Consider the following 56,635-nt stretch of genomic DNA (forward strand, 5'->3'; position numbering starts at 1 on the left):
GGCGGCAGCTCAGGTATTGCACGTTGGGCAGGTAATAAATTTGAACGTGTGCTACTGCCGGGTGATACTCAGTCGTCAAACGGATTGAGGTTAGACTCTAGTGGAACTTTATGGGTAACTGACGGTAACTATAACCTCTATCGGCTCGACTCCAACGGGAAATTCATAGCGCAGCCTTGGCAGGAACGTGACGGAGATAAACGTGTTATAGGTATGCTTTTGCGCGATCGCGCGGGGCGTTATTGGCTGGATACGATGTCCGGTTTGGGTATCTCAAATGGAAATGAAGTTCGTAACGTGCCAGTTTACAGTCTATCCGTTCGCGGACTGGTTAAGCCAAACTGGGCCAGTGCATACGAAGATCGTGAGGGCGGCCTTTGGTTCGCAGGCCTTAATGGTGGCTTATGGCATTTGCGGCCTAATTGGGACACTTTCGCGGTTCTTTCGTATCAAATTGATGATCCGCAGTCGATGGCCAATCCTTCCTTAAAGGTTGCAGCAGCTTCATCATCCGGTGGATTTTGGATTGCAGGAACCCGTGGTGCACTGGAGCGTTTGGATCCCGCCAGCGGCAAGCTGGAACGTCATATGCGGACGATTTATGAATTGCGCTGGCCAACATCCTTGATCGAAAGCCAAAGTGGCTACGTTTGGATAGGTCTTCCTAAGTCGCTGGTCCGCTACGATCCTCGTACAGAACAAAGTAAACGCTGGCCTCTCTCTACCGGAGCCTCTCCTGACGGTTACGACACACCTGAGCGCATCGCTCTGGATACGCTGAATCAGTTGTGGATTTACATGACAAAAGCAGGTTTTCAGATTAGGGATGGCAATGGCCGGTTTATTCGGCAGATAGCACATGGCAGCCATGGCTTGGATACTTCAAACGTGTATGACCTGAGGCTGGGGCCGGATGGGCAGATGTGGCTCGCCAGCTCAACTGGTCTGAGACGCTGGGACGCGCGAATGGATAGTTTTGTGCCTATCCCAGGTGCACCGTCTTCAACCAATTATGTTTTTCGCTTTACCGACGCTGGTATCGTATGGATCGGGTTAATGGGTGAGCTAAGGCGTTATCTATGGGATGGTACGCAGCTAAAACATCTGGATACCATCGACGGTAAACAAGAGTTTCCGATGGTGGCTCCAAATGGACTTGTAGTAGATGCTGACGGGGTTGCTTGGGTTTCGAGTTCTCGTGGTTTAATTAGAGTGGATCCAGCCAGCAGGATGGTGCGGGTTTATGGAATGCATGATGGGCTTCCCAATCAGCAATTTCAGGACAATACGCTCGTACAGTCCATAGGAGGCCAGATCCTAGGCGGAACGCCGGACGGTGCTTTGCTGTTTGATCCATCCACAATGCGTCCAAACACGCGCCGGCCGCCACTGCTGATTGAGCGCGTGGGGCTGCGTCGTGGCGAGCGCGGGCTGGATGTCACTGGCATGGAGCCATTGCAGATGCAGGACGACGATCGTGATCTGCACATCGTTGCACGCCTGCTCAGCCTTTCCGACTCCGACTCCAACAGCTACCGCTTTCGTTTGAGCGGCTACGACCCGGACTGGATCGATGTCGGGCCAAGCGGGGAGCGGCTGTTTTCGCGGTTGCCGGCCGGAAAGTACACCCTGGAGGTACAGGGGCGCACCGGAGATGGAATCTGGTCCCAGAGTCAATCCCTACGCTTTCAGGTGCTACCGCCATGGTGGTTGGCGCCATGGGGACTGGTCTTTTTGGGTCTGCTCACACTATGCGTCATCGCCGCGGCGGTGCTGTTGTATCGCCGTCGCCTGCGTCGTTTGAATGCCTGGCAATTGGCGGTGCACAAGCAGGAACTGGCCGAGCAGGCGTCACTTGCGAAGACCCGTTTTCTGGCCACGCTCGGCCACGAAGTGCGCACGCCGATGACTGGTGTGCTGGGCATGAGCGAGTTATTGCTCAAGACCTCGTTGGACAACAAGCAGCGCAGCTACACCGAATCGATCCGGCGTGCCGGTGCGCATCTGTTGCGGCTGGTCAACGATGCGCTGGACTTGGCGCGGATCGAGTCGGGGCGTCTTGAGCTGGATCTGCAGCCGTTCTCGGTACGCCAACTCGTGGCCGAAGTGGAAGGCCTGATGGCGCCACTGGCGCAGGAGCGTGGTCTGCGTTTCAGTCTGGAAGTGGGCTTGCTCGGTGATATCACTGCCAGCGGCGATGTCACCCGTATCCGCCAGATTCTGCTCAATCTGCTCAGCAACGCGATCAAGTTCACCGAGCGCGGCGTGGTCGGGCTCAAGCTGACCACGCTGGGCTCGTATCAAGGCCTGCGCTTTGAGGTGGCCGATACCGGGCCGGGCATCAATGCCGAGCAAAAAGCACGTCTGTTCCAGCGTTTCGAACAAGGCGACGGTGCCAGGACCACCTCGCGCTATGGCGGCAGTGGCCTGGGCCTGGCGATCTGCCAGGAGCTGGCGCTGGCGATGGGGGGGGCATGTCGAAGTGATCAGTCGCCTCGGCGCCGGCACGCGCTTCGTGGTCGATCTGCCGCTGCGCTGGGTCGCCTCCAATGCCACGCTCGACAGTGAGGTGGAGCGCGTTAGCGCTGCAATCGATCCGCTGCGCATCCTGCTGGTGGAAGACGACCCGACCATCGCCGAGGTCATCGTTGGCCTGCTGCGTTCGCAAGGCCACTCGGTAGTACATGCGCCGCACGGGCTGGCCGCGTTGACCGAAGCGGCCGACAACACCTTCGACCTGGCGTTGCTCGATCTGGATCTGCCTGGCCTCGATGGCTTCGCGCTGGCGCGTCAGCTGCGCGTGTTCGGCTACGACATGCCTCTGGTTGCAGTGACCGCGCGCGCCGACGAAGCGGCCGAACCGACCGCCGAGCAAGCGGGATTCGACAGTTTCCTGCGCAAGCCACTCACCGGCGACATGCTGGCTAATACCATTGCCGATGCGTTGCGACGCAAGCTTCCGCGCGAGGACGGATAGAGCGGGTGCCCAGTCAGCGCAGACAAGCGGGATTCGGGCGTCGTGCAGCGCCTTCGTCGGTTGAACAGCGATGCGTAATGCCGGCGATCTTGCGGGGCATCCGGATCCTTTCGGCTGGACGCAGTCCTGTGCGCTGTGTTCGTGACCACTGCGGCAGACAGCGGATTGGTCTGTGACGCTGCCCTACGCGTCGTAGGCATGGGAAAGATGAGCGGCAGTAGCGGTACGAGCGGGCTCGGGCTTGCCCGCACCGCGCGCGGCCCGCACTATGCGCCGACTTGTCGTGAAGCTGATCCAGTGCGCTTTCTATCTCGCTTCGCCCATTGGCCGCTTGTTGCTCTCTGGGTGTGCCTCTGTCTGGTAGTGCTTCCTGTGCGGGCGCGTACGCCAGTGACACCGGTGCCCATCCAGCTGACGATTGCCGACGGACTTCCGTCCGACACGATCAATGAATTGGCCGAGGACAAGCAGGGCTATCTGTGGCTTGCCAGCGATGACGGATTGGCCAGATTCGATGGACGCAACTACCGCATCTGGCGAATGGAAGATGGCCTGACCAGCAACGTGGTCTGGACCATCTGTGTCGATGCCAACGATCGGGTGTGGATGGGTTTCGAGGATGGCGGCGTTGGCTATCTGGAAGCCAACACGCGCACATTCAAGCGGCTGGAAGATCCGCACTTTCCGGAACTGCGCGACGCCACGTTGTGGGCGTTGGCACAGACGCCCGACGGCGATGTCTGGATCGGGACCGCGAAGCAGGGTGTGTATCGGTATCGTCTCGACGGGAGCATGCAGCACTTCTCTGCCACGGCCGCTGATCCCGCTAGTTTGCCGTCCGACAACATCGTCGGTTTCGAAGTTGCGCCTGACGGCCCCTTGTGGATCGGCACCTGGGGCGGACTTGTGCACTGGGATGGCCGACGCCTGGAGCGGGTGCCGCTCCCGGGTCCGTCACAAGCAGTCAACAGGCTGTATATGGAACCGGACGGCAAGGTGCTATGGGTTGCCGATATCGAGGGCAATACGTTCCAGTTCAGTGCTGTTGGGCGGTCCGTGCCTCGCCCCTGGCAAAGCGTCACGGCCACGCCGCAGGTCAAAGGTGTGCTGCTGCGCGATCGACTCGGGCGCTACTGGCTGGATACCGATGTCGGCCTTGGCATGAGCGCCGGCGGCGCGCCCATCAAACGCGTGCCGATCTACAGTTTTTCAGCGCACGGCCTGGTCAACCGGAACTGGATCACCTCCTACCAGGACCGCGAAGGAGGGCTGTGGTTTGCCAGCCTGGAGGGCGGGTTGTGGCATCTGCCCCCGCGTTGGGACACCTTCGCGCTGTTCTCGCGCCGCGCAGATGATACGCATTCCCTCGCCAACCCATCGGTCGTTGCGACAGCGCCTTCGATCTCGGGCGGGATCTGGCTGGTCGGTACACGAAGTGCGCTTGAGTATTTCGATCCAGTCACCGGCCGAGTGAAGCAACATCTGGCGCCGGTCGATCCAGAGCGCATTCCCGAGACCATGATCGAAAGCAGACAGGGAATTGTCTGGATCGGCGTACAGGAAACGCTGGTGCGATACGACCCGCGGACGCGGGAAGTCAGGCGTTGGCCGCTGCTCCAGCACAGGGATCCGGCAGCCGATCCGGAAAATGTGGGCAGACCCGGCAGGATGGCCGAGGATGCGCAGGGACGCATCTGGGTCGCGTTGCTGACGCATGGGGTGCAGTTCTGGAGCAGCGAAGGGCAGCTGCTCAGGACGATCGACTATGGAAGCCATGGGCTGAAGGCGCTGACCGTCCTGGACATGCGGATCGGGCCAGATGGACAGATCTGGCTGAGCAACAATGCCGGACTATGGCGATGGGACCAGGCTGCCGACCGCTTCATTCCGGTACCCGGCGCGCCGTCCCTGCCAACCTACGTGTTTCGACTGGGAGAGGGCGGCATTGTCTGGGTTGGATTGGCAGGAGAGTTGCGGCGGTATCTTTGGAACGGTACGCAGCTCACGCATCTGGATACGGTGGGGAAGGATCAGGAGTTTCCGAGGGTGTCGCCGACCGGCCTGGTGGTCGATGCCGCCGGCGTGGCCTGGGTCTCCAGTCATCGTGGGCTGATTCGAGTCGACCCCGGCAGCAAGCTGGTGCGTGTGTACGACGTGCATGACGGGCTTCCCAGCTCGCCCATGCAGGTGGCCACGCTGGTGCAGGCAAGCACGGGACAGATCCTGGGTGGTACATCCGACGGAATCGTGGTGTTCGATCCGGCCATGATGCGTCCGAATTTACGCCGGCCTCAGCTGTTGATCGAGCGTGTCAGTGTGCGACGCGGTGAGCGTGAACTGGATGTCACCGGCAGAGCACCGCTACAGATGCAGGACGGCGATCGTGACCTGCATATCGTCGCGCGGATGCCCACTTTCACCAGTCCCGAGTCCACCAGTTACCGCTTCCGTCTCAGTGACTACGACCCGGACTGGATCGATGTGGGCGCCACGGGCGAGCGCTTGTTTTCGCGCCTGCCACCGGGTCATTACACGCTGGAAGTGCAGGGGCGCACTGCAGACGGCATCTGGTCGGCGAGCCAGACCCTGCGCTTTCAGGTATTGCCGCCGTGGTGGCTGTCCCCGTGGGGTCTAGTGGCGCTTGGTCTGCTGGCAGTGTGTCTGTTTGCCGCAGCGGTCTTGCTTTATCGCCGTCGCCTGCGCCGCTTGAACGCATTGCAATTGGCGGTGCACAAGCAGGAAATTGCCGAGCAGGCCTCGCTCGCCAAGACACGTTTCCTGGCCACGCTCGGCCACGAAGTACGCACGCCGATGACCGGTGTGCTGGGCATGAGCGAGTTATTGCTCAAGACCTCGTTGGACAACAAACAGCGCAGCTACACCGAATCGATCCGGCGTGCCGGCGCGCATCTGCTGCGGTTGGTCAACGATGCGCTGGACCTGGCGCGGATCGAATCCGGGCGCCTGGAACTGGATCTGCAGCCCTTTTCGGTGCGCCAACTGGTGGCCGAAGTGGAAGGCCTGATGGCGCCACTGGCGCAGGAGCGCGGCCTGCGTTTCAGCCTGGAAGTGGGCCTGCTCGGCGACATCACCGCCAGCGGCGATGTCACCCGTATCCGCCAGATTCTGCTCAATCTGCTCAGCAACGCGATCAAGTTCACCGAGCGCGGCGTTGTCGGCCTCAAGCTGACCACGCTTGGCTCGTATCAAGGTCTGCGTTTCGAGGTGGCCGATACCGGGCCGGGCATCAATGCCGAGCAAAAAGCGCGTCTGTTCCAGCGTTTCGAACAAGGCGACGGTGCCAGGACCACCTCGCGCTACGGTGGCAGCGGCCTGGGTCTGGCGATCTGCCAGGAACTGGCAATGGCGATGGGGGGGCATATCGAAGTGATCAGTCGCCTCGGCGCCGGCACGCGCTTTGTCGTCGATCTGCCGCTGCGTTGGGTCGCCTCCAACGCCACGCTCGGCGGCGAGGTGGCGCGTGCCGGTGGAGCGGTCGCACCGCAACGCATCCTGCTGGTGGAAGACGACCCGACCATCGCCGAGGTCATCGTTGGCCTGCTGCGTTCGCAAGGCCACTCGGTGGTGCACGCACCGCACGGGCTGGCCGCGCTGACCGAAGCGGCCGACAACACCTTCGACCTGGCGTTGCTCGATCTGGATCTGCCGGGCCTGGATGGCTTTGCGCTGGCGCGGCAGCTGCGCGTGTTCGGCTACGACATGCCGCTGATTGCAGTAACCGCGCGTTCTGATGAAGCAGCCGAGCCTACTGCGGAGCAAGCCGGATTCGACAGCTTCCTGCGCAAGCCACTCACCGGCGACATGCTCGCCGACACCATCGCCGAGGCGTTGCGAAGCAAGCGCCCGCGCGAGGAGATTTAAGAACTATTGCCGCGCTTGAACTCCCGAGTGGTGATTCGCTCACGCATTGCGCCAGTTGCTGCCGCACACGCATGGCTACTCGGCAACTTCTTCCACATGTTTGGGGTGCGGCCGCGTCTCGGCCAGCTGCCAGAAGATCAATGTCGACGACAAGGTGATGCCGCCGACGCACAGGAAGGTGGCGTGCAGCGCCGCGGTGGCGCCGTGGCTGTCGCCCAGATGCGTGTTGAAGGCGGCCAGCAGGCTGCCCGCTGCTGCCGCGCCGAAGCCGGTGGCCAACATCATCACCATCGACAGCAGGCTATTGCCGGGGCTGGCCTGGTCGCGGTCCAGATCACGCAGGGTGACGGTATTCATGACGGTAAATTGCAGCGAGTTCACCGCGCCAAAGCACGCCAGCTGCAGCAAGCGCAGCCAGAGCGGTTGACCGACATCGATCAAGGCGAAGCTGGCCATCGCCAGTCCCACCAATACGGTGTTGAGCATCAGGATGCGGCGGTAACCGAAGCGGCCGACCAACTTGACTGCGGCGCGTTTGGCGGCCATGCCGGCCAGCGCCACCGGCACCATCATCAGCCCCGCATGCATCGGGCTCATGCCCAGGCCCACCTGCAATAACAGCGGGATCAAAAACGGCATCGAGCCACTGCCCACGCGCGCAAACAGGTTGCCCAAAATACCGATGCGAAAGCTGGCCACCTTGAACAAGGCCAGCGGAAACAACGCCGCCGGCGCGCTGGCCGCATGCAACCAGTAACCGGCCAACGCCGCCAGCCCGCCGATCGCCAGCAGCATCACGAAGGCGTGGCGCAGGCCGAGTTCGGAGATGCCGTCCAAGGCCAACGACAGCGCCACCATGCCGAATGCCAGCATCAGATAGCCGATCAGATCGAAGCGTTTGCGCGCATCGCCATAGTGATCCGGCATGATCTTGAGTGCAGCGATAAACCCGATCACACCGATCGGCAGATTGATCAAGAACACCCAATGCCAGGAGGCGACTTCAACCAGATATCCGCCCAAGGTGGGGCCGATCAGCGGACCAATCAGTGCCGGAATCGCGATGAAACTCATCGCACGCAGGAAGTCGGCGCGCGCCACCGTCTTGAGCACCGCCAGGCGGCCCACTGGCAGCAACATCGCGCCACCGATGCCTTGCACCACGCGTGCGGCCACCAGCTGCGGCAACTGCTGCGCGGCCGCGCACAACAACGAGCCCAGCGTGAACACGATGATCGCGGCCAAGAAGATGCGCCGCGTGCCGAAGCGATCCGCAATCCAGCCCGATGCGGGGATGAACATCGCCACCGCCAGCGCATAGCTGAAAACCACCGACTGCATCTGCAGCGGGCTTTCCTGCAGGCTCGCTGCCATCGACGGCAACGCGGTGTTGACGATGGTCGCATCCAGCATCTGCATGAAGATTGCCAGCGACACCAGCCACAGCAACGGCTTGATGCTGTCGTAGTCACGTAAGACGGGAACGGGCTGAGACATGGTGATCGCTGTCGAAGGGACAACGCATTATCACCGCGCTGATGTGCACGAACTCAGAAAAACGTACGCGGTTGATTGGCCACTGAGGGTGCTTGCACGCGTGCCAGGTTTTACTTTGGAATCCGCAAGCGTGACGCCGGTTGAATGCATCGCTTTTCGAGCAGCGGCCGCGAATATTGAAGGCGCGGTGCCGTATCCGGGGGCGGGACCATGTGGCGGCATGGATGCCGCCACCGAGCCTTATCTGTTCGGATTCTGCCAGTCTGGGTGTCGAGAGCCGACGTGGGCCACCGTGAGAGCCTAGATCATTGCCGATCATCGTGGAGACAGGTGCCCACGTCGGTTTCTTCCCCGTATCGCCCGAACAGTTGCCAGTGTTGCCACGCGTAGACGTAAGGCTGGGCAGGCGGGGGAGCTCTCGACCCTTTAGCCTAACGGAGTTCACCCATGAACGGCATCGGGATTGATGTGTGCAAGGCCATGTTGGATGTGGCCGTCCATCGCGGCCCTTTCGAGCGGTTTCACAACACACCCGCGGGCCATCGCAAGCTGCTGTCCTGGCTGGCGACGCAGCAGGCTGGCCAGGTTGTCCTGGAGGCCTCTGGCGGTTACGAACAGCAGATACTGGATGCCCTGTTCGACGCCGGTCACCAAGTCGTGCGGGCCGATGCGCGCCGCTGCCAGGCCTTCGCTGCTGCCACCGGTTTGCCGGCAAAAACAGATCGCCTGGATGCGACCAATCTGGCCTGCATGGCGGCCACCCTTGAGCTGCGTGCCTATCAGCCGATGGAGCCTTGGCGGCGAAAGCTGCGCGAGTTCGTGCGTGCGCGACAGCAGCTTGTGGAGCTGGCAACAAGCGCGCAAAACCAGTTGGAACAGGGGACGGACACCAGCTTACGCCGCCTGCTGCAGGCCAATATCACGCAGATGAAAAAGCACTGCGTGCGACTGGAAAAACACATCGCCGAACAGGTCCGCCAGCAACCGCAGTTGGAAGCGATGCGTTCGTTTAAAGGCGTCGGAGCGATCCTGCAAGCGGTGATCGCCAGTTATCTGCCGGAGCTGGGCACCCTTGATGGCAAGGCCATTGCCAAGCTGGTCGGCGTCGCTCCCATCGCCCACGATAGCGGCACCACGCGCGGCATCCGCAGGATCGGCGGCGGGCGGATCGAGGTGCGCAACGTGCTGTACATGGCCTGCCTGTCGGCCATCCAGCACGAGCCCCGGATCCGGGAGTTTTATCGGTCGCTGCGGGCACGCGGAAAGCCCGGCAAGGTCGCCGTCGTGGCGGCGATGCGCAAGATGCTGGTCATCCTCAACGCCCGCGCCAGAGATGCGCTAGCCGGACAGGCCCAAGCCGGAGAGGCCCAAGCCATCCCGACCTGAGTGTCAATGCGCTCGATGGGGCCATGGCTGCCGACAGGCGGCCAGCACCACCGTGCCCGGCTTGCGGAGCGGCAGAGCCACTCCAACAACACAGTTGCTCCACGGACGGATTTACGGCGTGTCCCGCGAGCGGTGAGGGCACCGCGCACTCGACCAACTAGGCTGTTGGCCCAAGCATTCGACTGCATTTAAACGCCGCGACGACTTGAAATCTCGGCGGCCAACACGTTGCCGCCATCGATACAGCCTTCAAGAGGTTTTGTCAGCCGCTCTCGATTGCGGATTTTTTGCAGCTGTATGGTGCGATCAGCTGCCGTCGTGCAGCAGTTGCGCATCCAGTTCCGCCAACCGCTGCGGTGTGCCCACATCGGTCCAGCGCCCCGGATGGTGGATGCCGTCGATCAAGCCTGCCGCCATCTGCGCGCGCAGGATCGGTGCCAGCGCAAACCGCGGTGCTGTGCCGGTCTGCTCTGGCAGCTGACCGATGACCGATTGCCAATCGCGTAGCAGTGCAGGCCGATAGACACCGATGCCGGCGTAAGTGTGGGTTGCAGGCAGATCGGCGCTGACCTTGCCATCAGCCTGCAACGCGAAATCCGCTCGCGCCGCATACGCAGGTCGATCGACCAGCACCAGTTGCGCCAGTCCTGCCGGCGCGCTCGACAGCCGCGCGAAATCGAAGTCGGTCCAGATATCGCCATTGACCAATAGAAACGGGGCATCGCCCAGCAGCGGCAACGCATGCAGCATGCCGCCGCCGGTCTCCAGCGGTGTGGCGCCCTCGTAGGAATAGGTCAGGCGCAGCCCGAACGCACTGCCGTCGCCCAGCACTTGCGGAAATTGCTCGGCCAACCACGAGGTATTGATCACTACCTCGTCTACGCCCAGTGCGGCCAGCTTGTGCAGATGCCAGACGATCAGCGGCGTGCCGCCGACCTTCAACAACGGCTTGGGCGTGCGTTCGGTGAGCGGACGCATGCGCTCGCCAAATCCGGCCGCGAAGATCAGGGCCTTCATGCGCCGGCCTGCGTGGAGCGTGCCGCCAAGGCAGGCTTGACCAGGTCTTCCAGTAGCCCGATCAGCGGCGCCAGTTCGCCGTACCGCGGCAGCACGTCGTCCAGATAGGCGATGAAGCGCGGCACGTTATCCAGATACCAATGCTTGCCGTCGCGATGGCTCAGGCGCGAAAAGATGCCCAGATTCTTCAGGTGCCGCTGCACGCCCATCCAGTCCGCGTCGCGCAGGAATTGCGCCAGCGGCGGCACCGGTAATCCGGCCGCTAGGGCACGTGCGTGATAGCGCTGCAGCCAACCATCCACGCGTGCGATCGGCCAACTCACCGAGGTGTCCTTGAACAGACTGATCGGGTCGTAGGCGATCGGGCCGATCACGCAGTCCTGAAAATCCAGCACCGCCGGTCCATTGCTGACCGGCATCAGATTGCGCGGCATGAAATCGCGATGGGTGAACACGCGCGGCTGCGCCAGTGCGTTGTCCATCAAACGGCGCTGCACCAGTTGCAGTTGCTCGGCGTGCTCGCAGCCCAGCTGCAGCCCCAGATGGCGACCGAGAAACCATTCTTTAAACAGGCCGGCATCGCGTTGCAGCAGCGCCTCGCCGAATACACCGCTGTCGGCGGGCGGTGGAATGCGTTGCAGCAGCAACAACTGATCGATCGCGTCATCCAGCAACGCGTCGGCATTGGCGTCGGTGAGTACCTGCGCCAGCGTCGGTACGCCCAGGTCTTCCAGCAGCAAGAATCCGGTTTCAAGGTCTTGCGCAAGCACTAGCGGCACGCGCACGCCGTGCTCGCCGAGCAGTGCATGCATGCGCAACCACGGCGCTACATTTTCCAGCTCGGGTGGCGCATCCATCAGGATGCGATCCATGCCGCTGCCTTGGGTGCGCCAATAACTGCGAAATCCCGCATCGACCGACGCGCGTTGCAGTGTGACCTTCGGATCGTTCAACGCGTGCCGCGCCCACTGCAGACGGAGCGCATCGCGCGCGGTATCGGGAAGCAACGACGTCATGAGTAAATGCTGTGCCGTGAAGTGAGGCGCCGCCACGTCAGAGTGGCGGCGGGGCGATCAACGCTTGCTGCCGCTGAACAGGCGCAGCAGTGCCAGGATCGCGATCGCACCCAGCAATGCACCGAGAAAGCCGGCCGGTTCGCCGGCGTGGTACCACCCCATGTAGCGCCCAAACCAGCTGGCGACCACCGCACCGGCAATACCCAGCACGATGGTCAGCAGGCAACCCAGGCGCTGCGTGCCCGGTGTAATGAAACGGGCCAGCAGCCCGACCACGAAACCGACCAGAATGATGTAAAGCCAGCTGTCGCTACCGAAGAGATTGTTCATTGCAGGCACTGAGGTAAGTGGGATCGGCAGACTAGCACTTCACTAAGCGCAAGCTCCAAGCCCCTCTCCAATGGGGAGAGGGGTTGGGGTGAGGGTACACAGCAAGGCGATGCGTAAAAACCACAGAGCCAAACCACCTACGCACCTGCTCGCGAACCCTCACTCAGTGCGATCTAGCACTTCCATTAGCCAATGCACGCGAATGGCATGTATCGGTTAAACCGCCAACTCAGCAGCAGCCATGCCCGCCGTGACGGGTGCCGCTGTCGGCCGCCACCGGTGAGCCGCTGGCCTCGCCACGCAGGCAGGCGGCGTGATGCTCGGCAATCACCTTGGCCACGCAGGCGGTCACGCGCTTGACCATCGGAATGTGCAGGAACTCATTCGGGCCATGTGCGTTGGAATGCGGGCCGAGCACGCCGGTGATCATGAACTGCGCGCCGGGGAACTTCTCGCCCAGCATGCCCATGAACGGGATCGAGCCGCCTTCGCCCATGTACATCGCCGGCTTGTCGAAGAACGCCAGGCTGGCGTCGTCGATGGCTTTTTCCAGCCACGGCGCCATCTCGGGCGCATTCCAGCCGGACGATGCTTTTTCCAGTTCCAGGGTCACCTGCGCGCCGTTGGGCGGGTCGCGCAGCAGCGCTTCCTTGAGCAGTTCGCCACAGGTTTTGCCGTCGGCAGTCGGCGGCAGACGCAGCGACAGCTTCACTGCGGTTTGTGGGCGCAACACATTGCCAGCCGAAGCCAGCGGCGGCATGCCATCCACACCGGTGATCGACAGCGCAGGGCGCCAGGTGCGATTCAACACCAGCTCGGTGAGGTCGTCATGCATCGGCACCAGGCCCTCGACCATCGGGAATTTGTCGAAGATGGCGGTATCCAGTGTCGCCGCCGCGGCCTTGGCCTGGGTCAGTCGCTCTGCCGGCACCTCCACATGCAGGCCTTCCAGCAGGATGCGGCCGCTGGCTTCGTCCTCGATGCGCGAGAGCAACTGGCGCAGCAAGCGGAAGCTGGACGGCACCACGCCGGAGGCATCGCCCGAGTGCACGCCTTCCTCCAGTACTTTCACGCTCAGGTTGCCGCCGGTCAGCCCGCGCAGCGAGGTGGTGCACCACAGCTGCTCATAGTTGCCGCAGCCCGAATCCAGGCACACCACCAGTGACGGCTTGCCGATGCGCTCGGCAAGGTGGTCCACGAAGGCCGGCAGATCGTAGCTGCCGGATTCCTCGCAGGCTTCGATCAGCACCACGCAGCGCGCATGCGGCAGGCCCTGAGTGCGCAGCGCCAGCACCGCCGCCAGCGAACCGAAGATCGCGTAGCCATCATCGGCGCCACCGCGCCCGTACAGCTTGTCGTCGCGCAGCACCGGCTTCCACGGGCCGAGGTCGGCGTCCCAGCCGGTCATTTCTGGCTGCTTGTCCAGGTGGCCGTACAGCAGCACGGTGTCGTCGCCGGATTCGGCGCCGGTGGCCGGAATTTCGATGAAGATCAACGGCGTGCGGCCTTCCAGGCGCACCACCTCGACCTGCATGCCTTCGATCGCCTGCGCCCGCGCCCAGGTTTCCATCAAGGTGACCGCCTGCTCCATGTAACCGTGCGCGACCCAATCGGAGTCGAACATCGGCGACTTGTTGGGAATGCGGATGTAATCGACCAATTGCGGGACGATTTCGCGATCCCACGTGTCGCTGATGAATTGGTCGATCTTGGCGCTGTCCATGAAGGCTCCGAATGCGTGAAGTAACGGCACATTCTACGCCGGGGCCTGCTGGCCGCCTTTGCGAGGGGAGGGGGTAGGTATTTCCCTACAAGGCGGCGCGCAGTTCACCTGCTGTGTGAAAAGTTCGTTGGCGATAGGATTGCTGCATGTGGCGCGGGACACTGGCTCCGCCGGCAGGAATGCTGGCTAGGACCATCACCCAAGCCACAAGGAGCGTTGCAATGAAGTCATTTACCGTAGTCCTGAAGTCCCTGCTACTGGCGTTGCTGTTGTCCTCGAATGCGTATGCACTCGACAAGGTCGATATCAACACCGCGTCTGCTGAGGAATTGGACAAGGTGCTGACGAATGTCGGGCGATCAAAAGCCGAGGCAATCGTCGAGCACCGTCAGGCAAACGGTCCCTTCAAAAGTGCCGAGGAACTGGCACTGGTCAAGGGCATCGGACTCAAGACGGTCGAACGGAATCGAGACCTGATCGAAGTAGGAGCCACGATGGCTCCCGCCAAGAAGGCTGCCAAGGGGGCGGCGGTGAAACCGGTGGGACGGCGTTAAGGGGAAGGGATCCGAGATACGGTTCGACGCGAGGATGCGTGGCCGCAACCTAACTGGACAGGATGTCTGGGGGATGGCTGGAAGCCGACAAGGACGTGGAATCGCCCGGTGTTGCACTTGGATGTGCAGCCGGGCGTTTTTCGTTTTGGGGTCGCATGAGTTGCGAGCGTACACATGCGTAGATGGCTGCAGGGAAGTGGCGGTTGCAGCATGCGGCGCCAGTCAGGGCATGAAGCGTAAGTCACAGCATCTAGCGTGAGGTATAGGTCGCTGTGCGGGTACCGCTCATGCGCATACCGCAGCGGCACGTTGGTCACACATGACGGCCTCAGCGCAACGCTTGGGGCACAATGCGCCAATGCAGCTGACAGACCTGAGCAGCCGGGTGATTCCGGCCACCGACTACCGGCGCGAGCGATGGCGCAATCAATTGGGCTGGACGCGCGAGATCCTGCGCCTTGGCGATGCCGATGCGTGGTCGCTGCGCTTGTCGATCGCCGAGATCGAGCAGGATGCGGCGTTTTCTGCTTTCCCAGGCATCGATCGCGAACTGGTGTTGTTGCATGGCAATGGCATGCGGCTACGGTTTGGCGATGGTGCGAGTGTCACCTGCACTGGCAGTAGCAACAGTAGTAGTGGCAGTGGCAATGAAAGCGATGGCGGCAGTAGCAACGACGGCAGCGGCGCGGCCCGCGGCGGCCATGATGTAGGCGCCGACGGCGGCACCGATGCTCCCGGCAGCAGTGATCGCAGCTGCGACTTGCTGCCGCCTTACCAACGCGTCCGATTCGCTGGCGAAGAAGCGGTCAGCGCAACGCTGCTCGACGGGCCGACCCAGGATTTCAACCTGATGTGGCGGCGCGATGTGCTGAAGGCTGAGCTGCTGCATCGTCCGCTGGTCGGCACCATGCTGTTCTTTGCAGATCCGGGCAGTGCCTGGGCGCTGCATTTGCTCGCCGGTCAGGCCAGTTTTGGGCGCGATAGCGGCTTGCCACCTTTGGTGGCCGGAGACACTGCTTGGCTCAGTGCCTCCTCGCGCACCCGCTATGTGCTCGATGGCGGTGGTGAGTTGCTGGCGATCCGGGTGAGTCCGGTTTAGTTGTCGGTCGTGCGTGCGATCACGCAGTGTCCGTGTATTGGTCGAGTTCTGGTTTGAGAGCGGCTGACAAAACTACTTCAGGCCGGTCTATTGCAGAGCCGCTGATTTGCCGCTTAGCTGAAGGGCCCTTGCCGGCCCACCCTCGCGGGACACGCCGCAAGTACGTCCGTGTAGGCGCTTACGCGGCATCCATGCCGCGTAAGGTCCCGCGACGGTGGGCGGGCAAGGACCAGTCGAGTTGATCGGTGTGCATAGCTTTCAATAAAACAGTCAGCAGACTTTCTGGTGCGGTGTCCTCGCCGATTGCGGGACCGTGTGGCGGCATGGATGCCGCCACCGAGCCCCCAGGGACGGGTTCACGGCGTGTCCCGCGAGCGGTGAGGGCACCGCGCCCTCGACCGACCAGACTTTGACGTTTTGGTAGCCGCTTTAGAGTCAACCAACGCTACCCGCGGTTCCGGGCAGCATTCATTCTGGACATCTAGGACATCGACGGATACTCCGTTGGTGGCCGTTCGTCAGGTCGCGTTAGCCACCTTCAATACACGTCGCGGCGATAGCGCCCTTTGCGCAGCAGGTCTTGTCTGACATCGGTGCCGAGGATTGACTCAAGCGTCTGATCGACTTCGGGTGCCATGCCGCGCAGGCTGCCGCAGACGTAGATGCAGGCGCCTTGATCGACCCACAGACGTAGGTGGTCGGCGGAAGCGGCCAGTGCGTGTTGTACGTAGCGCACTGACTGTTGTTGATCGCGCGAGTACGCCAGATCCAGACGTTCGAGCCAGCCATCGCGTTGCCACTGCTGCAGCTCGTCGGCATAGAGCGCGTCGTGGGCGGCATTGCGTTCGCCGAACAGCAGCCAGTTGCGACGCGCGCCGGCTGCGATACGGGCACGTAGATGCGCGCGCAGTCCGGCGATGCCGGTGCCGTTGCCGATCAGCAGCATTGGTTGCTCGGGTGCAGGTGGGTGGAAGCCGGAGTTGCTGCGCAGGCGCAGCGCGATGGGCGCGCCGATCGGTGCATGGATGCAGAGCCAACCACTACCCAGACCCAGGCTGCCGTCGGCGTGCCGGTGCTCACGCACCAGCAGTTCGACGTGGCCTTCTTCGGGAATGGATGCGAGCGAATAGTCGCGATGGGGCAGGGCGGCAAGGCGGCGCACCAATGCATCTGCGTGTAGCAATGAAGTTGTGCCTGTAGCTGTACCTGTATCAGTGGCTGTGTCTGTGTCAGTACCTGGGCCGATTTTGACTTTGGCATCGGCATTGGTGCCAGCACCAGCACCAGCACTTGGGCCGGGGCCGGCAATGGCACCCACATCGACATCGACATCGACATCGACGGGAAGTTGCGCGCCGCTTAGCCATTCGCGCAGCGTGCGTCCGTCGATGCGCTGGGCGCCATCGCGCTGGTTGCGTTGCAGCCAGGACTCCACCGCATTCGGTGCGTTGTGCGGAACGATCTCCGCAATATCGCCTGCGCTCCATTTCGGTAACGGTCCATCGCTGGGCGTCAAACGCAGTCGGTAAATCGGTGCGCCCGCACTGCCTGGATTGACGTGGACACGCTCGCGTAGCTGCCAGGCGGTGTAGGCCGGCCGGCTCCAGTCGGGTTGTGTCACAAGTGCTGGCGTCAGCTCTGCCAGACGCCGTTGCCATTGCTGCATGGCGCGCGGGTCGGCGTTGTCGACCTCGATGCGTTCGAACAAACGGGTGGCGCCGCGTGCCTGCAGGCGATCGTCGATGCGTCGGCCAAATGCGCAGAATTGGGCGTAGCCACGGTCGCCCAACGCCAGCACGGCGTACTGCACGGCCGTCAGATCCTGCGCATCACCGGCCAGCCAATCGCGCTCGGCTGCTTGCGCATGATCGGGTGCATCGCCTTCGCCGGTGGTGCTGACGATGCACAGCAGCCGCGGCACACGTGTGAGTTGATCGACATCGACGGCGTCCAGTGGCAGTGCGTACGCACCCACGCCTGCCGACTGCAGCGCGGCGACGCTGCGTTCGGCCAGTTCACGCGCAAATCCGGTCTGGCTTGCCCAGACGATCAGCACGCCGCTGGCGTCTGCGCGCTGTGCGCCCACGCGCCGGCGTGCACGCAACAGCACGACCGTGCACATGCCCAGGTAGAGCGTCAGCCCAAGACCTGCCAACTGCCAGCGATGCGGTGTTGGTGCGCTCCACCATGCACCAGCATGCAAGCAGCCCAGCCAGCCGACGATGGCTGCAAGGGCAAGCAGAACCAGCCCGTTGCCAAGCCATACGCGGAGGTTGGTGGCGGTCATGACGCAGCCAACTGTTGCTCGAAGGCCGGACTCATGGATTCGAGCAATACGCCGTCCTTGCGCGTCAAAAACCTTACTGCCAGCGCTGCAGTGCGCGCGTAGGCAAGACCGGCATCGGCGCCAAGCACGGTCATCGCAGTGGCCCAGGCATCGGCCTGCATCGCATTGCGTGCCAGCACGGTCACTGCTGCGGGCGCATGCGGAACGGGCGCACCAGTGCACGGGTCGAAGGTATGCGCATAGCGCGTGCCATCGGCATCGAAGCGGTGCCAACGATCGCCGGACGTTGCGACCGCCAACCCGTCCAGTGCCAGCACGCGCGCTGGCAATGCAGCACCGGCGTCTTCGTCGGGTGCGGATTCGACCAGCACGCGCCACGCACTGCCATCGGGCTTGCGTCCATAGCCGAACAGTTCGCCGCCCACTTCGATCAATGCACTGTCGATGTCGGCCCGCAGCAATGCGCGATGCACGCAGTCCACACCGAATCCCTTTGCAATGCCGGATAGATCCAGCGCCAGTGCGCCGGGCTGCCGCACACGCATGCCATCCAGTTGCACACGTTGCCAGCCGCAGCGTGCGCTGGCCAAGGCGATCTGATCGGCTGCAGGCACCTGCCGTCGCCCACCCGAGGCACCGAAGCCCCACAGCTCGACCATCGGGCCGACCGTGGGGTCGAAGGCACCATCGCTGGCTTGTGCGATCTGCAGTGCTGCGCTCAGCACTGCATGAAATTCATCAGGTAGGGTCTGCCACTGACCAGCGGCCGCGCGGTTGTAGCGGCTGATATCCGAATCCGCTTCCCAGGTGCTCATCTGCGCGACCACCCGATCGAGCGCGGCCTGGATGCAGGCATGCAACGGGTGCAGGTCGCGCCCGCGCGGCGCGATTAGCTTCACGCTCCAGGTGGTGCCCATACTGCGGCCGCCGAGAGTGGCGATGGCGTGGTCGGCGGAAGACGATGCAGGCATGGAGAAATCTTATGAAGGCAGTGCGGCAGGATGCACGCTGCGTGCAATCCTGCCGCGTGCGTGCGGATTACTGCGGCAGCACTTCCAGTGTGGCGACGTAACCCAGACGACGCTGCTTGGCTTGCGGGAGCGAGGTTTTCTTGTCTTCGGTGGTGGTTTCCAGCCAGTACATACCGGCTTCCGGCCAGGTCACGCTGAAGCCGCCCTTGGCATCGGTCTTCAGCTTGATCTCGTTCTGCGCATCGCGATAGCGGGTGCCGCCGCGCACGATTTCGATCTCCAGCCCGGCTGCCGGCTTGCCATCCAGTTGCAGCGTGAACTGCGCCGCCTCGCCGACGACCAGATCGTTGGGATGGGTCACCGGGATCAACTCGATGCCCTTGCCGCTGGGCTTGAAGACCGTGGTGGTGGGCGCACCGCGGGTGACGAAGGTTTCCACGCGATTGAAGGACTGCGAGACCTGCAAATCCTGCGCATTCTTCGGCACCTCGGTGGCGAAGCGGGCTTCGCCGCCGCGCCAGCGCTTGGGCTTGCCGTCTTCCTTCCAGTTGGCGAACAGGCCAGCGTTGACGATGCTGAGCTTGTAGGTGCCGGGCTGGGTGAGTTGCAGGTCGAACACGCTGCGGTACTTGCCGGTGGCCGGATTTTCCGGCTTGAGCGCGCTGCCATCCGGCGCGGTGATGCTCAAGTTATCCAGGCGCAGCGGCACGTGATTGAAGTAGAACAGGTCGTTGGAGACCGCTGCATCCACCGTGATCCACGGCGCTTCACCGGCGATGACGGTCTGCGACGGCAGCAACCAGGCCTTGTGGGCGAGTGCACTGACCGGCAGTGCGGCGAGCATGGCGATCAGGACGAGAGAACGTTTCATGACAACTCCTTGAAGGACGATGAGGACGGTGAATCACGTGTCTGATCAGCGCGAGGGTGTGGCGCTGCGTGGATGCGTGGGAAGCGTTATGTCTTTGCCAAAGCGATTAGTGCGCGCGTGCGCCGTTACTTGCAGCGCACGCTCCGTGCGGCTGCCAACAACAGCGCAACGCTCAAGGCTTTGCGACCAGGCTGACGGCACCGAGCTCGCTGCTGCCGCTGGCCTTTGCGGTTTGCGACGACGTCGCCGGCCAGGTAAACGGCACCTTGACCAACTCACGGCCGCCGACTTCGCGCGCGGCTTCCACCACCAGCGTGTACTGGCCGGCCGGCAGCGACTTCAGCGCACCTTTGGTATCGGTGAACGACAACGCATGCGCGCCGGCAGGCCGGGTGGGTCCGGTCACGCCATCGACCGGCACGTCCAGCGTGCGGCCGCTCTTGCGCCACCACTGGCGCAGATCCGGCAGCCACTTGGTGCCGTGGCCTTCGGCGGTGTCCTTGGATTGATACCAGACCGCCAGATTGGCAGCGACTTTCTGGTCTGCACCTTCCAGCCAGATCGCCACGTACGGGCGGTGATATTCGGCGACGTTGAGCTTGGGGATTTCGACATTGATGTCGAGCGTGGCCGCATACGCCGGCATGGCGAGCAGGCCGCTCAGGGCGATGGTCAGGGTGGCGCGCATGATCGTCTCCGGTAGAAAAAGTCAGTGGATCAACAGCAGGGCGAGCAGCAGCGGAATCAGCAGGCCCAGGCCGACCAGCGGCCAGGTCATGCGGCGCTGGCGCGCATGCAGGTGCAGCAGGAACAGCCCGGTGATGCAGAACACCAGGCAGGCGATGGCGAATACATCGATGAACCAGCCCCAGGCTGGCCCGGCATTGCGTCCCTTGTGCAGATCGTTGAGATAGGCGATGGCGCCTCGACCGGTACGCTCGTATTCGATCGCGCCGGTGCTGCGGTCCAGGCTTAACCAGGCATCGCCGCCAGGCCGCGGCAACGCGAGATACACCTCGTCGGCCGACCATTCGCCGCTGCGTGTGCCGACGCTGATATCCAGTTCGCGCCCCAGCCATTGCGCCACCCGCGGCGGCAGCGCTGCATTGCCGTCCTGCCGGTTGCCCAAAGTCTTGAGCAAGGCAGGCGGCAGCGTGAGCGTGCGCTGTTCGGTCGAAGGGCTGGCTTCGATGCGCGCGGCATGGTTCAAGGTCAGCCCGGTGATGGTAAACAGCAGCATGCCGATCAGGCACAGCGCCGAACTGATCCAGTGCCATTGATGCAGCATGCGCAGCCAGAAACCGCGACGTTGCTGGGTGGCGGCCATGGTGTCGTTGGAGGTCGACATGCTGCGCTCAGGCCGCATCCGCTGCGGCGGACGCCTGCAACAGCGATTGCCGTGCAGTCACTTCGCTCAGCAATGCACGCAGACGTGGCTGCGTTGCACCCGCCAGCAACGGCGTGAGCTGTTGCAGAAAGCCGGCATGTCCGCCGGCAATCGCACGGCGCATCCATTGCTCGGCCTGATCGATGTCGCCACCGTCTGCCAGCAAGGTCGCATAACCCGCCTGGCCGCGAAAATCGCCTGCTTCTGCGGAGCGGCAATACCAGTCGCGCGCAGCGATTGGATCGGCATCGCAGGCCAGTCCTTCATCCAGATAACGCGCCAGAAAGTTCATCGATTTGGCATGCCCGCGCTCGGCAGCAGTGCGGTACAGCGCCAACGCCTGCGCGTGGTCCTGCGCCACGCCACGGCCGGAGCCGTACAGATGCGCGAGGTTGTACATGCCCCAATCCAGCCCGTGCTCGGCGGCGCGGCGATACCACAGCGCGGCCAATACGATGTTGCACGCGGTGCCGAAGCCCAGTTCATGGCAACGCCCCAGCTGATTCATCGCTTCCGCATGCCCTGCATTGGCGGCGACTTCGTACCACAGCATCGCCATGGCCGGATCGGCCGCAATGCCCCGACCTTCGGCATAGATCTGCGCGAGCAGCAGCTGTGCCTCCACCTTCTGGCGTGCAGCGGCCTTGCGCAGCAGTGCCACCGCTTGATCGGGTTGGGTGCGCAGCAGGTCGATCAGCTGCGCGGTGTCCGGTGCGGGCTCAGACATCGGCCCATTGCCGCAACAGGTTGTGATACACGCCGGTGAGCTGAATCAGCGAGGGATGGCCGGGGGTGTCTTGCGTCAGCCGGCGGATCGAGACATCCAGCTCGAACAACAGGCGGCGCTGCGCATCGTCGCGCAGCATGCTTTGGGTCCAGAAAAAACACGCCACGCGGGTGCCGCGGGTCACCGGCATCACCCGATGCAGGCTGGTGCCGGGATAGATCACCAGGTGCCCGGCCGGCAGCTTCACCGATTGCGTGCCGTAGGTGTCTTCGATCACCAGCTCGCCGCCGTCGTAGCTGTCCGGGTCGCTGAGAAATAACGTGGCGGAAACGTCGGTGCGCACAGGGTCTGCGCCGCCGCGACTACGGTCGTAGCGGATTGCGTTGTCGACGTGATACCCGAATGATTGCCCGCCGCTGTAGCGATTGAACAATGGCGGATAGATGCGCCGTGGCAACACCGCAGAGAAGAACGTGCTGCTGCGCGCCAGCGCCTCCAGCACCAGCGCGCTGGCGTCACGCGCAATGGCGCTGTCTTCGGGCAGTTGCGCGTTGTCCTTGGCCTGCGCCGATTGATGGCCGGCGGTGATGCGGCCGTCTGCCCAGTCGGCCGCATCCAGCCGCGCACGCAACTCGGCAAGTTGTGCGGGAGTGAGGACATCGGGAATGGGCAGCAACATGCGCAGATCTCCACGCCGCCCGCACTATGCGGACGGCGTGCCGGAGGCTTAGAAACTAAAGGTGGCGCTCAACACCGCCGAGCGGCCATCGCCCGGCAGCGCCCAGCCATTGCCGGCAGTGACAGTGCCTGCCGCGTTGACGGTGAGGTTGTTGCGGATGCTGGTGTAGTACTCCTCGTCGAACAGGTTGTTGACGTTCAACTGCAGGCTGAGCCAGTCGTTGACGCGCAGGCCGACCATCGCGCGGTGCACCCAGTAATCGTCGGTCTTGACGTAGCCGGCCGCCGAGGAATTATTCGGATAGAAGCCACCCTGGTAGGTGACGCCGTAGCCGAAGGTCCACTGGTTGAGCTGATAGGTGGTCCAAATGTTGCCGGCATTGCGCGGCGTCTGCACCAGCTCGCGCCCGGCGATGGGATCGCCGGTGAGGCTTTCGGTGCGGTTGGACACGCTCTGCAGCACTTCGCTATCGAGGAAGGTGTAGTTGGCGAAGATCGACCAGCGCTCGGTCAGGTAGCCGGCCGCGCCCAGCGCGATGCCGTCCACGCGGGCCTTGCCGTCCAGCACCTGTTCGGGGATCAGCGGGTCGCCGCTGTTGACCTTGTAGTTTTCGCGCTCGTTGCGGAACACCGCCGCGGTGAGCGCCAGACGCTCGTTCAGCACGTCCCACTTGCCGCCCAGTTCGATGTTGACCGCACTTTCCGGCTCGACATTGCAGTTGGCGCCCGCCGTGGCGGTGGCGATCGGCGTGCACGAGCCGTTGATCGAGGCCTTGGACGGCGTCTTGCTGTTGGCGTAGGACAGATACAGGCTGGCGTTCTCGACCGGCTTGAACACCAGACCGGCGCGATACGAGAACAGGTCCTCTTCGCTGCCGGCCGGGAAGCCCGGGGTCACACCAGTGACATTGCCGGCGGCGTTGACGGTGTAGGTGGTGCTGTCGCCTTCGTTGTGCTCGTAGCGGCCGCCCAGGTTGAGCATCCACTGCTCGTTGAACTGCAGCGTGTCGAACAGATACACCGCCTGATTGGTCAGGCTGCCCTTGCTGCGGCCGGTACGGAAGTAGTTCTGCGGGCCGGTCCAGATGTTGTACGGATTGTCGAACGACTGCAGCGGATAGGTGATGCCGGTGGTGGAGCCATCGGCATTGCGGAAGATCGAACCGCTGTTGAGTTCGAAGTCTTCCTTGCTGAAAGCGACGCCCGCGACCAGGCGATGCTCGATCGCGCCGGTATGCAAGGTGGCGGTCAGATCGGTCTGGCTGTGCGCGATGAAATTCTCGGTCTCGCGCACCAGGCCGCGCGGGCCGCTGTTGGGGTTCCAGGTGGCCGGCGGCTGGCCGACGCAGGCGCGGCCGGTATAGGCGTTGGTGTTGTTGGGCAGGCACCAGGTGCCTTCCGGCGCGGTTGCGGTGGTGTTCTGGTCCACGCGCTGCACGCGCGCCAGGCTGCGCAGTTTGACGTTGTCGTCGAAGTCCATTTCCAGCACGCCGGTGAGCATGTCCACGTCGATCTCCTGACGCGCCACGTTGCGGTAGCCGTAGTAGGTCTCGCGGTCCACGCCCGGCAGCGGGCCGTTGTTGAACGGGCTCAGCGCGAACGGCACGCCGTACTGCGGCAAGTTGTTGTCATGCTGGTGCAGGTAGCTCAGCGTAAAGCGCGTATCCGAGCCCAGGCCGAACGCGACCGACGGCGCAAAGCCCCAGCGGTGACGGAATTCTTCATCGCGGCCCGGCACGTCCTGGGTATGGCCCATCGCGTTCAGGCGCACGGCGGTGCCGTTTTCGAAATCGTAATTGCTGTCGGCAGTGAGCCGGCCGTAGCGGTCGCTGCCGCCACCGACCACGACATTGGTGAAGTCGCCCTGGCCGGCGGTCTTGGTGACCAGATTGATGTTGCCGCCGACCGAGCCGGCGCCGGACATGGCGGAGTTGGCGCCGTTGATCAGCTCCACCGCTTCCAGGTTGAAGGTGTCGCTGCGGCTGTACTGCGCGCTGTCGCGCACGCCGTCGGTGGTGATGTCGCTGCTGGCGGTGAAGCCGCGCAGGTTGATGCTGTCGCCATACCCGCCGCCGCCTTCGCCCGCGCCGAAGGTGATGCCGGGCAGGGTGCTCAGCACGTCGCGTAGCGATAGCAGGTTCTGCTGGTCCATGGTCTGCTTGGTGACCACGGTGATCGTCTGCGGCGTGTCGCGCAGGGCCTCGGTGTACTTGGGCGAGGATGGTTTTTGCGCGCGTTCCTGCTGCACCCGGATGGCATCCAGATCCACCGCGCCCGGAGGTGCCGGCGCATCGCCGGGCTGGGCGAAGGCAGGAGCGGACAGCGTCAGCAGCACGGCCGAGGTGAGCGGGGAAATCCTGGGAGTCATGAGGCGTCTCGAAGAGGAAAGCGAGGCTCCGGCCTAGCGACGGCTCGGCGGATGCGGGGATGGGGTGAGGATTGAAAAAGGTGGATCGACAGTGGGCGCTAGCTAGCCCGATGCGATGTGCTGGCGTGACCCGATGTCGCGCACGTCGAGGCGCCGCGCGGAAGGGCGCAGGCGGTGCAAACGCAGGAGAAAACGGTCTGGCAGAGCTGGGCGCATGGGATCGCAGGGCAGGCCAGTTGTTAAGAAGGCCTGAAGGGCTGCGATCTTAAATGCAAATCATTCTTCTTTGCAATCTTTGTCGTCGGCCGATGTCGCGCGGTGGTTCCCGCTGACCGAAGCGTTGTGGCAGAAAGGTTTGTGCGCTATTTGAATTAGCTGACCAAACTACAATTGGCGGACCAACCTACTTCCCGCCTGTCTGCGGGCCGCCGATCTGCCACTTCGCTGCAGGGCCCTTGCCCGCCCACCATCGCGGGACACGCCGCGAGCACGTTCGTGTAGCAGTGATGACTGCCGCATTAGCGGCTGATCTGCGACTTGGCTGCAGGGCCCTTGCCCACCCACCATTGCGGGACACGCCGCGAGTACGTTCGTGTAGCAGCGATGACTGCCGCATTAGCAGTTGATCTGCGACTTGGCTGCAGGGCCCTTGCCCGCCCACCATCGCGGGACACGCTGCAAGTACGTCCTTGTAAGCTCTTACGCGGCATCCATGCCGCGTAAGGTCCCGCGACGGTGGGCGGGCAAGGACCAGTGGAGATGGTCGGTGTGCATGGTTTTCAACAAAGCAACCGACTGACTTCTGGTGCGGTGTCCTCGCCGCTTGCGGGACCATGTGGCGGCATGGATGCCGCCACTGAGCCTCCAGGGACGGATTCACGGCGTGTCCCGCGAGCGGCGAGGGCACCGCGCGCTAGACTCACTAGGCTTTTTGACCTTGGCTTCTACGGCCAAAGCCACAACCACGATCACAGCCACAGCCGACCTGCCGCACTCACCGATCTCACCGCTCTCAGCGGTCGTCGCGTGCCCAGATGCCGCCGTGTTCGCGCTTGACGGGAAACTTGGGCACGGCCGTGTAGGCGGGTGCACACAGCGGGCGGCCGTCGCGGATATCGAAGCGCGCGCTGTGCAGCAGGCACTCGATGGTGCCGGCCGCCGGGTCGAACGTGCCCGGCGACAATTCGTAATCTTCGTGGCTGCAGCGGTCTTCCAGCGCATACAGCTCGCCGTCGAGGTTGAAGACCACGATCGGGGCGTCGGTCACCTCGTCCCAGACGGTTTGCAACTCGCCGGGCAGCAGCGCCTCGCTGGCGCAGACGAAGGTCCAGGTCTCGCTCACAGCGCTGCGCCGCCGAGCGGTTTTTCCAGCACTTCGAAGCGCAGATCCTGGCGCAGCGGCACGCCGAAGCGCACGTCGCCATACGGAAACGGCTTGGTGATGCCGGTGCGGCGATAGCCGCGTCGCTCGTAAAAGGCGATCAGCTCATCGCGGATGTCGATCACCGTCATGCGCATCACCGGTAGCTGCCACTCGCTGAAGGCGATGCGCTCGGCTTCGGCCAGCAGCGTCTTGCCGAGCCCGCTGCCTTGCAGCGACGGGTCGACCGCAAACATGCCGAAATACCCGGCGCCGTGGTCGTCGGCGATATGCGCGCAGGCGAGCAGTCGCCCGTCCTGTTCGACCAGCAGCACCAGGCTGCGGTCACGCAACAGGTCTTCGCGCAGCACGGCGGCATCGATTCGTGCGCCGTCGAGGAAGTCGGCTTCGGTCGTCCAGCCAACGCGGCTGACATCGCCGCGATAGGCGGACGTCACCAGCGATACGAGGGCGTCGATATCGTCGACGGTGGCGGTACGGAAAGTGGTGGTCTGCATGGGAGCAGTTTAGCGAGAATCGGGGATTGGTGATTTGGGATTGGCTGGAGCTTGCTCGTTGCGCTTAGAGATGCACTACATGCTTCTCCGGTGCGCGAAATCCACTGAGTTGCACACCGTCAGTCAACGCAGAAACGATCGGTCCGGGATCGAGCCCCTCTCCCATCGGGAGAGGGGTTGGGGTGAGGGTACGGAGCGAAGCTGCAGTGGAGCAGGATTACACGAGGCTTCGCACGTACCCTATCCGCCCCTTCGGGGCACCTTCTCCCGGTGGGAGAAGGAACTGCGATGTCTTGGAGCTCGAAGGGTTCAGTACTTACGAATCACGAATCACCAGCTAAAAATCCCGCATCACAATCCCGAATTACCAATCCCCACTCCCGGCCCCACATTCACCCCAGCAACGTCCGCACCTTCTTCAACGCAGCAACAAAGCGCTCGATCTCGTCGTGCGTGTTGTAGAACGCCAGCGAGGCGCGGCAAGTGGCAGCAACGCCGTAGTACTGCAGCAATGGATGCGCGCAGTGCTGGCCCGAGCGGATGGCGATGCCTTCCAGGTCGAGCAAGGTGGCCAGATCATGCGCATGCGCGCCTTCGATCAGGAACGAGACCACTGCGGCCTTGTCTGGCGTGGTGCCGAAAATGCGCAGGCCCTCGATACGCTGCAGTTCTTCGGTGAAGTGTGCGAGCAACTCGGTTTCGCGTGCTTCCACGTGCGCCAGCCCGACCGACTCCAGGTAATCCACCGCCGAGCCCAGGCCGATGAAACCGGCGATGTTGGGCGTGCCGGCTTCGAACTTGTGCGGGGCATCGTTGAACACCGTGCCCTCGAAGCTGACTTCCTTGATCATCTCGCCGCCGCCCAGAAACGGCGGCATTGCCTGCAAGTGTTCGCGACGTGCCCACAGCGCGCCTGTGCCGGTCGGCCCGCACATCTTGTGGCCGGTGATGGCGTAGAAATCGCAACCGATGCCGGCCACGTCGATACGCCGATGCGGCGCGGCTTGCGAGCCGTCCACCACGGTGACGATGCCGCGCTTGCGCGCCTCGCGGCAGATCTCGCGCACCGGGTTGACCGTGCCCAGCACATTGGACACGTGCGTGATCGCCAGCAGCTTGACCTCCGGCGTCATCGCCTTGCGCAAGGCATCCAGATCCAGCGCGCCGTCTGGGGTAATCTCGGCCACGCGGATGGTCGCACCGGTGCGTTGCGCCACCAGTTGCCACGGCACGATGTTGGCGTGGTGCTCCATGCGCGAAATCAGGATCACATCGCCGGCGCCCAGGCGCGGCAGCGCCCAGGAATAAGCGACCAGATTGATCGCAAAGGTCGTCCCGCTGCACAGCACCAGCTCGTCGGCGCGCACATTGAGAAAACGTGCGAGCTTGCTGCGCGCGCCTTCGAACGCATCAGTGGCTTCGGTGCCCAGCGCATGCACCGCGCGGCTCACATTGGCGTTTTGACGACGATAGAACTCGTCGGTCGCGGCAATCACCTGCAGCGGCTTCTGGCCGGTGTTGGCGTTGTCGAAATAGATCAGCGGCTTGCCGTGCACCTGCCGCATCAACAACGGGAAATCCGAGCGCACGCGCTCCCAATCCGGCGCGGCCAGTTGCGGGACGGCGGGCGCGTTCATGCCACGCCTGCCGAGGTCAGTGCGCGGTCCAGCTGCAGCGCCAGTACCGCAGTCAGCGCGGTGGGCAGCACGCGTAGCGGCTCGTGGCAGAACGCGGCGCTCAGCAAACGCTGTGCATCAGCCTGCGGCAGACCGCGCGAGCGCAGATAGAACAAGGCGTTGTCGTCGAGCTGGCCGACGGTGGCACCGTGCGCGGCCTGCACTTCTTCGGCATCGATCACCAGCACCGGCTGGGTGTCGATCTCGGCATTGGCCGACAGCAGCAGATTCTTGTTCGACAGCCGCGCATCGCTGCCGTCGGCACCGGGGCGAATGTGGATGCCGCCATGAAACACCACCCGGCTGCGATCGGCGCCCACGCCGCGCCAGACCAGCTCGCAGCTGGTATCGCGTGCAATGTGCTGGATGCCCAGACGCGTATCGACATGGCGGCGGCCGTTGCCGAGCAGCACGCCATTGGCGGTGAGCTGGGCATTGTTGCCCTCCAGGCGCACGTTGAGCTCGTGCCGCGACAGGTTGGCACCCAGTTCCAGGTCCACGCGCTGGTAGCGCGCATTGCGCGCCAGCACCGCATCGGTGCGCAGCAGCGACGTTGCGTGCGCGCTGTCGGCCTGCACGCGCGCATGCGACAACACCGCATCCTGGGCCAGATGCACATGCATCAGGCTGTTATCCAGATGCGCGGCATCGCCGACATGCAGGTGATGCTCGACCACGTTCAGCGCAGCGCCGGCACGCAGTTCGATCAAGTGGCGGTGATGCCAGGACAGGTCGTGCTCGCCGGCTACGCTGATAAAGACCAGCTGCAGCGGAATATCGATCTGCGCACCTTCCTGCACGCGCACCAGCACGCCTTCGTCGGCAAGCGCGGCATTGATGCGGGCGAAGATTTCATCGCTGCCTTCGAAACGGCGACCGAGCAGTTGCTGCGCGTCATCGCTGGCAGCCAGCGAGGCGGACAAGGTCTCCAGCTGCACGCCGTCGGGCAGTGTGGACAGGTCGCTCAGTGCGTCAGACGGGCGCCCGTTGACGAACACCAGCCGTGGCGAGGCGATATCGTCCAGCACGGAGGCATCGACCAGCGTCGGTACCAAGGGCGCAGTCTGAAAACTGCGCCGCTCCAGCTGCCGCAGCGAGGTGTATTTCCAGGCTTCGGCGCGCGGGCCGGGCAGGCCGGTCTGCAGCGCGGCATCGAGTTCGGCACGCCGTACATCGTTGCCGCAGAAACCGCGTGCGAGGGATTCCAGCAAGGCGCTCATCAGGCAGCCGCCTCGGGCACCACGCGGTCCTTGAGGAAGTGGTAGCCGTGCTTTTCCAGCTCCAGCGCCAGTTCCGGGCCACCGCTCTGCACGATGCGGCCTTCGGCCAGCACATGCACCACGTCTGGAGTGATGTAATCGAGCAGGCGCTGATAATGGGTGATCACCAGGAACGAGCGCTCCGGCGAGCGCAGCGCGTTGACGCCGTCGGCCACGCTCTTGAGTGCGTCGATATCCAGGCCCGAATCGGTTTCGTCCAGGATGGCGAGCTTGGGCTCGAGCACGGCCAGCTGGAAGATCTCGTTGCGCTTCTTTTCGCCACCCGAGAAGCCTTCGTTGACGCCGCGATGCAACAGCTCGTCCTTCAGATGCAGTACCGCCAGTTTCTGGCGCACCAGCTTGAGGAACTGCATCGAGTCCAGCTCTTCCTCGCCACGCGCCTTGCGCTGCGCGTTGAGCGCGGCACGCAGGAAATAGGTGTTGTTGACGCCGGCGATTTCCACCGGGTACTGGAAGGCCAGGAACAGGCCCGCAGCGGCGCGTTCTTCCGGCGGAAGGTCGAGCAGGTCCTTGCCTTCGAACTGCACGCTGCCTGCGCTGACTTCGTAGCCATCGCGCCCGGCCAGCACATTGCCCAGCGTGGATTTGCCCGCACCGTTGGGCCCCATGATGGCGTGCACCTGGCCCGGCTTGATGTCCAGCGACAGGCCTTTGAGGATTTCTTTGCCGGCGATGCTGGCGTGGAGATTGTTGATCTTGAGCATATTCGTATCCAGTGATTGAGCCCCTCTCCCGCCGGGAGAGGGGTTGGGGTGAGGGTTCGTGCGAAGCAGCGTGCTGTTTGGGTGCACATGGCTTCGCCCCGTACCCTCATCCGGCGCTGCGCGCCACCTTCTCCCGAGGGGAGAAGGGGAGAGGTGTCAGCCGACGCTGCCTTCTAAGGAAACTTCCAGCAGTTTCTTGGCTTCCACTGCGAACTCCATCGGCAGTTCGCGGAACACCTGCTTGCAGAAACCATCGACGATCAGCGACACCGCATCTTCCTGGCTGATGCCGCGCGCGCGGCAATAGAACAGCTGGTCGTCGCTGATCTTGGAGGTGGTGGCCTCGTGCTCGACGGTGGCGCCGGGATTCTTCACCTCGATATAGGGGAAGGTATGCGCGCCGCACTGCTTGCCGATCAACAGCGAATCGCACTGGGTGTAGTTGCGCGCGCCATCGGCGTTGCGATCCACCTTGACCAGACCGCGATAGGTGTTCTGCCCGCGCCCGGCACTGATGCCCTTGCTGACGATCTTGCTCTTAGTGCGCTTGCCGATGTGGATCATCTTGGTACCGGTATCGGCCTGCTGACGATGATGGGTGAGTGCCACCGAGTGAAACTCGCCCACCGAGTCGTCGCCCAGTAGCACGCAGGACGGATACTTCCAGGTGATCGCCGAGCCGGTTTCGACCTGGGTCCAGGTGACCTTGCTGCGGTCGCCACGGCATTCGGCACGCTTGGTGACGAAGTTGTAGATGCCGCCCACACCGTTTTCATCGCCCGGGTACCAGTTCTGCACGGTCGAATACTTGATCTCGGCGTCTTCCAGCGTCACCAGCTCGACCACCGCCGCATGCAGCTGGTTTTCGTCGCGCATCGGCGCAGTACAGCCTTCCAGATACGACACATACGCCTTATCCTCGCACACGATCAAGGTGCGCTCGAACTGGCCGGTATGGCCGGCATTGATGCGGAAATAGGTGCTCAGTTCCATCGGGCAACGCACGCCTTTCGGGATGAACACGAAGCTGCCATCGGAGAACACCGCCGAGTTGAGTGCGGCGAAGTAATTGTCGCCAACCGGCACCACGCTACCCAGATACTGTTTGACGATCTCCGGATGTTCCTTGATGGCTTCGGACATCGAGCAGAAGATCACGCCCTTTTCGGCCAGTTCCTTGCGGAACGTGGTGCCGACCGAGACCGAATCGAACACTGCATCCACCGCCACGCCGGCCAGCCGGGCACGCTCGTGCAACGGCACGCCAAGCTTGTCGTAGGTATCGAGCAGTTCCTTCGGCACGTCGTCCAGCGAGGCGTACTTCGGGCCCTTGGGCGCGGAGTAATAGCTCAGCGCCTGGAAATCGATCGGGGAGATCTGCAACTTCGCCCACTCCGGCATCGGCATCTTCAGCCAATGCCGATACGCCTCAAGACGCCAGTCGGTCATCCATTGCGGCTCTTCTTTCTTGGCCGACAAGGCACGGATGACATCCTCGTCCAGGCCGGGCGGGAGCGAGTCCGATTCGATGTCGGTGATGAAGCCGGCGTCGTAACGTCGGCCCAGCCGTTCGATAATCTCGGCGTTCTGCGGGGGAGCAAGTTCGGTGGCCATCGGGCTGCCTACAGGTCAGGTGGTCGCGACGCGTGCGGCGATGGGACGCCGACTGCTGTCGCCAGGGAGAGAGAGGGGCTGCAACATCTGCGCGAGCGTGACGCGACGCAATGCATCGCCGACCACGTCGTTGATCAAACGCCAGTTGGAGCGCACCCCGCATGTCTGCGCGATGCCGCACTGGCTGTGGTCCTGGCTGCATTCGGTGATCGCCAGCGGGCCTTCCATTGCCTCGACGATTTCAACCAGCGTGATCTCGCTGGCCGCGCGCGCAAGCCGGTAGCCGCCATGCACGCCGCGCAAACCTTCGACCAGGCCCGCTTGCGACAACGGTTTGAGAATCTTGCTCACGGTCGGCGCTTCCAGGCCGGCCTGCTCGGCCAGCTCGCTCGCGCTGAGCACCTGATCTCCGCGCGCAGCCAGTACGGTCAGCACGACGGTGGCGTAATCGGTGAGTTTGGTGACGCGCAACATGAGGAGGCCAGGTAAATCCTAAAGCGGACCGAAATTGTACTCTTTCGAGCGGGGCAGGGCCAACCGCGCGGTTCAGCCGCCGGCAAGCGTTGGACCTTGCCGTTGGCAATGCGCTTGTGCTTGGCGCATCGTCGCGCTGCGGTCACAATGAGCGGCCCCATCACTGGACCCCGTTCATGTCGCGCAAAGTTGCCGCCCGCAAGTCACGTATCCACGGCAATGGCATGTTCGCCCTCGCCGCGCTTCGCAAGGGCGAGCGCATCATTCAATACAAGGGGCGCCTGCGCACGCATGCGGAAGTGGATGCCGATGACACCGGCGATGTGGAAAGTGGCCACACCTTCCTGTTCACGCTCAGCGACGACTACGTGCTGGATGCCAACTACGAAGGCAACGTGGCGCGCTGGATCAACCACAGCTGCAAGCCTAATTGCGAAGCGGTGATCGAAGAGGCCGAAGGCGACGATCGCAGCAAGGACAAGATCTTCATCGAGGCCAAGCGTGCGATCAAGGCCGGCGAAGAGCTCACCTATAACTACGGCATCACGCTGGCCGAGCGCCACACACCGCGTTTGAAGAAGATCTGGGAATGCCGCTGCGGCTCCAAGAACTGCACCGGCACGATGCTGCAGCCCAAGCGCTGAGTACGCGTGCCGGCATTGCGATGATGCGATGCGCACTCTCTTTGAGGAGTGCGCAACCAGGAATACGCAATACGCGGCTTAGACCTGCATGCTGACGCAGTCGATTCACTTGTTAGTGGATCGCTTCCAACAACAGCATTGCCGTCTTACCAGACGTCTTTCGCAACAAAGGCCCGGCGATCGATGCGCCGGGCCTTTGTGTGTGTGTGCAACGCCTGCCGCGCAGTGGCGCCGGCCAGCGAGCCCCGCGCTGGCGCAGCGCGGATCGTCTACTTGCCGGAAAGCGCTGTCGCCGGCACCAGTTGCTCGATGTTCTGATTGAAGTTCACCGCCACCCGTCCGTTCTGGATGCCGACCGACTCCACCTGCACATTGCCCATCACCGCCGCGATGGCCGGGTCGATGCGATAGATCGGCTCCTTGCGCGCGTAATCGGCCAGCCAGGCATTGAGCAACTGGCGGGTGCTGTGGTCGAGCTTGGCGCCGGCATTGGCAGGGCGGAAGTCATCAATGGTGGGTTGATCAAGATAAAAGCCTTGCTTGGCCACGTCGTAGCGCAGCGCACTGGTCAAGGTCACATTGCCGACCGGTGCCGGCGCGCCACCCGCGGTGGCCAGGGCCAGATCGAAGGCCATCTTGAGCCGGTCGCCCGGCGGCAGCGACAGCGCCGGATTGCTGACCGTCATTTCGACCAAGCCACCCAGTGCGTCATGCGTCTGCGGGAAGCGGCCACCCAGGAATTGCTGCAGATCGCTGCCCTGCACACTGATTTGATGTCCCTGGATCTGCGGCGTGGCCCAGGCGCCGGTGACGGGCATCGCCAGGGCGAGGGCGAGCATGGATCCGGCAAGCGAACGCAGTTTCATCGGGTGACTCCGGTAGCAGATGACATCACCTTAGTCTGCGCCGGTGAACCACGGGTTAGCGCAGCACCGGCTGCAGCGTCGCCGAATAGATCTCCCATGTGTCGCTGCCGGCACGGGGTTGGAGTCGATACGCACCGACCAGACGCTGCGTGCCGGTGGTGGTATGCACGGTCAGTTGCACCGGTACTTCGATCAGCTTGGGTGGATGTTGCTGGTCCAATGCGATGGGCGGATCGTTGTTGATACGCATCGACTGGATATTGGTGATGCCGCGTAGCACTGCGTCGTCCGGCACCGGTGAGGGATGACCCCCGGTCCATAGCGCATCGGCATCCGCGCGTGCGGCACCGGGTAGTGCGCCCAGATACCGATGCACGGTGGCGCTTGCTTTGGCGAATTCGGCGCGCGCTGCGGCGTCGTTGGGGTCCGGTGCCGGCACCAATGGTGCAGGCGCTCCGGCGTTGGTGACTGTGCTTGGATTGCCTGTCACAGCCCGGGTTGGCGACGAGGTCGCAGCAACAGGTGTGCGTTTGTCTTCGGTGCGCTGACAACTGCAGCCAGCGATTGCAGCGGCAAATACCACGATTCCAGCCCAGCGCATGGCGCGTCCCCCATCCCGATGCGCGCAGTGTAACGGTCCGCGCAATGCGGCGATGCAGGCCTCAAGCGCCTGGCGTTGGGTGCACGCGCTGCAGGCGCTCCAGCAGCAGTTGCAGCTTTGGTCGCAATACATCCAGCGCATCGCTGGGCTGCGCGCGCGGGCGGGCGGCCAGATCTTCCAGCAGCTGCGAGCCGACGGTCAGCGCGGCGCATTCGTCGCTGCTCAGGTCGCGACGCAGGTGCAACTCTTCGAGCAGCCGCATCCAGTCGGCGCGCGAGCGCTGTTCGAACTCGATGGTGCAGCGGTCGTCGCAGGGGCGGCCATCGCTTTCGATGGGCGTGACCGTAATGCGATAGCGTTTTCGGGGCATGGAGATGGCGTCGTTGCTGGGCTGTCTCCACCATAGGCGCAGCGTGCGGTGGCCTCGATAGGGCAGGCCATGACGCAGTGTTCCAACATGTTCACTGTGCCGGCTGTGGTGCGGGTTTGCGCAGCAGCGGCAGCGGATCGTACGCACCGTTGCGCCCATAGACCCCATAGTGCAGATGCGGCGGCGTGCCGCGCGCGTTACCGGTGGTGCCGACCATGCCCAGCGGTGTGCCGGGCTCGACCACATCGCCGACCTCCAAGCCTGCGGCCCAGTCGTCCAGATGCGCGTAGTAATGCCGCTGCATGGCCGGCCCCAGCACCCAGACCTGCTTGCCTCCCAGGCCTTGATCGCGAATGGCGCTGACCACGCCGCGGGTTGCAGACAGCACCGGCGTGCCGCGTGGCGCGAAGATATCCACACCGGCATGGCTGCGATCGCGGCCACGCGGCGCGCCGAAGGTATCGGCGATGCGGCGTGCCTGCACGCCTTCGACCGGAATCTGCAAAGACGTCGGCGGCGGCATCCGTGACAGCTCCCAGCTGGTGCGCAGCTGCTCGGCGATCGGCAACTGCCAGGCCCAGCGTGCGGCGACACCCAAGGCGCACAGCAGGGCGACCGACACCAGCAGGCGGCGCACGCGGCGTGCGGGGCTGCGGGCGGTGGACAGCGGTGTAGTCGATGGAGGGTGGGGCGATGGATCGGTCACATGCACCTGCTGGTTTGCGAGTCAGCACGCAGGGTAGGCAAGCGGCGATGAGCGGCATGTGGGTGATCACGCATGCGGTATCGCGCGCAAAAAAAAGACGGCCCGCAGGCCGCCTTCGTTAGACCGGATGCGTGCTCGATTAGAGCGCGGCATCCTTCAACTTCTTCAGCAAGCGAGCCTTGACCTTGAAGCTGGCCGGCTTTGCGGCAAAGGTCTGCTCTTCCTTAGTGAAGGGGTTGATGCCCTTGCGCTTGGGCTTGGCCGGCACATGGACGCTGGTCAGCTTCAGCATGCCCGGCAGAGTGAACGAGCCGGCGCCCTTTTTGCTCAGCGAGGAATGTGCAACGGATTCCAGCGTCGCCAGAACGGCGCGGACGTCCTTCGGAGCCAGCTGGGTGGATTCGGCGATGTGCGCGACCAGGCCGGTCTTGCTCAGTGCTTCCTTGATTGGCTTCGGCGCGGCGGACTTGGCAGCGGCGGCCTTCGCCGGCTTTGCGGTCTTGGTGGCGGCGACCTTTTTCACTGCCTTTTTGGGGGCAGCCTTCTTAGCGGCGGTTTTTGCCATGAGTTATGTATTCCGTATTCGTAGGTGGTGTTGGGTCTGCCGACCCAGTCGGCAACGCGAAATGTAGGGCAACTGCTGCGCGCCGCCAATAGGCAAACGATGAAACAACGCGAAAAAAGCGTCTTTCGACGGGGATTCGTTCACCAGCGGCAGAAAACGCGTACGAAACGCATTGTCGAGTCGGTTGCGATGTGCGCGTTGACGAAGCGTCTGACGCAGAGCAGCAGGTCTTCAGCGCGAGCTTGCGTGCATGATCGAGCAGGCGATCTGGCGTTGGGTGTTGCCGAAATCTGCGGCTGGCTGATGGTGTTGGTCGGCATGGCGAGCGCGGATGGATCGCCGTTATGCAGGATCTCTGCAGTGCCGACGGATCGACTGCATACCTGCGATCAGCTTTGGTTGCGAGGAAATCCTGCGCTTCTTCGTTAGCGGATTCGCTAATCGTTGGCGGCCGACAGGCTACGGCCGCGCTCGGTGGCTGCGGTGATTGCGCTTGCGGTGAGCGCTTCGAAGCCGCCGGCCTGGAATGCCTCGATCGCCGCCTGCGTGGTGCCATTGGGCGAGGTCACGCGGCGGCGGAGCACATCCGGTGCCTCGCCTGATTCGGTGAGCATGCGCGCGGCGCCAAGCACGGTTTGCAGCACCAGCGTGCGTGCGGTGTCGGCGGGCAGACCCTGCGCCTGCGCAGCAGCCTCCATCGCTTCGGCCAGCAGAAAGACATAGGCCGGGCCGCTGCCGGAGACGGCGGTCACCGCGTCCATCTGCGCTTCGTCGTCGATCCACACGGTGACGCCGGCGCTGTCCAGCAAGCGGGTCGCCTGCACGCGTTGCGCGTCGGAAACGCGCGCAGTGGCGTACAGCCCGGTGACGCCGGCGCCGAGCAGGGCGGGCGTGTTGGGCATTGCGCGCACCACTGCCACGTCACCGCCCGACCAGCGCTGCAGTTGCGTTGCGGTGATGCCGGCAGCGATGGACAGCAGCAGCGGCTGCTGCGCCTGCGCAAGGTCGGCCAGCTGTGCGCACACCGAAGGCAGCACTTGCGGTTTGACTGCCAATACCCAGATGGCCGCGCCGTCCACGGCGGTGCGGGCGTCTTCCACGGCGTGCACGCCGAAGTCGCGCGATAACGCCTCGCGCAATTCGGCAATCGGCTCGGCCACGCGGATGCTGGTTGCGGGCACACGTTGCCGGATCAGCCCGGCAATCAGGCTGCGCGCCATGTTGCCGCCACCGACGAACGCGGTGATTGCAGCGTTGGGATGCGAAGACGCGGGCGAACAGGGCAGAGTCATTGCAGCACCTTAGGTCAGAAAGATCGGTAATCGACGCGCGAGGCCGATCAGGACGCGGCGGCAGGCGACGAGGCGCGTTCGCCAAACAATGCGGTACCGACACGCACCATGGTGGCACCGGCCGCGATCGCTTCGGCGAAATCCGAACTCATGCCCATCGACAAGGTATCCACCTGCGGGTAGCGACCCTTGAGGTCTTCGAATAGCGCCTGCATGCGAGTAAACGCAGCCGCGCGCCGTGCCTGCTCGGGAAACGGCGCGGGAATCGCCATCAGCCCGCGCAACTGCAGACGCGGTTGCAGCGCGATGTCACGGGCCAGCGCATCGATCGCCTCCGGCGCGCAACCGTGCTTGCTGTCCTCGTCGTCGATATTGACCTGGATCAGCACGTTCAACGGCGCGCGATCGTCCGGGCGGTAGCGCGCCAGCAGCGGAATCAGTTTGGCGCGGTCCACGGTCTGCACCCAATCAAAGCATTGGCTGGCCAGTTCGGCCTTGTTGGATTGCAGGTGGCCGATCAGATGCCATTCCAATCCCAGCGCATGCAGTTCGGCGATCTTGGCCTGCGCTTCCTGCACGTAGTTTTCGCCGAACGCGCGCTGGCCTTGCGCCGCCAACACGGCGAGGGCATCCGCAGGCCTGGTCTTGGACACTGCGAGCAGGCGTACATCGGTATGGGCCTGCTGGGTCGCGGCGGCGTGGATGGCATCGAGAATCTGCTGTAGCGACGAAGCCGTCACGTGGCATTCCAGGAAAGAGGTGGAGCGCTATAGTGCCGCCCTGCGGTGTTTGGTTCCAACCGGCCGCGGGAAGTTGGGGATCGGTGACGCTGCGAAAGCTGCCGCCAGGCCGGAAGTGTGCCCGCTGGCACTGATCGAGCGGCACGCCGCAGTGTCGGCGACACGCAGCAAGCTCCGTGCGGCCAAGGCCGAAACCAACCCCTTCAGGCTCGCCTGACAGTGCCAGCCTGAACCGGTGTCGGGCCGCTTCCCGCCAGCAGCCAGAACGCTATACTGCCGCTCGGGGAGTACCTTCCAATCGCAGCCTAGGGGAAAAGCAGCGCATGGATATCGCTGAACTATTGGCGTTTTCTGTCAAAAATAAGGCATCGGACCTGCATCTGTCGGCCGGCTTGCCGCCGATGATCCGTGTCGATGGCGATGTCCGTCGCATCAATATTCCGGCGTTGGACCACAAGCAGGTGCACGCGCTGGTCTACGACATCATGTCGGACAAGCAGCGCCGCGATTACGAGGAATTCCTCGAGGTCGACTTCTCGTTCGAGATTCCCTCGCTGGCGCGCTTCCGCGTCAATGCGTTCAACCAGAACCGCGGCGCCGGTGCGGTGTTCCGCACCATTCCCTCCGAAGTGCTGACGCTGGAAGACCTGGGCTGCCCGCCGATCTTTCGCCAGTTGATCGACCAGCCGCAGGGCCTGATCCTGGTCACCGGGCCGACCGGTTCGGGCAAGTCGACCACGCTCGCCGGCATGATCGACTACATCAACAAGAACGAATACGGCCACATCCTCACGGTCGAGGATCCGATCGAATTCGTGCACACCTCGCAGAAGTGCCTGATCAACCAGCGCGAAGTGCACCGCGACACGCACGGCTTCAACGAGGCGCTGCGCTCGGCCTTGCGCGAAGACCCTGACATCATTCTGGTCGGCGAGTTGCGCGATCTGGAAACCATCCGCCTGGCGCTGACCGCAGCAGAAACCGGCCATCTGGTGTTCGGTACCTTGCACACCAGCTCGGCGGCCAAGACCATCGACCGTATCGTCGACGTGTTCCCGGCCGGCGAAAAGCCGATGGTGCGCTCGATGCTGTCCGAATCCCTGCGCGCGGTGATCTCGCAGGCACTATTGAAGAAGGTCGGCGGCGGACGTACCGCCGCCTGGGAAATCATGGTCGGCACCCCGGCGATCCGTAACCTGATCCGCGAGGACAAGGTGGCGCAGATGTATTCGTCGATTCAGACCGGCCAGCAATACGGCATGCAGACGCTGGATCAGCATCTGCAGGACCTGGTCAAGCGCAGCCTGATCACACGCAACCAGGCGCGCGAATACGCCAAGGACAAGCGGATATTCGAGTAGCCAGGATTCGGGATTCGGGATTCGCAATGGCGATCTCCCGGACCGGACCCCGCTCTTGCGAATCCCGAATCTCCCATCCCGAATCCCTGCTCCAGAGGAGCACGCCATGAGCACTATCGACTTCACCTCGTTCCTCAAGCTGATGGCGCACCAGAAGGCGTCGGATCTGTTCATCACTTCGGGCATGCCGCCGGCGATCAAGGTCAACGGCAAGATCAGCCCGATCACCCAGACACCGCTGACGGCGCAACAAAGTCGCGATTTGGTGTTGAACGTGATGACGCCGTCGCAGCGCGAAGAATTCGAAAAGACGCACGAGTGCAACTTCGCCATCGGCGTGTCAGGGGTCGGGCGTTTTCGTGTGAGCTGCTTCTATCAGCGCAACCAGGTCGGCATGGTGCTGCGCCGGATCGAAACGCGGATTCCCACGGTGGAAGAGTTGAGCCTGCCGCCGGTGATCAAGACGCTGGCGATGACCAAGCGCGGCATCATCATCTTTGTGGGCGCCACCGGTACCGGGAAGTCGACCTCGCTGGCGGCGATGATCGGTTACCGCAACCAGAATTCCACCGGGCACATCATCACCATCGAAGATCCGATCGAATTCGTGCACAAGCACGAAGGCTGCATCATCACCCAGCGCGAAGTCGGCATCGATACCGACAGCTGGGAGAACGCGCTGAAAAACACCCTGCGCCAGGCGCCGGACGTGATCATGATCGGCGAGGTGCGTACCCGCGAAGGCATGGACCACGCGGTGGCATTCGCCGAAACCGGCCATCTGGTGCTGTGCACCCTGCACGCCAACAACGCCAACCAGGCGATGGACCGCATCATCAACTTCTTCCCGGAAGATCGCCGCAATCAGCTGCTGATGGATCTGTCGCTCAATCTCAAGGGCGTGGTCGCGCAGCAGTTGATTCCGACTCCGGACGGGCGCAGCCGTCGCGTGGCGATGGAGATCATGCTGGGCACCCCGCTGGTGCAGGATTACATCCGCGACGGCGAGATCCACAAGCTCAAGGAGATCATGAAGGAGTCCACCAACCTGGGCATGCGCACCTTCGATCAGAGCCTGTTCGAGCTGTATCAGGCCGGCGAAATCAGCTACGAAGACGCGCTGCGCTATGCCGATTCGCAGAACGAAGTGCGCCTGCGCATCAAGCTCTCGCAGGGCGGCGACGCCAAGACCCTGGCGCAGGGGATGGATGGTGTGGAGATTGCCGAGGTTCGGTGAGTCGCCCAGGACCGCTGCGCCCTGGTGCATTCCGGTGCATGGTCGTGGCGTAGCACGCTGAAGAAATCACCTGCACAAGGTTGCCGGAACTTGGCGCCTCATCTCTGCGTGCAAGCGTCTGCTGCAAAAAGACAGGGTAAAGACCGCACTGTTGGTCGATGAACATGCAGCGCAGCAGTGCGCGCCTGCGGTGACGTTTCAGATGTAACCAGGCGGGCCGATAGTGTCTAATATCGCACCCCATTGCAGTGCCCGAACCTGTGAGCCTTCCCGATTCCGATCTGCGTCCGGAGCAAGAACCGCTGCCCGATGACGGCGCTGTGGTCACCTCCGGCCCGTTGACGCCGCCGCCGGATTCGGCCGGCACCGCGGCCGACGATCATGCCTATCACCACTCGGTAGCCGAGGACGCGCAAGGCATGGTGCTGGCGACGCTGGTGGCCTCGTTGGGCCTGGCGATCTTTGCCAAAGGCGGCCTGATGATCGGTGGCATGGCCGGTGTCGCATTCTTGCTGCATTACGCGTTGCACTGGAATTTCGGTCTGGTGTTCGTGCTGGTGAATCTGCCGTTCTATTGGCTGAGCGTGCGCCGCATGGGCTGGGAATTCACCTTGAAGACCTTCGCCGCAGTCGGCGCCTGCGGTGCGCTCACCGACCTGATACCGCGCTGGGCCGAGTACGCACATATCAGTACGCTGTTTTCGGCGATTGTCGGCGGCGCGCTGGCGGGCCTGGGCATCCTGTTTTTCATCCGCCATCGCGGCAGTTTGGGCGGCATCGGCATCCTGGCGGTGTACCTGCAGCGCGAGCGCGGCTGGAGTGCGGGCAAGGTGCAGATGAGTTTCGATGCGATGCTGATGCTGGTCGCCTTCACCATCCTCACCCCGGACAAGGTGCTGTATTCGGCGCTGGGTGCGTTGATGCTGAGTCTGGTGTTGATGTTCAATCATCGCCCGCACCGCTATATGGGCGTGTGACTCAGGCGATGGCTGGCGTGCCGCTGGCGCAACCGTGCTAGGCAACTGCATGCTATGCATCCCGGGCGGCATGTAATCCATCGGCACTGCCACGTATGCGGCATGCCTCTATCTGCCGGCATGCGCTCGATCGTATCGCCGCTATGCGTTTTCGCTCAGCATCCACGGCGGCGACAGTGCCTGGATATGCGCAAACACCGGGCAATCTTCATGATGCGCGCCAGGTAGGTAGCCCAGGCTCATCAGGAATTCGCCGGTGATTTCGCCGCCGGTGAAGCGAAAGGTCTTCTTGAACAGCTTGATCCAGTCTGGCTTGGCGAGCGGGTGCCGTGCATCCAGCCATTGCGCGAAGCTGCCGTGCGAGGCGCGCAGCGTCTGGATGACCTGCGCGTTATGGATCGCCGCCAGCACCTTGAGCCGGTTGTGGATGATGCCGGCATCGCCCATCAGCCGAACGATGTCGGCCTCGCCATAGGCCACCACCGTGTCCACGTCGAAACTGTCATAGGCGCGCTGGAAATTGCTGCGCTTGCGCAGGATGGTTTCCCAGCTCAATCCGGCCTGATTGATTTCCAGCACCAGCCGCTCGAACAGCTCGCGTTCGTCGCGCTGCGGGAAGCCATATTCGTACGCGTGGTAGTGGCCGTGGACAGGATGGCCTGGGGCGATGCTGCAATAGCCGCTCATGGGGCTGCCTGTGATGTGCGCCGTGGTGGTGGGCCGGCGCGATGGAAAGAGGGGTCAAGCCTGGCGAATACAGCGCCGCCCAGCGCCAAGTCTGGATGAACAAGCTAGCAGCGCAGAATGCATCGCACGAGCCCGGCTTGCATCGCCAGCGACAACCTGAACGCATAGGTCAGAAACGGCACCGGCACCGCGTTCGCAGTCCGGCCCATCGTCAGCATCGGCCGCCCACAGCGCCAGGCAAGCGTCAAGTATGGCAGCGGCTCTGCGCGCGGCGGAGCGAACGGCTAGAATGCGGCCATGTCCGTTTTGCCCACGCCTCTGGCCAACCAACTGCTGATTGCGCTCCCGGCGCTGTCCGACCCCACCTTTTCGCGTAGCGTCGCGCTGATCTGTCAGCACGACGAGAACGGCGCGATGGGCGTGTTGGTCAATCGGCCCTCCGAATACACGCTGGGCGAAGTCCTGTCGCAAATGGGCATCGACACCGTCGACGAGCACCTGCGCGAGCAGATCGTGCTCAGCGGCGGGCCGGTGCATCCGGAGCGCGGCTTCGTCATACACGACGATGCGCGCGAATGGGATTCCTGCCTGGAAGTGGGGCAGGGCGTGTTCCTGACCACCTCGCGCGATATTCTCGAAGCCATGGCGGCCGGCGACGGCCCGCGCAATGCGCTGGTGGCGCTTGGCTGTGCCGGCTGGGGCGCGGGGCAACTCGAGTTCGAACTGGGCGAGAACAGCTGGCTCACCGCGCCGTCGGATGCCAATGTGCTGTTCGCCACCGCGCTGGAAGATCGCTGGCAGACCGCTGCCGGGCGCATCGGCGTGGATCTGTTCCGGCTGACGGATTATTCCGGGCATGCCTGAGGCGGGCGCGATCCGCCCGGATGGCACGGTGCTGGGCTTCGACGTAGGGTCGCGCCGGATTGGCGTGGCCGTGGGCACCGCGCTCGGTGCCGGCGCACGCGCGGTCGCCGTCATCAACGTGCATGCCACCGGTCCCGACTGGGCCGCGCTGGATCGTGTGCACAAGGAATGGCGACCCGATGGCCTGGTGATTGGCGACCCGCTCACCCTTGACGATAAAGACCAACCCGCGCGCAAGCGCGCGCATGCCTTTGCCCGCCAACTGCGCGAGCGCTATGCGCTGCCGGTGGTGCTGATCGACGAGCGCTCCAGTTCGGTCGAAGCCGCGCAGCGTTTCGCGCGCGAGCGCGCCGATGGGCGCAAGCGCCGCCGCGATGCCGAAGCGCTGGACGCGATGGCGGCCGCGGTCATTGTCGAACGCTGGTTGGCCGCGCCCGACCAAGCCACTCTTCTTCCCTGATATTTCTCGACCTGCGATGACCACCATGCAACTCGATTCGGACGGACGCCTGCGCCACCTGCTCACCCTGGAAGGACTGCCGCGCACCACGCTGCTGCAACTGCTCGATCGCGCCGGTCAGATCCGCGACGCCGCGGTAGGGCGCGTCGGCAAGCGCAGCGTGCTGGCCGGGACTGCGGTGTGCACATTGTTTTTTGAACCCTCAACGCGCACGCGCAGCTCGTTTCATCTGGCTGCGCAGCGGTTGGGTGCAGACGTGCTCAATTTCGATGCCTCCACTTCGTCCACCCGCAAGGGCGAGACCGCGCGCGACACCTTGAAGAATCTCGAGGCGATGGGCGTGCGTGGCTTTGTGGTGCGCCATCCCGACGACGGTGCGGTGGAAGCGCTGGCCGAGGCTGCAGGCGAGGGCACCGCCTTGATCAATGCCGGCGACGGACGCAGCTCGCATCCCACCCAGGGCCTGCTCGACATGCTCACCCTGCGCCAGGCCAAGGGCACCGATTTTTCCAAGCTCAAGGTGGTAATTGTCGGCGACGTGAAGCACTCGCGTGTGGCGCGTTCGGACCTGCACGCATTGCGCACCCTGGGCGTGGGCGAGATTCGTGTATGTGGTCCGGCCAGCCTGCTGCCCGACGACGACATGCTGGACGGCTGCGTGGTCGGCGAAGATTTCGACGCGATGCTCGAAGGCGTCGATGCGCTGATGATGCTGCGCCTGCAACGCGAGCGTATGGAAGAAGGCCTGGTGCCGTCGCTGGAGCAATACCACACCGATTACGGGCTAACCCGCGCGCGCCTGGCGCGTGCCGGTCGCGATGCCGCCGTGCTGCATCCAGGCCCGATCAACCGCGGCGTGGAAATTACCGACGAGGTCGCCGATGGCGCGCAATCGTGCGTGCTGCGCCAGGTCGCCAACGGCGTCGCCGTGCGCATGGCCGTGCTGGAAACCTTGCTCGGCTAAGCAAACGCAGCAATGCGACCGCGTAGCCATAGTAGTGCGCGGTCGTTGTTCGGATAGGCATCGCAAGTACCTAGAACCTTGCTGCCAAGATCGCGCAGCGCGCTTCGCCTCTGCGAATCCCCAATCCCAAATCCCGGCACCAAGCCGTAACACCCACTGGCCTATCGTGGCAGCTCCTTTCATCGCAGGAGATCGCAATGGGTATTTCACGTCACGCCACCGCTCACTGGGAAGGCGACCTCAAGACCGGCAAGGGCCAGCTCAGCACGCCGCAGAGTGGTTTGCTGGAAAACACGCGTTATGCCTTCAGCAGCCGCTTCGGCGACGAGAAGGGTACCAATCCGGAAGAGCTCATCGCAGCCGCACATGCCGGCTGCTTCACCATGGCGCTATCGGCACAGCTGACCGAGGCCGGCTTTCCGCCGACCTCGCTGGATACGCGCGCCGACGTGGATCTGTCGATGGAAGGCGGCCCGCAGCTGTCGCAGATCCGCCTCAAGCTCAAGGCCGTGGTGCCGGGGATCGATGAAGCCAAGTTCCGCGAACTTGCCGATGTCGCCAAGAAGAATTGCCCGGTGTCCAAGGCGCTGAGCGCGGTGCCGATCAGCCTGGAAACCGAATTTTCCAGCTGATGCACACAAGGCTGCGCTGCGCCGGTGTTGCATGCCGGCGCACGCAGCTGGCGGCAACCTGAATAGGGCTTTGCAGGGTCGGTCTGGTTCAGGGCGGTTTCACTGGCGCAGGCCGAGCATCTGCAGCGTGTCCTCCCTGTAGAAGTGCCGCGATGAAAACTCTTGTGCTTGGTGCTCTGGTGATTGGTCTGGCGGTTGCGGGCAACGCAACGGCGCAGCGCTATGACAGCGGCTACCGCGATGGCGGTCGTAGTGGGTATGAGGACGGTCGTTACGAATACGCACGCGTGGTGCGTGTCGATCCGATCATCGTGACCGATTCGTATAACGAACGCAGCAGCGAACGCTGCTACAACCGCCCGTCCAACGGCTACTACACCAGCAACGATGGCTACTATCGCGATGGTGGCGGTTACGGCCAATCGGGCGTGTCCAATCGCGGTGTGGCCAGCGTGATCGGCGGTATTGCCGGTGCGGTGCTCGGCAGCCAGGTTGGCGGCGGCAATGGCCGCTTGGTCGGTACTGCGGTCGGCACCATGGCCGGTGTTGCGGCAGGCCGCTCGATCTACGAGGCCAACAATCGCAATTACCAAGGCAACGTCAGCGTGTGCGAGCCGGTGTCCTACCGTCGCGAGAGCGATCGTGTGGAAGGTTACGATGTGACATACGAATATGCCGGCCGCACCTATCACACGCGTAGCGACTACAACCCTGGCGATCGCATTCGCGTGCGCGTTGACGTGCGTCCTGACTGATCTGGTTGGTCACGACGGCTTCAAATCAAAAAACGCTGCGGGGGACCGCAGCGTTTTTTGTTGGAGTGCAGGTCACTGAATTGTTCGCTGAAAGCGTATGCGCGTATCGATCGATGCGCGGCAGTTGGAAAAATCAGGTAACTCGGACGAGGTCATTGCAGCTTGATATCAGCGTCGAGCGGTAACGGGCCGGTTGATGTAAGGCACCGTTCGCTTAAGTGTCACGCCCAATCCAGCGTCCCGCGAATCACCGTCTGCACCTGGCCGCCGGACCACACATCGCCGTCGGCATCGATGCGCAATTCCAGCAAGGCATCGAAGCCGATTTCGCGGCCCTGGCTGACCACATAGCGTCGCGCCTTGCCCGGCAGTGCCTGGCGGCTGTCCAGCCATGCGGCGAGCACCGCATTGGCCGCGCCGGAAGCGGCATCTTCGAAGCGGCGGCCGTTGCCGACGAAGGCGCGGACGGCGAGGTCGTAGGCGCCCGGCGCGGCGGCGCGCGCGTAGGCGAACACGCCCATGCTGCCGGTGGATTCGGCCAGCGCAGCGATTGCCTCCCACTCCGGTTGCAGACCACGCAGCGCGGCCTCGCTGGCCAGCTCCACCACCCACCAGGTGCGGCCGCCGTCCATCAGTGCAGGCGGCAGGCTGCCGAGCGGCCAGCCGCGCAGGGCATCGCGCAGGCGCGGGTCATCGGCCTGCACCTGCTCGGCCACGCGCGCGCGCGGGGTGCGGATGGCGATGCTGCGGTGATCGTCGATCTGCTCCACGCGCAACGGTAGCTGGCCGGCGATGCCGTCCTGGATCAGCACGCCATCGTGCGGCGCGGCCAGGCCGGCCTCCAGGACCGCATGCGCGGTGCCGACACTGGGGTGGCCGGCAAACGGCACCTCTTTTTGCGGCGAAAACATCCGCAGCCGATAACTGCTGTGCGCATCCGGTGCCGCAAACACGAAGGTGGTTTCCGGCAGTTTGGTCCAGCGTGCGATCGCCTGCATCGCCGCGTCGTCCAGGCCTTCGGCATCGAGCACCACGGCCAGCGGATTGCCGCTGCCGGGGCGGGCGGAGAACACATCCAGTTGCAGGAAGCGGCGTGTGGTCATGAGGGAAACTCTGCGAGCAAGGCGCGGCAGCTTACCAATCGATACGACCGTCGATCACTTGTCGCGTCGTTCCGCCAATCCACACTTCGCCTTCGTCATCGACGTCGATGTGGACGCGCCCATCGCGGCCGACCTCGCGGCCCTGGCTGGCGACATAGCGCGAGGCGGTGCCCGGCAAACGACCTTCGCCGTGCAGGCGCGCGGCGATGCACGCGTTGGCGCTGCCGGTGACCGGATCTTCCGGAATGCCGTCGCCGGGGCAAAATGCGCGCACCACCAGGTCGGCGTCGCCATGGGGATCCGGCGCGTAAATGGCCAGCCCGGTGGCTGCGCTGGCCTGGGTGAGGCGGGTGATGGCAGCCAGGTCGGGTGTTGCCTGGCGCACCGCCTGCGCATCGGCCAGTTCCAACAGCCACCAGTTCGGGCCGTTGTTCCACAGTGCTGCCGGATGTTCGGGCACACGCAATCCTGTGCAGGCTGCGCGCAACGCTGCGGCGTGCACCTCGCCGGTCGCGATCGCCCGCGCGCGTGGTGCCCGCAACCGCACCAGCAGTGCGCCATGCCGGTCGATCACCTGCACCGGCAACACGCCCGCCGCGCATTGCTGGCGCATGAGGCCATCCGGCTTGAACGCGACCAGCCCGTGCGTTGCCGCGGCCCATGCCGCACCCACGCTGGGGTGGCCGGCGAATGGCAGCTCGGCGCGCGGCGTGAAGATGCGGATGTGGTAGTCCGCATCGGGCGCGCTGACCGGCAGGAAAAAGATCGTCTCCGACAGGTTCAGCCACGCGGCCATCTGCTGCATCTGCGCGGACGACAACGTCTGCGCGTTGAGGACCACGCCCAACGGATTGCCGTTGCCGTATTGGCCGCCGAAGACATCCAGTTGCAGGTAGCGGTACTTGCTCATGGGGGGGAATTCAGGTCGATGGAATGCGCGGCGATGGTTGCAGCGCAAACCGTTACGGCAGTGGACGCGGCGCTCGGCGTGCTGTGATCGCACCCGGGATCATGCGGGCGATATTGGCAGTAGAATCGGAGGTTCCGCCCGGCGTACCGGGCATCTTTCCCCCATTCTAAACGCCTATCTCAATGTCAGCTCCCCACACTACCGATCGTTGGATCGTCCTCAAGTTCGGCGGCACCTCGGTGTCGCGTCGTCATCGCTGGGACACGATTGGAACACTGGCGAGCAAACGGGCGAACGAGACCGGCGGCCGCGTGCTGGTGGTGGTGTCCGCGCTGTCGGGCGTGACCAACGAACTCACCGCGATTGCCGATGGCGCCGCCGACAGCGCACAGCGCGTGGCCGCGCTGGAGCAGCGTCATCGCGAATTCCTGGCCGAGCTGGAACTGGACGCCGATGCGGTGCTGGGCGAGCGACTCGCCGCACTGCATGCCTTGCTGGGCGATGCGCGCGCGGCAACACGCACGCTGGACTGGCAGGCCGAGGTGCTGGGGCAGGGCGAGTTGCTGTCCTCCACCATCGGCGCGGCGTATCTGCATGCCAATGGCCTGGACATGGGCTGGCTGGACGCGCGCCAGTGGCTGTCGGCATTGCCGCCGCAGCCCAATCAGAGCGAATGGTCCAAGCGCCTGTCGGTGTCCTGCCAGTGGCAGTCCGATGCGCACTGGCGCGCGCGTTTCGATGCGCAGCCCACGCGCTTGCTGATCACCCAAGGCTTCATTTCGCGGCACGCAGATGGCGGCACCGCGATTCTGGGGCGTGGCGGTTCGGATACCTCGGCGGCGTATTTCGGTGCGCTGCTTGGCGCCAGCCGGGTGGAAATCTGGACCGACGTGCCCGGCATGTTCAGCGCCAATCCCAAAGAGGTGCCGGATGCGCGGCTGCTGACCCGCCTGGACTATTACGAAGCGCAGGAAATCGCCACCACCGGCGCCAAGGTGCTGCACCCGCGCTCGATCAAACCATGCCGCGATTCCGGCGTGCCGATGGCGATCCTGGACACCGAGCGCCCCGATCTGCCGGGCACCAGCATCGACGGCAATGCGGAGCCGGTGTTGGGCGTCAAGGCGATCAGCCGCCGCAACGGGATCGTGTTGGTGTCGATGGAAGGCATCGGCATGTGGCAGCAGGTCGGCTTCCTGGCCGATGTGTTTACGCTGTTCAAGAAGCATGGGTTGTCGGTGGATCTGATCGGTTCGGCCGAGACCAATGTCACCGTGTCGCTGGACCCGTCCGAGAACCTGGTCAACACCGATGTGCTGGCGGCGCTGTCGGCCGATCTGTCGCAGATCTGCAAGGTCAAGATCATTGTTCCTTGCGCGGCAATCACCCTGGTCGGGCGTGGCATGCGCTCGCTGCTGCACAAGCTCTCCGATGTGTGGGCCACGTTCGGGCAGGAACGCGTGCACATGATTTCGCAGTCGTCCAACGACTTGAACCTGACCTTCGTCATCGACGAAGCCGATGCCGATGGCCTGCTGCCGATCCTGCATGCGGAGTTGATCGATAGCGGCGCGATGCCGGTGAGCGAAGGCGAGGTGTTCGGCCCGCGCTGGCGCGAGATCATCGGCTCGGTGCGCCCGCGGCCAACACCGTGGTGGCATGCCGAGCGCGCGCATCTATTGTCTCTGTCAAAAGCCGGTACGCCGCGTTACGTGTATCACCTGCCCACGGTGCGTGCGCGGGCGCATGCACTGGCGCAGATTGCCGCAGTGGACCAGCGCTATTACGCGATCAAGGCCAATGCGCATCCGGCGATCCTGATGGCGCTGGAGCAGGCCGGTTTCGGTCTGGAATGCGTCTCGCATGGCGAGCTGCGCCGCGTGTTCGACACCTTGCCCGAGCTTTCGCCGCGGCGCGTGCTGTTCACCCCGAGCTTTGCGCCCAAGGCCGAATACGAAGCCGGCTTTGCGCTGGGCGTGACCGTCACCGTGGACAACGTCGAAGCGTTGCGGCGCTGGCCGGAGGTGTTTCGTGGCCGCAACGTGTGGTTGCGCATCGACCTGGGGCATGGCGACGGGCATCACGAGAAGGTCAACACCGGCGGCAAGGCGTCCAAGTTCGGCCTGTCCTCCACGCGCGTGGATGAGTTCGTCGAACTGGCGCGCACGCTCGAAGTCACCATCACCGGCGTGCATGCGCACCTGGGCAGTGGCGTGGAGACTGGCGAACACTGGCGGATGATGTACGACGAACTGGCCGGCTTTGCGCGCCGCATTGGCACGGTGGAAACCATCGACATCGGCGGCGGCTTGCCGATTCCGTACAGCGCCGAGGACGAACCGTTCGATCTGGAGCTGTGGGCCAAGGGCCTGGCCGAGGTCAAGGCAGTGCATCCGGGCTACCGGCTGGCGATCGAGCCGGGCCGTTACCTGGTGGCCGAAGCCGGCGTGCTGCTGGCGCAGGTGACCCAGGTGATCGAGAAGGATGGCGTGCAGCGCGTGGGCCTGGATGCGGGCATGAATACGCTGATCCGCCCCGCGCTGTACGACGCCTGGCACGACATCGAAAACCTCAGCCAGCTCGACGCGCCTGCCGATGGCGCATTCGATATCGTCGGGCCGATCTGCGAATCCTCCGATGTGTTCGGCAAGCGTCGTCGTCTGCCTGCCGCCACCGCGCCGGGCGATGTGATGCTGGTGGCCGATAGCGGTGCCTACGGGTATTCGATGGCCAGCACCTACAACCAGCGCGAATTGCCGCGCGAAGAGGTGATCGATGCGCCCGCAGGCTGAGTTCATCGCGCTCAGCACGCTGGCCGGTGGCGTTGCGATGATGTTCGCCACCGCGCTCCAACAACTGAGCTTTGGCATGCTGTGGTCCGATACGCTCAAATGGGCGCTGCCGGCACTGGTCGCCGCCGGTATCGGTGCGTGGTTGGCCTTGCGTTGGCAACGTCGAGGCGATGCGCCGGCTCCCACGCGTCGCAGTGGCGGGATGGCGGTGCGCACGGTGCTGTTGAGTGCGCTGAGCTATGTGCCGGCGGTGGCGCTGTATCTTGCAATTGCCTTCGCGGTGTCTGGCGGTGCAACGGCCGGACGTCTGGATGTGCTGTTGCTGGCGGTGCTGTTCGGGTGCCTGCCCCTGCTGTGGGCCGCGGTGCCGTTTTCCATGATTGAATATGTCCTGTGCCGACGTTATCTGCGTCGCGTACGTGTTCCTGCAGGTAGTCCATGAGCGCTTTCGACAAACACCAGATTTCCACCTTTCGTTTCGTGCGTTGCGCACTGGATGCGCAGACCGGCGTAGCGACGCTGGTGTATGCCTTCGATCAAGGCCCGGAGCTGGTCGAGACCGTTGCAATACCGGGCGCTCCGTTCGTGCTGGACGGTGCGCACGCCATTGCCGTGCAGCAGGCGCTGCGCATCCTGCATCTCATCGCGGGTGTGAGTTATTTCAAGGCCGCGGTGCCGCCGACCATCCAGATCGACGACTACGCCATCGATGCCGAGACCGCTGCGCTGGTGGAGAGCGTTTACCTGCATGGCCTGGGCGAGTTCGCCTATCGCAATGGCTTGAACCTGCACGGCAAGATCCACTTTCCGGTCGGTACACAAACTGCTGGCGATGCGCCTGCGATCGGCCTGCGCGAGCATGCCTTGGTCGCCATCGGTGGCGGCAAGGATTCGCTGGTCAGTATCGAAGCGCTGCGGCATGCCGGCATCGAGCAGACCGTGAGCTGGATCGGCGGCTCGCAGCTGATCCGCGCCTGCGCCGAGCGCACCGGTTTGCCGCTGCTCAATATCGGCCGCGTGCTTGCATCGGAGCTGTTCGAACTCAATCGCCAGGGCGCGTGGAACGGGCATATTCCGGTCACCGCGGTGAACTCGGCGATTCTTGTGTTGGCTGCGTTGCTCAACGGCGTGGATCAGGTGGTGTTTTCCAACGAACGTTCGGCCAGTTATGGCAGCCAGATTCCCGGCACTGGCGAGGTCAATCACCAGTGGTCCAAGGGCTGGGCGTTCGAGCAGGCGTTCGGCGATTACGTGCAGCGGCATGTTGCGGCGGATCTGCGTTATTACTCGTTGCTGCGGCCGTTGTCGGAGTTGGCGGTGGCGCGTCAGTTCGCCAAGACCGACCACTACGACGCGCATTTTTCCAGCTGCAACCGCAACTTCCACATCATGGGCGAGCGCCCGGTGCATCGCTGGTGCGGGGTGTGTCCCAAGTGCCATTTCGTGTTTCTGGCGTTGGCCCCGTTCATGCCGAAGACGCGCCTGGTCAATATCTTCGGGCGCAACCTGCTCGACGATCCCGCGCAGGCCGGCGGCTACGATGCGCTGCTGGAATTCGAAGATCACAAGCCGTTCGAATGCGTCGGCGAAGGCCGCGAATCGCGCGCGGCGATGGCGGTGCTGGCCAGCCGTGCCGAGTGGAAGGAAGACGCGTTGGTGATGCGCTTCAGCCGTGAGATACAGCCGCAACTGGACCAGCAGGAGCTGCAGCTGGAGCCGTTGATGGCCATCGATGGCGAGCACCGTATTCCGTCGGCGCTGTGGGAGCGCGTGCGTGCGAATTTCGCAGCTTGAGGGCAGGGCGGTTGCGTTATGGGGCTGGGGGCGCGAAGGACGCGCGGCGTATCACGCGCTGCGCGCCGTGCTACCTACGCAATCGCTGACGGTGTTCTGCAACGCCGAAGAAGCGCGCGAGCTCGATGCGCTGGCCGACCCCGCGTTGCACGTAGAAACCGATGCCAGCGCGCAGGCGCTGGGCCGGTTCGACATCGTGGTGAAGTCGCCCGGTATCAGCCCGTATGGCGCGCAAGCGCAAACCGCGGCAGCCGAGTACGGCACGCAGTTCATCGGCGGCACCGCGTTGTGGTTTGCTGAACACGCGCAGCCTGACGGCAGCGTGCCCGGCGCCATCTGTGTCACCGGCACCAAAGGCAAGAGCACCACCACCGCGTTGCTGGCGCATCTGCTGCGCGCGGCCGGGCATCGCACCGCGCTGGTCGGCAATATCGGCCAACCTCTACTGGAAGTGTTGGCGCCACAGCCGCCACCGGTGTATTGGGCGATTGAGTTGTCCAGTTACCAGACCGGCGAAGTCGGGCGCAGCGGCGCGCGTCCCGAGCTGGCACTGGTGTTGAACCTGTTTCCCGAGCATCTGGACTGGCATGGCGACGAGGCGCGCTATGTGCGCGACAAGCTGTCGCTGGTCACCGAAGGCCGCCCACGCATTGCCTTGCTCAACGCTGCCGACCCGTATCTGACGCAGCTGCAGTTGCCCGATAGCCAGGTGCGCTGGTTCAACCATCCCGACGGCTGGCATCTGCGCGGCGATGTGGTCTATCGCGGCGAACAGGCAATCTTCGATACCGCCGATGTGCCGCTGCCGGGCGAACACAATCGGCGCAACCTGTGTGCTGTGCTGGCGGCCGTGGAAGCGCTGGGTCTGGATGCGGCAGCGCTGGCGCCGGCCGCACTGACGTTTCGCCCGTTGCCGAACCGCTTGCAGTTGCTTGGCAGCGTGGATGGCATCAGCTACGTCAACGACTCGATCAGCACTACGCCGCATGCCTCGTTGGCGGCGCTGGCGTGTTTTGCGCAGCGTCGCGTGGCCTTGTTGGTCGGTGGACACGATCGCGGGCTTGATTGGCATGAGTTTGCCGAACAGATGGCGCATCACGCCCCGCTGGAAATCGTCACCATGGGTGCCAATGGGCCGCGTATCCATGCGCTGCTGGCTCCGTTGGCGGAAGCCGGTCGCTTCGGTTTGCATGCTGCCAACGATCTGGAGCACGCCATGCAGCTGGCGCGCGATGCACTGGGCGAGCAGGGCGGGGTGGTGTTGCTATCGCCAGGGGCGCCCAGCTTCGGCGCGTATCGCGATTACGTCGCGCGCGGCCGGCACTTCGCACAGCTGGCGGGGTTCGACCCGGCCGCGATCAGTGCGATTCCTGGATTGGGCGTGCAGTAGATTCAATCGGCACCGATCAGGTGCCGAGCAGCGCATCACAACATTCGCACCAGGCGCGGTTTCGTCCATCCGCTTCACTCTGGCGAGTGCGTTGGCGCCGTGTGCCTGTAGGGCCTGCGCGCAGCCAACTACGCATTCCCTGCGCTAGAGGATTTCTTCAACGAAGGCGTTGGCGACCGGTGCGGCGCCAACGCCATTCGATCAATGCGTGCGTTCCACGGCGTAACGCGCCAGGCCGCGGAGTGCGGCAACCGCAGGGCTGGCTGGCAAGCCATCCAACGCCTGTTCGGCGGCGGCGGCATATTCGGCGGCACGCTGGCGGCTGTAGTCCAAACCACCGGTGGCGTGGATTGCCGCCAGCACTTCGGGCATTGCGCCGGCATCGCCTTGTTCGACGATCTGGCGCAGGCGCTCCCTGGTGGTCGCATCCGAGTGCGCCATGGCGTGGATCAGCGGCAAGGTGGCCTTGCCTTCGGCCAGGTCGTCGCCGAGGTTCTTGCCCAGGTCGGTGGCGTCGGCGGCGTAGTCGAGCACGTCGTCGGCAATCTGGAAGGCGAAGCCCAACTGCATGCCGTAGTCGTACAGGCGTTGCTGCACGTGCGCATCTGCGCCCGAGGCCAGTGCGCCCAGGCGCGTGCCAGCGGCGAACAACACTGCGGTCTTGCGCTCGATCACGCGCAGGTAGGCGGCTTCGTCGGTGTCGGGGTTGTGCACGTGCAACAGCTGCAACACCTCGCCTTCGGCGATGCGGTTGGTGGTATCGGCCAGGATCTGCATGACTTCCATGCGGTCCAGCTCGACCATCAGCTGGAAGCTGCGCGAATACAGAAAATCCCCCACCAATACGCTGGGCGCATTGCCCCACAGCGCATTGGCGGTGCTGCGGCCACGGCGCAGATCCGATTCGTCCACCACATCGTCGTGCAGCAGCGTGGAGGTGTGGATGAACTCGACGATTGCCGCCAGCTGATGGTGCTCCGGGCCGGAGCCGCCAGCGGCGTGGCCGGCCAGCATCACCAGCATCGGACGCAGGCGTTTGCCGCCGGCAGAGATGATGTGATCGGCAATCTGGTTGATCAGCACGACGTCCGACGCCAGACGACGGCGGATCAACGCATCCACCGCAGCCATGTCGGGCGCGGCGAGGGACTGGATCTGGGGCAGGCCCAGAACGGTGGGGAGGTCTTCGGCGATGGTCATGCGCAGGCGTTCGTGATGTACGTGGATTATAGGTGCCTGGGCCAGATCCGTCCCGCCGGCGCTGCCGCCGGCCTTCACATCGGGCGCAAACCCTTATGGCGCTTGATGCCGGCATGGCGCGCAGATGCCGGATCCCGACCTGTCCGCGCGGTATTCCCCGGCCCGCAGGTACGCCAACGCGCCGGTGTCGCGCGCGGGGAGTGCGGTAACATTGGCGCCAAGACATTCACCGCCGCGCCCCATTGGCGCCGGCGCACCATCTCGGAAATATCTATGGCCCGCGGCATCAACAAAGTCATCCTCGTCGGCAACCTCGGCAACGATCCCGACACCAAGTACACCCAGGCCGGCATGGCGATCACCCGCGTGAGCCTGGCCACGACCAGCATGCGCAAGGACCGCGAAGGCAACAACCAGGAGCGCACCGAGTGGCACCGCGTGGTGTTCTTCGGAAAGCTGGGCGAAATCGCCGGTGAGTACCTGCGCAAGGGCTCGCAGGTGTACATCGAAGGCGAGTTGCGCTACGACAAATACACCGGCCAGGACGGCGTGGAAAAGTACAGCACCGACATCGTCGCCAACGAGATGCAGATGCTCGGCGGCCGTGGTGAAGGCGGCGGTGGCGGCGGCATGGGCGGCGATCGCCCGCAGCGCGCGCAGGCTCCGCGCCAGCAGCAAGGTGGCGGTGGTGGTGGTCAGGGCGGCGGTCAGGATTACGCACCGCGTCGTCAGCAGCCGGCCCAGCAGCAGGCCGCGCCGCCGATGGATGACTTTGCGGATGACGATATCCCGTTCTAATTTTTAATAGTCTCTCGATGTAAATAAAATCCCGGTAAGGGCTTGCGCCTGCCGGGATTTTTGCTGTCGACGCGGGACTGTCGCGCGCGCTGAGTACATGCCCGTGGCGTGCAGCCGCGGTGGTCTAGCCAAGGCAGGCCGAACCCAAACGCCGATGCCCAACGTCTTGCCCACACCGATATCATCAACTCGGTACGCCAGGCGAAAGGTGCAATAATTGCCCGTCGTCTGCGTGCTTCTGGACGGCTACTCAGCCAGGGAACCCGCGTCCCCAGCCAGCGTCTCACTTCAAGCTGACCAGGTCCCCTGCATGCGCGCCCATGTCCCGCATTTCCTGTCGCTGCGTCCGCGCGCGCGACTTGCCGTTGCCATCGCCTGTTGCTGCGCCGCGCCGATCGCGTGGTCGCAGCAAGCTGCAACGCCCCTCGACACTGCCAAGACGCTCGACACGTTGACTGTCACTGCCGACGGTTCGCAGGTCGAACTGCCGCCCGACTATGCCGGCGGCCAGGTCGCTACCGGCGGCCGCGT

50 protein-coding genes and 1 pseudogene (2 of these 51 cut by a window edge) are annotated in these 56,635 nt (G+C 63.8%); 20 read left to right on the forward strand and 31 right to left on the reverse strand.

Annotation, left to right across the window (positions count from 1 at the left end):
- Positions 1-2,977 (forward strand): annotated as a pseudogene (locus XcyCFBP4188_RS01925) (hybrid sensor histidine kinase/response regulator) (it extends 603 nt beyond the left edge of the window).
- Positions 2,978-3,376: 399 nt separating this feature from the next.
- The gene (locus XcyCFBP4188_RS01930) at positions 3,377-6,859 is read left to right on the forward strand and encodes a hybrid sensor histidine kinase/response regulator (protein WP_233397306.1); all 3,483 of its coding nucleotides are present in this window, start codon (positions 3,377-3,379) and stop codon (positions 6,857-6,859) included.
- 75 nt (positions 6,860-6,934) lie between these two features.
- Here XcyCFBP4188_RS01930 and mdtD read toward each other — a convergent pair whose 3' ends face one another.
- A complete protein-coding gene (mdtD, locus tag XcyCFBP4188_RS01935; RefSeq protein ID WP_006449483.1) occupies positions 6,935-8,356 on the reverse strand; it encodes a multidrug transporter subunit MdtD in 1,422 nt (473 codons plus the stop codon).
- A 447-nt stretch (positions 8,357-8,803) separates the two neighbouring features.
- Here mdtD and XcyCFBP4188_RS01940 point away from each other — a divergent pair, with 447 nt between their 5' ends.
- Positions 8,804-9,742: an IS110 family RNA-guided transposase gene (locus XcyCFBP4188_RS01940; protein WP_104591544.1), complete on the forward strand. Its 939-nt coding sequence runs from the start codon at positions 8,804-8,806 to the stop codon at positions 9,740-9,742.
- Between the two features lie 306 nt (positions 9,743-10,048).
- Here the strand turns inward: XcyCFBP4188_RS01940 and murU are convergent, their stop codons facing one another.
- The 4 genes from murU to XcyCFBP4188_RS01960 all read right to left on the reverse strand — a co-directional run bounded on the left by murU (position 10,049) and on the right by XcyCFBP4188_RS01960 (position 13,828).
- The gene (gene murU / locus XcyCFBP4188_RS01945) at positions 10,049-10,759 is read right to left on the reverse strand and encodes an N-acetylmuramate alpha-1-phosphate uridylyltransferase MurU (protein WP_104591545.1); all 711 of its coding nucleotides are present in this window, start codon (positions 10,757-10,759) and stop codon (positions 10,049-10,051) included.
- Positions 10,756-11,775 carry an aminoglycoside phosphotransferase family protein gene (locus XcyCFBP4188_RS01950; protein ID WP_104591546.1) on the reverse strand — a complete coding sequence of 340 codons (1,020 nt, stop codon included), beginning with the start codon at positions 11,773-11,775 and terminating at the stop codon, positions 10,756-10,758. Before XcyCFBP4188_RS01950 ends, murU begins: the two co-directional genes overlap by 4 nt.
- Before the next feature lie 57 nt (positions 11,776-11,832).
- The gene (locus XcyCFBP4188_RS01955; RefSeq protein WP_006452367.1) at positions 11,833-12,105 is read right to left on the reverse strand and encodes a GlsB/YeaQ/YmgE family stress response membrane protein; all 273 of its coding nucleotides are present in this window, start codon (positions 12,103-12,105) and stop codon (positions 11,833-11,835) included.
- Between the two features lie 229 nt (positions 12,106-12,334).
- On the reverse strand, positions 12,335-13,828 hold the full coding sequence (locus tag XcyCFBP4188_RS01960; protein ID WP_104591547.1) for a M20 family metallopeptidase: 1,494 nt from the start codon (positions 13,826-13,828) through the stop codon (positions 12,335-12,337).
- Positions 13,829-14,007: 179 nt separating this feature from the next.
- Between XcyCFBP4188_RS01960 and XcyCFBP4188_RS01965 the strand changes: the two genes are divergently transcribed.
- Both XcyCFBP4188_RS01965 and XcyCFBP4188_RS01970 read left to right on the forward strand, forming a co-directional pair.
- Complete coding sequence (locus XcyCFBP4188_RS01965; protein ID WP_006452365.1) at positions 14,008-14,382, forward strand: ComEA family DNA-binding protein; 375 nt, start codon at positions 14,008-14,010, stop codon at positions 14,380-14,382.
- 358 nt (positions 14,383-14,740) lie between these two features.
- The gene (locus XcyCFBP4188_RS01970; protein ID WP_006453225.1) at positions 14,741-15,481 is read left to right on the forward strand and encodes a HutD/Ves family protein; all 741 of its coding nucleotides are present in this window, start codon (positions 14,741-14,743) and stop codon (positions 15,479-15,481) included.
- 538 nt (positions 15,482-16,019) lie between these two features.
- Here XcyCFBP4188_RS01970 and XcyCFBP4188_RS01980 read toward each other — a convergent pair.
- From XcyCFBP4188_RS01980 to XcyCFBP4188_RS02055, 15 genes are all read right to left on the reverse strand, one after another.
- Positions 16,020-17,768 carry a flavodoxin domain-containing protein gene (locus XcyCFBP4188_RS01980; RefSeq protein ID WP_104591548.1) on the reverse strand — a complete coding sequence of 583 codons (1,749 nt, stop codon included), beginning with the start codon at positions 17,766-17,768 and terminating at the stop codon, positions 16,020-16,022.
- Positions 17,765-18,739: an FAD:protein FMN transferase gene (locus XcyCFBP4188_RS01985; protein ID WP_006450670.1), complete on the reverse strand. Its 975-nt coding sequence runs from the start codon at positions 18,737-18,739 to the stop codon at positions 17,765-17,767. Before XcyCFBP4188_RS01985 ends, XcyCFBP4188_RS01980 begins: the two co-directional genes overlap by 4 nt.
- A gap of 67 nt (positions 18,740-18,806) precedes the next feature.
- Positions 18,807-19,610, reverse strand: coding sequence for a DUF4198 domain-containing protein (locus XcyCFBP4188_RS01990; protein WP_006450671.1), 804 nt, complete (start codon positions 19,608-19,610; stop codon positions 18,807-18,809).
- A gap of 172 nt (positions 19,611-19,782) precedes the next feature.
- Positions 19,783-20,298 (reverse strand): DUF2271 domain-containing protein, encoded by a 516-nt coding sequence (locus XcyCFBP4188_RS01995; RefSeq protein ID WP_006450672.1) that lies wholly within the window; start codon positions 20,296-20,298, stop codon positions 19,783-19,785.
- A gap of 21 nt (positions 20,299-20,319) precedes the next feature.
- Complete coding sequence (locus tag XcyCFBP4188_RS02000) at positions 20,320-20,958, reverse strand: PepSY-associated TM helix domain-containing protein (RefSeq protein WP_104591575.1); 639 nt, start codon at positions 20,956-20,958, stop codon at positions 20,320-20,322.
- A gap of 7 nt (positions 20,959-20,965) precedes the next feature.
- Complete coding sequence (locus XcyCFBP4188_RS02005) at positions 20,966-21,724, reverse strand: tetratricopeptide repeat protein (RefSeq protein WP_006450674.1); 759 nt, start codon at positions 21,722-21,724, stop codon at positions 20,966-20,968.
- Positions 21,717-22,403, reverse strand: coding sequence for a Fe2+-dependent dioxygenase (locus XcyCFBP4188_RS02010; protein WP_006450675.1), 687 nt, complete (start codon positions 22,401-22,403; stop codon positions 21,717-21,719). Before XcyCFBP4188_RS02010 ends, XcyCFBP4188_RS02005 begins: the two co-directional genes overlap by 8 nt.
- A 48-nt stretch (positions 22,404-22,451) precedes the next feature.
- On the reverse strand, positions 22,452-24,770 hold the full coding sequence (locus tag XcyCFBP4188_RS02015; protein WP_006450676.1) for a TonB-dependent receptor: 2,319 nt from the start codon (positions 24,768-24,770) through the stop codon (positions 22,452-22,454).
- A 1,012-nt stretch (positions 24,771-25,782) separates the two neighbouring features.
- Positions 25,783-26,112, reverse strand: a complete 330-nt coding sequence (locus tag XcyCFBP4188_RS02025) for a non-heme iron oxygenase ferredoxin subunit (protein WP_006448901.1) — start codon at positions 26,110-26,112, stop codon at positions 25,783-25,785.
- Entirely contained in the window at positions 26,109-26,648 is a 540-nt protein-coding gene (locus tag XcyCFBP4188_RS02030; protein WP_006448900.1) for a GNAT family N-acetyltransferase, read from the reverse strand. Before XcyCFBP4188_RS02030 ends, XcyCFBP4188_RS02025 begins: the two co-directional genes overlap by 4 nt.
- A gap of 392 nt (positions 26,649-27,040) precedes the next feature.
- Positions 27,041-28,285, reverse strand: a complete 1,245-nt coding sequence (locus XcyCFBP4188_RS02035; RefSeq protein ID WP_006448899.1) for a cysteine desulfurase — start codon at positions 28,283-28,285, stop codon at positions 27,041-27,043.
- Positions 28,282-29,544: a Fe-S cluster assembly protein SufD gene (sufD, locus tag XcyCFBP4188_RS02040; protein WP_104591549.1), complete on the reverse strand. Its 1,263-nt coding sequence runs from the start codon at positions 29,542-29,544 to the stop codon at positions 28,282-28,284. Before sufD ends, XcyCFBP4188_RS02035 begins: the two co-directional genes overlap by 4 nt.
- Complete coding sequence (gene sufC, locus XcyCFBP4188_RS02045) at positions 29,544-30,308, reverse strand: Fe-S cluster assembly ATPase SufC (RefSeq protein ID WP_006448897.1); 765 nt, start codon at positions 30,306-30,308, stop codon at positions 29,544-29,546. Before sufC ends, sufD begins: the two co-directional genes overlap by 1 nt.
- Positions 30,309-30,464: 156 nt before the next feature.
- Positions 30,465-31,922, reverse strand: coding sequence for a Fe-S cluster assembly protein SufB (gene sufB, locus XcyCFBP4188_RS02050; protein WP_006448896.1), 1,458 nt, complete (start codon positions 31,920-31,922; stop codon positions 30,465-30,467).
- A 15-nt stretch (positions 31,923-31,937) separates the two neighbouring features.
- On the reverse strand, positions 31,938-32,396 hold the full coding sequence (locus XcyCFBP4188_RS02055; protein ID WP_006448895.1) for an SUF system Fe-S cluster assembly regulator: 459 nt from the start codon (positions 32,394-32,396) through the stop codon (positions 31,938-31,940).
- Positions 32,397-32,572: 176 nt separating this feature from the next.
- Here XcyCFBP4188_RS02055 and XcyCFBP4188_RS02060 point away from each other — a divergent pair, with 176 nt between their 5' ends.
- The gene (locus tag XcyCFBP4188_RS02060; RefSeq protein ID WP_006448894.1) at positions 32,573-33,040 is read left to right on the forward strand and encodes an SET domain-containing protein; all 468 of its coding nucleotides are present in this window, start codon (positions 32,573-32,575) and stop codon (positions 33,038-33,040) included.
- 269 nt (positions 33,041-33,309) lie between these two features.
- On the opposite strand, the gene XcyCFBP4188_RS02065 is transcribed toward XcyCFBP4188_RS02060, so the two are convergent.
- From XcyCFBP4188_RS02065 to XcyCFBP4188_RS02095, 7 genes are all read right to left on the reverse strand, one after another.
- A complete protein-coding gene (locus XcyCFBP4188_RS02065) occupies positions 33,310-33,906 on the reverse strand; it encodes a YceB family lipoprotein (protein WP_006448893.1) in 597 nt (198 codons plus the stop codon).
- A 55-nt stretch (positions 33,907-33,961) separates the two neighbouring features.
- On the reverse strand, positions 33,962-34,348 hold the full coding sequence (locus XcyCFBP4188_RS02070; RefSeq protein WP_006448892.1) for a hypothetical protein: 387 nt from the start codon (positions 34,346-34,348) through the stop codon (positions 33,962-33,964).
- 220 nt (positions 34,349-34,568) lie between these two features.
- Positions 34,569-34,877, reverse strand: a complete 309-nt coding sequence (locus tag XcyCFBP4188_RS02075; protein ID WP_006448891.1) for a DUF3861 family protein — start codon at positions 34,875-34,877, stop codon at positions 34,569-34,571.
- A 91-nt stretch (positions 34,878-34,968) separates the two neighbouring features.
- Positions 34,969-35,589, reverse strand: a complete 621-nt coding sequence (locus XcyCFBP4188_RS02080) for a M23 family metallopeptidase (RefSeq protein WP_074057704.1) — start codon at positions 35,587-35,589, stop codon at positions 34,969-34,971.
- Between the two features lie 133 nt (positions 35,590-35,722).
- Entirely contained in the window at positions 35,723-36,148 is a 426-nt protein-coding gene (locus tag XcyCFBP4188_RS02085; protein ID WP_043889331.1) for an HU family DNA-binding protein, read from the reverse strand.
- Positions 36,149-36,585: 437 nt separating this feature from the next.
- The gene (gene proC, locus XcyCFBP4188_RS02090) at positions 36,586-37,440 is read right to left on the reverse strand and encodes a pyrroline-5-carboxylate reductase (protein ID WP_006448888.1); all 855 of its coding nucleotides are present in this window, start codon (positions 37,438-37,440) and stop codon (positions 36,586-36,588) included.
- 47 nt (positions 37,441-37,487) lie between these two features.
- Positions 37,488-38,180, reverse strand: coding sequence for a YggS family pyridoxal phosphate-dependent enzyme (locus tag XcyCFBP4188_RS02095; RefSeq protein WP_006448887.1), 693 nt, complete (start codon positions 38,178-38,180; stop codon positions 37,488-37,490).
- Between the two features lie 323 nt (positions 38,181-38,503).
- On the opposite strand from XcyCFBP4188_RS02095, the gene XcyCFBP4188_RS02100 reads away from it, so the two are divergent.
- The 3 genes from XcyCFBP4188_RS02100 to XcyCFBP4188_RS02110 all read left to right on the forward strand — a co-directional run bounded on the left by XcyCFBP4188_RS02100 (position 38,504) and on the right by XcyCFBP4188_RS02110 (position 41,755).
- A complete protein-coding gene (locus XcyCFBP4188_RS02100; RefSeq protein ID WP_006448885.1) occupies positions 38,504-39,541 on the forward strand; it encodes a type IV pilus twitching motility protein PilT in 1,038 nt (345 codons plus the stop codon).
- Between the two features lie 106 nt (positions 39,542-39,647).
- Positions 39,648-40,778, forward strand: a complete 1,131-nt coding sequence (locus XcyCFBP4188_RS02105; RefSeq protein WP_006448884.1) for a PilT/PilU family type 4a pilus ATPase — start codon at positions 39,648-39,650, stop codon at positions 40,776-40,778.
- A gap of 302 nt (positions 40,779-41,080) precedes the next feature.
- The gene (locus tag XcyCFBP4188_RS02110) at positions 41,081-41,755 is read left to right on the forward strand and encodes a YitT family protein (protein ID WP_043889842.1); all 675 of its coding nucleotides are present in this window, start codon (positions 41,081-41,083) and stop codon (positions 41,753-41,755) included.
- A gap of 141 nt (positions 41,756-41,896) precedes the next feature.
- On the opposite strand, the gene XcyCFBP4188_RS02115 is transcribed toward XcyCFBP4188_RS02110, so the two are convergent.
- Positions 41,897-42,442 (reverse strand): DNA-3-methyladenine glycosylase I, encoded by a 546-nt coding sequence (locus XcyCFBP4188_RS02115; RefSeq protein ID WP_104591550.1) that lies wholly within the window; start codon positions 42,440-42,442, stop codon positions 41,897-41,899.
- 297 nt (positions 42,443-42,739) lie between these two features.
- Here XcyCFBP4188_RS02115 and XcyCFBP4188_RS02120 point away from each other — a divergent pair, with 297 nt between their 5' ends.
- The 5 genes from XcyCFBP4188_RS02120 to XcyCFBP4188_RS02140 all read left to right on the forward strand — a co-directional run bounded on the left by XcyCFBP4188_RS02120 (position 42,740) and on the right by XcyCFBP4188_RS02140 (position 46,117).
- On the forward strand, positions 42,740-43,306 hold the full coding sequence (locus XcyCFBP4188_RS02120) for a YqgE/AlgH family protein (RefSeq protein WP_006448880.1): 567 nt from the start codon (positions 42,740-42,742) through the stop codon (positions 43,304-43,306).
- Entirely contained in the window at positions 43,299-43,766 is a 468-nt protein-coding gene (ruvX, locus tag XcyCFBP4188_RS02125) for a Holliday junction resolvase RuvX (protein ID WP_006448879.1), read from the forward strand. The genes XcyCFBP4188_RS02120 and ruvX overlap by 8 nt, the downstream gene beginning before the upstream one ends.
- A 16-nt stretch (positions 43,767-43,782) precedes the next feature.
- Positions 43,783-44,730, forward strand: coding sequence for an aspartate carbamoyltransferase catalytic subunit (locus XcyCFBP4188_RS02130; protein WP_006448878.1), 948 nt, complete (start codon positions 43,783-43,785; stop codon positions 44,728-44,730).
- A 197-nt stretch (positions 44,731-44,927) separates the two neighbouring features.
- Positions 44,928-45,362: an OsmC family protein gene (locus tag XcyCFBP4188_RS02135; RefSeq protein WP_006448877.1), complete on the forward strand. Its 435-nt coding sequence runs from the start codon at positions 44,928-44,930 to the stop codon at positions 45,360-45,362.
- Positions 45,363-45,514: 152 nt separating this feature from the next.
- On the forward strand, positions 45,515-46,117 hold the full coding sequence (locus tag XcyCFBP4188_RS02140; protein ID WP_043907356.1) for a glycine zipper 2TM domain-containing protein: 603 nt from the start codon (positions 45,515-45,517) through the stop codon (positions 46,115-46,117).
- Positions 46,118-46,338: 221 nt separating this feature from the next.
- Here the strand turns inward: XcyCFBP4188_RS02140 and XcyCFBP4188_RS02145 are convergent, their stop codons facing one another.
- Both XcyCFBP4188_RS02145 and XcyCFBP4188_RS02150 read right to left on the reverse strand, forming a co-directional pair.
- Positions 46,339-47,220, reverse strand: a complete 882-nt coding sequence (locus XcyCFBP4188_RS02145) for a PhzF family phenazine biosynthesis protein (RefSeq protein WP_006448875.1) — start codon at positions 47,218-47,220, stop codon at positions 46,339-46,341.
- Positions 47,221-47,251: 31 nt separating this feature from the next.
- Complete coding sequence (locus XcyCFBP4188_RS02150) at positions 47,252-48,130, reverse strand: PhzF family phenazine biosynthesis protein (RefSeq protein WP_006448874.1); 879 nt, start codon at positions 48,128-48,130, stop codon at positions 47,252-47,254.
- A gap of 182 nt (positions 48,131-48,312) precedes the next feature.
- On the opposite strand from XcyCFBP4188_RS02150, the gene XcyCFBP4188_RS02155 reads away from it, so the two are divergent.
- Genes XcyCFBP4188_RS02155 through murD form a run of 4 tightly spaced genes read left to right on the forward strand, consistent with a single transcriptional unit; the run spans position 48,313 to position 54,106 of the window.
- Complete coding sequence (locus XcyCFBP4188_RS02155; RefSeq protein WP_104591551.1) at positions 48,313-50,922, forward strand: bifunctional aspartate kinase/diaminopimelate decarboxylase; 2,610 nt, start codon at positions 48,313-48,315, stop codon at positions 50,920-50,922.
- Positions 50,906-51,364, forward strand: a complete 459-nt coding sequence (locus XcyCFBP4188_RS02160) for a hypothetical protein (RefSeq protein ID WP_006448872.1) — start codon at positions 50,906-50,908, stop codon at positions 51,362-51,364. Before XcyCFBP4188_RS02155 ends, XcyCFBP4188_RS02160 begins: the two co-directional genes overlap by 17 nt.
- On the forward strand, positions 51,361-52,716 hold the full coding sequence (gene murL / locus XcyCFBP4188_RS02165) for a UDP-N-acetyl-alpha-D-muramoyl-L-alanyl-L-glutamate epimerase (RefSeq protein WP_006448871.1): 1,356 nt from the start codon (positions 51,361-51,363) through the stop codon (positions 52,714-52,716). The genes XcyCFBP4188_RS02160 and murL overlap by 4 nt, the downstream gene beginning before the upstream one ends.
- On the forward strand, positions 52,697-54,106 hold the full coding sequence (gene murD, locus XcyCFBP4188_RS02170; RefSeq protein WP_043907354.1) for a UDP-N-acetylmuramoyl-L-alanine--D-glutamate ligase: 1,410 nt from the start codon (positions 52,697-52,699) through the stop codon (positions 54,104-54,106). The genes murL and murD overlap by 20 nt, the downstream gene beginning before the upstream one ends.
- A 201-nt stretch (positions 54,107-54,307) precedes the next feature.
- Here murD and XcyCFBP4188_RS02175 read toward each other — a convergent pair whose 3' ends face one another.
- Positions 54,308-55,306 (reverse strand): polyprenyl synthetase family protein, encoded by a 999-nt coding sequence (locus XcyCFBP4188_RS02175; protein ID WP_043907352.1) that lies wholly within the window; start codon positions 55,304-55,306, stop codon positions 54,308-54,310.
- A 273-nt stretch (positions 55,307-55,579) separates the two neighbouring features.
- Here XcyCFBP4188_RS02175 and ssb point away from each other — a divergent pair, with 273 nt between their 5' ends.
- On the forward strand, positions 55,580-56,104 hold the full coding sequence (gene ssb, locus XcyCFBP4188_RS02180) for a single-stranded DNA-binding protein (RefSeq protein WP_006448868.1): 525 nt from the start codon (positions 55,580-55,582) through the stop codon (positions 56,102-56,104).
- A 310-nt stretch (positions 56,105-56,414) separates the two neighbouring features.
- Positions 56,415-56,635, forward strand: the beginning of a protein-coding gene (locus XcyCFBP4188_RS02185) for a TonB-dependent receptor (RefSeq protein WP_104591552.1). It continues 1,978 nt past the right edge of the window; the window shows 221 of its 2,199 coding nt (coding positions 1-221); the start codon lies at positions 56,415-56,417; its stop codon lies beyond the right edge, outside the window.

Source organism: Xanthomonas hortorum pv. cynarae (genome assembly GCF_002939985.1).
In the GTDB taxonomy this organism is placed as follows: domain Bacteria; phylum Pseudomonadota; class Gammaproteobacteria; order Xanthomonadales; family Xanthomonadaceae; genus Xanthomonas; species Xanthomonas hortorum_D.

Excerpts from the sequence above, each read along its gene's own strand:
- XcyCFBP4188_RS01990 (WP_006450671.1), bottom strand. The coding sequence starts at position 19,610 with ATGAAACGTTCTCTCGTCCTGATCGCCATGCTCGCCGCACTGCCGGTC.
- ssb (WP_006448868.1), top strand. The coding sequence starts at position 55,580 with ATGGCCCGCGGCATCAACAAAGTCATCCTCGTCGGCAACCTCGGCAAC.
- XcyCFBP4188_RS02105 (WP_006448884.1), top strand. The coding sequence starts at position 39,648 with ATGAGCACTATCGACTTCACCTCGTTCCTCAAGCTGATGGCGCACCAG.
- XcyCFBP4188_RS02065 (WP_006448893.1), bottom strand. The coding sequence starts at position 33,906 with ATGAAACTGCGTTCGCTTGCCGGATCCATGCTCGCCCTCGCCCTGGCG.
- XcyCFBP4188_RS02100 (WP_006448885.1), top strand. The coding sequence starts at position 38,504 with ATGGATATCGCTGAACTATTGGCGTTTTCTGTCAAAAATAAGGCATCG.
- sufC (WP_006448897.1), bottom strand. The coding sequence starts at position 30,308 with ATGCTCAAGATCAACAATCTCCACGCCAGCATCGCCGGCAAAGAAATC.
- XcyCFBP4188_RS02005 (WP_006450674.1), bottom strand. The coding sequence starts at position 21,724 with ATGTCTGAGCCCGCACCGGACACCGCGCAGCTGATCGACCTGCTGCGC.
- XcyCFBP4188_RS02120 (WP_006448880.1), top strand. The coding sequence starts at position 42,740 with ATGTCCGTTTTGCCCACGCCTCTGGCCAACCAACTGCTGATTGCGCTC.
- XcyCFBP4188_RS02030 (WP_006448900.1), bottom strand. The coding sequence starts at position 26,648 with ATGCAGACCACCACTTTCCGTACCGCCACCGTCGACGATATCGACGCC.
- XcyCFBP4188_RS01980 (WP_104591548.1), bottom strand. The coding sequence starts at position 17,768 with ATGACCGCCACCAACCTCCGCGTATGGCTTGGCAACGGGCTGGTTCTG.
- XcyCFBP4188_RS02010 (WP_006450675.1), bottom strand. The coding sequence starts at position 22,403 with ATGTTGCTGCCCATTCCCGATGTCCTCACTCCCGCACAACTTGCCGAG.
- murU (WP_104591545.1), bottom strand. The coding sequence starts at position 10,759 with ATGAAGGCCCTGATCTTCGCGGCCGGATTTGGCGAGCGCATGCGTCCG.
- XcyCFBP4188_RS01965 (WP_006452365.1), top strand. The coding sequence starts at position 14,008 with ATGCTGGCTAGGACCATCACCCAAGCCACAAGGAGCGTTGCAATGAAG.
- XcyCFBP4188_RS02145 (WP_006448875.1), bottom strand. The coding sequence starts at position 47,220 with ATGACCACACGCCGCTTCCTGCAACTGGATGTGTTCTCCGCCCGCCCC.
- XcyCFBP4188_RS02055 (WP_006448895.1), bottom strand. The coding sequence starts at position 32,396 with ATGTTGCGCGTCACCAAACTCACCGATTACGCCACCGTCGTGCTGACC.
- XcyCFBP4188_RS02085 (WP_043889331.1), bottom strand. The coding sequence starts at position 36,148 with ATGGCAAAAACCGCCGCTAAGAAGGCTGCCCCCAAAAAGGCAGTGAAA.
- XcyCFBP4188_RS02130 (WP_006448878.1), top strand. The coding sequence starts at position 43,783 with ATGACCACCATGCAACTCGATTCGGACGGACGCCTGCGCCACCTGCTC.
- XcyCFBP4188_RS02175 (WP_043907352.1), bottom strand. The coding sequence starts at position 55,306 with ATGACCATCGCCGAAGACCTCCCCACCGTTCTGGGCCTGCCCCAGATC.
- XcyCFBP4188_RS02015 (WP_006450676.1), bottom strand. The coding sequence starts at position 24,770 with ATGACTCCCAGGATTTCCCCGCTCACCTCGGCCGTGCTGCTGACGCTG.
- XcyCFBP4188_RS02035 (WP_006448899.1), bottom strand. The coding sequence starts at position 28,285 with ATGAACGCGCCCGCCGTCCCGCAACTGGCCGCGCCGGATTGGGAGCGC.
- XcyCFBP4188_RS02075 (WP_006448891.1), bottom strand. The coding sequence starts at position 34,877 with ATGCCCCGAAAACGCTATCGCATTACGGTCACGCCCATCGAAAGCGAT.
- XcyCFBP4188_RS01950 (WP_104591546.1), bottom strand. The coding sequence starts at position 11,775 with ATGACGTCGTTGCTTCCCGATACCGCGCGCGATGCGCTCCGTCTGCAG.
- murL (WP_006448871.1), top strand. The coding sequence starts at position 51,361 with ATGAGCGCTTTCGACAAACACCAGATTTCCACCTTTCGTTTCGTGCGT.
- XcyCFBP4188_RS01940 (WP_104591544.1), top strand. The coding sequence starts at position 8,804 with ATGAACGGCATCGGGATTGATGTGTGCAAGGCCATGTTGGATGTGGCC.
- XcyCFBP4188_RS01970 (WP_006453225.1), top strand. The coding sequence starts at position 14,741 with ATGCAGCTGACAGACCTGAGCAGCCGGGTGATTCCGGCCACCGACTAC.
- XcyCFBP4188_RS02115 (WP_104591550.1), bottom strand. The coding sequence starts at position 42,442 with ATGAGCGGCTATTGCAGCATCGCCCCAGGCCATCCTGTCCACGGCCAC.
- sufB (WP_006448896.1), bottom strand. The coding sequence starts at position 31,922 with ATGGCCACCGAACTTGCTCCCCCGCAGAACGCCGAGATTATCGAACGG.
- XcyCFBP4188_RS02150 (WP_006448874.1), bottom strand. The coding sequence starts at position 48,130 with ATGAGCAAGTACCGCTACCTGCAACTGGATGTCTTCGGCGGCCAATAC.
- XcyCFBP4188_RS02160 (WP_006448872.1), top strand. The coding sequence starts at position 50,906 with ATGCGCCCGCAGGCTGAGTTCATCGCGCTCAGCACGCTGGCCGGTGGC.
- XcyCFBP4188_RS01955 (WP_006452367.1), bottom strand. The coding sequence starts at position 12,105 with ATGAACAATCTCTTCGGTAGCGACAGCTGGCTTTACATCATTCTGGTC.
- proC (WP_006448888.1), bottom strand. The coding sequence starts at position 37,440 with ATGACTCTGCCCTGTTCGCCCGCGTCTTCGCATCCCAACGCTGCAATC.
- XcyCFBP4188_RS01995 (WP_006450672.1), bottom strand. The coding sequence starts at position 20,298 with ATGCGCGCCACCCTGACCATCGCCCTGAGCGGCCTGCTCGCCATGCCG.
- XcyCFBP4188_RS01985 (WP_006450670.1), bottom strand. The coding sequence starts at position 18,739 with ATGCCTGCATCGTCTTCCGCCGACCACGCCATCGCCACTCTCGGCGGC.
- XcyCFBP4188_RS02155 (WP_104591551.1), top strand. The coding sequence starts at position 48,313 with ATGTCAGCTCCCCACACTACCGATCGTTGGATCGTCCTCAAGTTCGGC.
- XcyCFBP4188_RS01960 (WP_104591547.1), bottom strand. The coding sequence starts at position 13,828 with ATGGACAGCGCCAAGATCGACCAATTCATCAGCGACACGTGGGATCGC.
- XcyCFBP4188_RS02135 (WP_006448877.1), top strand. The coding sequence starts at position 44,928 with ATGGGTATTTCACGTCACGCCACCGCTCACTGGGAAGGCGACCTCAAG.
- XcyCFBP4188_RS02060 (WP_006448894.1), top strand. The coding sequence starts at position 32,573 with ATGTCGCGCAAAGTTGCCGCCCGCAAGTCACGTATCCACGGCAATGGC.
- XcyCFBP4188_RS02000 (WP_104591575.1), bottom strand. The coding sequence starts at position 20,958 with ATGTCGACCTCCAACGACACCATGGCCGCCACCCAGCAACGTCGCGGT.
- sufD (WP_104591549.1), bottom strand. The coding sequence starts at position 29,544 with ATGAGCGCCTTGCTGGAATCCCTCGCACGCGGTTTCTGCGGCAACGAT.
- XcyCFBP4188_RS02140 (WP_043907356.1), top strand. The coding sequence starts at position 45,515 with ATGAAAACTCTTGTGCTTGGTGCTCTGGTGATTGGTCTGGCGGTTGCG.
- ruvX (WP_006448879.1), top strand. The coding sequence starts at position 43,299 with ATGCCTGAGGCGGGCGCGATCCGCCCGGATGGCACGGTGCTGGGCTTC.
- mdtD (WP_006449483.1), bottom strand. The coding sequence starts at position 8,356 with ATGTCTCAGCCCGTTCCCGTCTTACGTGACTACGACAGCATCAAGCCG.